56 protein-coding genes and 1 riboswitch (2 of these 57 running past the window's edge) are annotated in these 57,671 nt (G+C 41.5%); of the genes, 16 read left to right on the top strand and 40 right to left on the bottom strand.

The window, feature by feature from the left end; genetic code table 11:
• From lpxA to rimO, 12 genes are all read right to left on the bottom strand, one after another.
• Positions 1-110, bottom strand: partial view of an acyl-ACP--UDP-N-acetylglucosamine O-acyltransferase gene (gene lpxA / locus F885_RS11735; RefSeq protein WP_004807397.1) — the beginning only. It extends 679 nt beyond the left edge of the window; 110 of the gene's 789 nt are visible here — the first part of the coding sequence; the start codon lies at positions 108-110; its stop codon lies beyond the left edge, outside the window.
• A complete protein-coding gene (gene fabZ, locus F885_RS11730; protein ID WP_005203394.1) occupies positions 107-592 on the bottom strand; it encodes a 3-hydroxyacyl-ACP dehydratase FabZ in 486 nt (161 codons plus the stop codon). Before fabZ ends, lpxA begins: the two co-directional genes overlap by 4 nt.
• A 6-nt stretch (positions 593-598) precedes the next feature.
• A complete protein-coding gene (gene lpxD, locus F885_RS11725) occupies positions 599-1,669 on the bottom strand; it encodes a UDP-3-O-(3-hydroxymyristoyl)glucosamine N-acyltransferase (protein ID WP_005315755.1) in 1,071 nt (356 codons plus the stop codon).
• Positions 1,670-1,672: 3 nt separating this feature from the next.
• Complete coding sequence (locus tag F885_RS11720; protein ID WP_004807405.1) at positions 1,673-2,173, bottom strand: OmpH/Skp family outer membrane protein; 501 nt, start codon at positions 2,171-2,173, stop codon at positions 1,673-1,675.
• A gap of 44 nt (positions 2,174-2,217) precedes the next feature.
• Positions 2,218-4,731 carry an outer membrane protein assembly factor BamA gene (gene bamA / locus F885_RS11715; RefSeq protein ID WP_005315758.1) on the bottom strand — a complete coding sequence of 838 codons (2,514 nt, stop codon included), beginning with the start codon at positions 4,729-4,731 and terminating at the stop codon, positions 2,218-2,220.
• Between the two features lie 34 nt (positions 4,732-4,765).
• Positions 4,766-6,121, bottom strand: coding sequence for an RIP metalloprotease RseP (gene rseP / locus F885_RS11710; RefSeq protein ID WP_005315761.1), 1,356 nt, complete (start codon positions 6,119-6,121; stop codon positions 4,766-4,768).
• Positions 6,122-6,126: 5 nt separating this feature from the next.
• Complete coding sequence (gene ispC / locus F885_RS11705; protein ID WP_005315764.1) at positions 6,127-7,323, bottom strand: 1-deoxy-D-xylulose-5-phosphate reductoisomerase; 1,197 nt, start codon at positions 7,321-7,323, stop codon at positions 6,127-6,129.
• Positions 7,324-8,148 (bottom strand): phosphatidate cytidylyltransferase, encoded by an 825-nt coding sequence (locus F885_RS11700; protein WP_004807412.1) that lies wholly within the window; start codon positions 8,146-8,148, stop codon positions 7,324-7,326.
• Positions 8,149-8,150: 2 nt separating this feature from the next.
• Positions 8,151-8,900 (bottom strand): polyprenyl diphosphate synthase, encoded by a 750-nt coding sequence (gene uppS / locus F885_RS11695; protein WP_005315768.1) that lies wholly within the window; start codon positions 8,898-8,900, stop codon positions 8,151-8,153.
• Between the two features lie 7 nt (positions 8,901-8,907).
• Positions 8,908-9,462, bottom strand: coding sequence for a ribosome recycling factor (gene frr, locus F885_RS11690; RefSeq protein WP_004807417.1), 555 nt, complete (start codon positions 9,460-9,462; stop codon positions 8,908-8,910).
• 76 nt (positions 9,463-9,538) lie between these two features.
• Positions 9,539-10,267 (bottom strand): UMP kinase, encoded by a 729-nt coding sequence (gene pyrH / locus F885_RS11685; protein WP_004807419.1) that lies wholly within the window; start codon positions 10,265-10,267, stop codon positions 9,539-9,541.
• A 52-nt stretch (positions 10,268-10,319) separates the two neighbouring features.
• The gene (gene rimO / locus F885_RS11680) at positions 10,320-11,663 is read right to left on the bottom strand and encodes a 30S ribosomal protein S12 methylthiotransferase RimO (RefSeq protein WP_004807421.1); all 1,344 of its coding nucleotides are present in this window, start codon (positions 11,661-11,663) and stop codon (positions 10,320-10,322) included.
• 328 nt (positions 11,664-11,991) lie between these two features.
• On the opposite strand from rimO, the gene glnL reads away from it, so the two are divergent.
• The 5 genes from glnL (at position 11,992) to F885_RS11655 (ending at position 17,069) form a co-directional block, all read left to right on the top strand.
• Positions 11,992-13,101: a nitrogen regulation protein NR(II) gene (gene glnL / locus F885_RS11675; RefSeq protein ID WP_004807423.1), complete on the top strand. Its 1,110-nt coding sequence runs from the start codon at positions 11,992-11,994 to the stop codon at positions 13,099-13,101.
• On the top strand, positions 13,088-14,581 hold the full coding sequence (gene glnG / locus F885_RS11670; protein ID WP_005315772.1) for a nitrogen regulation protein NR(I): 1,494 nt from the start codon (positions 13,088-13,090) through the stop codon (positions 14,579-14,581). Before glnL ends, glnG begins: the two co-directional genes overlap by 14 nt.
• Positions 14,582-14,725: 144 nt before the next feature.
• Positions 14,726-15,367 carry a TetR/AcrR family transcriptional regulator gene (locus tag F885_RS11665; RefSeq protein ID WP_004807428.1) on the top strand — a complete coding sequence of 214 codons (642 nt, stop codon included), beginning with the start codon at positions 14,726-14,728 and terminating at the stop codon, positions 15,365-15,367.
• Positions 15,368-15,478: 111 nt separating this feature from the next.
• Positions 15,479-16,399 (top strand): ornithine carbamoyltransferase, encoded by a 921-nt coding sequence (gene argF / locus F885_RS11660; RefSeq protein ID WP_004807430.1) that lies wholly within the window; start codon positions 15,479-15,481, stop codon positions 16,397-16,399.
• Positions 16,400-16,544: 145 nt separating this feature from the next.
• Positions 16,545-17,069 (top strand): protein tyrosine phosphatase family protein, encoded by a 525-nt coding sequence (locus F885_RS11655; protein ID WP_005188959.1) that lies wholly within the window; start codon positions 16,545-16,547, stop codon positions 17,067-17,069.
• Here F885_RS11655 and ispF read toward each other — a convergent pair.
• Positions 17,057-17,548 carry a 2-C-methyl-D-erythritol 2,4-cyclodiphosphate synthase gene (ispF, locus tag F885_RS11650; protein WP_005315777.1) on the bottom strand — a complete coding sequence of 164 codons (492 nt, stop codon included), beginning with the start codon at positions 17,546-17,548 and terminating at the stop codon, positions 17,057-17,059. The two genes, F885_RS11655 and ispF, sit on opposite strands and share 13 nt — an antisense overlap.
• Before the next feature lie 98 nt (positions 17,549-17,646).
• Between ispF and F885_RS11645 the strand changes: the two genes are divergently transcribed.
• Complete coding sequence (locus F885_RS11645; RefSeq protein WP_005315780.1) at positions 17,647-18,294, top strand: A1S_1983 family putative colistin resistance protein; 648 nt, start codon at positions 17,647-17,649, stop codon at positions 18,292-18,294.
• Between the two features lie 47 nt (positions 18,295-18,341).
• Here the strand turns inward: F885_RS11645 and F885_RS11640 are convergent, their stop codons facing one another.
• Together F885_RS11640 and F885_RS11635 are read right to left on the bottom strand one after the other, a co-directional pair.
• Positions 18,342-19,586: a D-amino acid dehydrogenase gene (locus tag F885_RS11640; protein ID WP_005315782.1), complete on the bottom strand. Its 1,245-nt coding sequence runs from the start codon at positions 19,584-19,586 to the stop codon at positions 18,342-18,344.
• Positions 19,587-19,765: 179 nt separating this feature from the next.
• Positions 19,766-19,855, bottom strand: a riboswitch (glycine riboswitch).
• Positions 19,856-19,991: 136 nt separating this feature from the next.
• The gene (locus tag F885_RS11635; protein WP_005315784.1) at positions 19,992-20,483 is read right to left on the bottom strand and encodes a hypothetical protein; all 492 of its coding nucleotides are present in this window, start codon (positions 20,481-20,483) and stop codon (positions 19,992-19,994) included.
• Between the two features lie 512 nt (positions 20,484-20,995).
• Here F885_RS11635 and F885_RS11630 point away from each other — a divergent pair.
• The gene (locus F885_RS11630) at positions 20,996-21,649 is read left to right on the top strand and encodes a hypothetical protein (protein WP_225761827.1); all 654 of its coding nucleotides are present in this window, start codon (positions 20,996-20,998) and stop codon (positions 21,647-21,649) included.
• Positions 21,650-21,727: 78 nt separating this feature from the next.
• Here the strand turns inward: F885_RS11630 and fumC are convergent, their stop codons facing one another.
• Both fumC and F885_RS11620 read right to left on the bottom strand, forming a co-directional pair.
• Positions 21,728-23,122 carry a class II fumarate hydratase gene (gene fumC / locus F885_RS11625; RefSeq protein WP_005315790.1) on the bottom strand — a complete coding sequence of 465 codons (1,395 nt, stop codon included), beginning with the start codon at positions 23,120-23,122 and terminating at the stop codon, positions 21,728-21,730.
• A 115-nt stretch (positions 23,123-23,237) separates the two neighbouring features.
• On the bottom strand, positions 23,238-24,245 hold the full coding sequence (locus F885_RS11620) for an NAD-dependent epimerase/dehydratase family protein (RefSeq protein WP_005315793.1): 1,008 nt from the start codon (positions 24,243-24,245) through the stop codon (positions 23,238-23,240).
• A 67-nt stretch (positions 24,246-24,312) separates the two neighbouring features.
• Here F885_RS11620 and tusD point away from each other — a divergent pair, with 67 nt between their 5' ends.
• From tusD to F885_RS11600, 4 genes are read left to right on the top strand one after another with little or no spacing between them, the layout of a single operon-like run.
• Positions 24,313-24,681 carry a sulfurtransferase complex subunit TusD gene (gene tusD / locus F885_RS11615; protein ID WP_005203370.1) on the top strand — a complete coding sequence of 123 codons (369 nt, stop codon included), beginning with the start codon at positions 24,313-24,315 and terminating at the stop codon, positions 24,679-24,681.
• 43 nt (positions 24,682-24,724) lie between these two features.
• Positions 24,725-25,075: a hypothetical protein gene (locus F885_RS11610; protein WP_004807449.1), complete on the top strand. Its 351-nt coding sequence runs from the start codon at positions 24,725-24,727 to the stop codon at positions 25,073-25,075.
• A 9-nt stretch (positions 25,076-25,084) separates the two neighbouring features.
• Positions 25,085-25,360, top strand: coding sequence for a hypothetical protein (locus F885_RS11605; protein WP_004807451.1), 276 nt, complete (start codon positions 25,085-25,087; stop codon positions 25,358-25,360).
• 38 nt (positions 25,361-25,398) lie between these two features.
• Complete coding sequence (locus tag F885_RS11600) at positions 25,399-25,710, top strand: TusE/DsrC/DsvC family sulfur relay protein (protein WP_004807454.1); 312 nt, start codon at positions 25,399-25,401, stop codon at positions 25,708-25,710.
• A gap of 8 nt (positions 25,711-25,718) precedes the next feature.
• On the opposite strand, the gene F885_RS11595 is transcribed toward F885_RS11600, so the two are convergent.
• Entirely contained in the window at positions 25,719-26,582 is an 864-nt protein-coding gene (locus tag F885_RS11595; RefSeq protein ID WP_004807456.1) for a DMT family transporter, read from the bottom strand.
• 125 nt (positions 26,583-26,707) lie between these two features.
• Here F885_RS11595 and F885_RS11590 point away from each other — a divergent pair, with 125 nt between their 5' ends.
• Positions 26,708-28,105 (top strand): aminotransferase-like domain-containing protein, encoded by a 1,398-nt coding sequence (locus F885_RS11590; protein ID WP_005315813.1) that lies wholly within the window; start codon positions 26,708-26,710, stop codon positions 28,103-28,105.
• A gap of 1 nt (position 28,106) precedes the next feature.
• Here the strand turns inward: F885_RS11590 and F885_RS11585 are convergent, their stop codons facing one another.
• The 8 genes from F885_RS11585 to F885_RS11550 all read right to left on the bottom strand — a co-directional run bounded on the left by F885_RS11585 (position 28,107) and on the right by F885_RS11550 (position 36,260).
• Complete coding sequence (locus tag F885_RS11585; RefSeq protein WP_005315815.1) at positions 28,107-28,589, bottom strand: winged helix-turn-helix transcriptional regulator; 483 nt, start codon at positions 28,587-28,589, stop codon at positions 28,107-28,109.
• 182 nt (positions 28,590-28,771) lie between these two features.
• On the bottom strand, positions 28,772-30,001 hold the full coding sequence (locus F885_RS11580; protein WP_005315818.1) for a molybdopterin molybdotransferase MoeA: 1,230 nt from the start codon (positions 29,999-30,001) through the stop codon (positions 28,772-28,774).
• On the bottom strand, positions 30,001-30,924 hold the full coding sequence (gene moaCB / locus F885_RS11575; RefSeq protein WP_005315820.1) for a bifunctional molybdenum cofactor biosynthesis protein MoaC/MoaB: 924 nt from the start codon (positions 30,922-30,924) through the stop codon (positions 30,001-30,003). Before moaCB ends, F885_RS11580 begins: the two co-directional genes overlap by 1 nt.
• A 17-nt stretch (positions 30,925-30,941) precedes the next feature.
• Positions 30,942-31,481 (bottom strand): molybdenum cofactor biosynthesis protein MoaE, encoded by a 540-nt coding sequence (locus F885_RS11570; protein WP_005315823.1) that lies wholly within the window; start codon positions 31,479-31,481, stop codon positions 30,942-30,944.
• Between the two features lie 2 nt (positions 31,482-31,483).
• The gene (locus F885_RS11565) at positions 31,484-31,735 is read right to left on the bottom strand and encodes a MoaD/ThiS family protein (RefSeq protein WP_005315826.1); all 252 of its coding nucleotides are present in this window, start codon (positions 31,733-31,735) and stop codon (positions 31,484-31,486) included.
• A 24-nt stretch (positions 31,736-31,759) separates the two neighbouring features.
• On the bottom strand, positions 31,760-32,791 hold the full coding sequence (gene moaA / locus F885_RS11560; protein ID WP_005315829.1) for a GTP 3',8-cyclase MoaA: 1,032 nt from the start codon (positions 32,789-32,791) through the stop codon (positions 31,760-31,762).
• Positions 32,792-33,083: 292 nt separating this feature from the next.
• Positions 33,084-35,363, bottom strand: a complete 2,280-nt coding sequence (locus tag F885_RS11555) for a molybdopterin-dependent oxidoreductase (protein ID WP_005315831.1) — start codon at positions 35,361-35,363, stop codon at positions 33,084-33,086.
• An 18-nt stretch (positions 35,364-35,381) separates the two neighbouring features.
• The gene (locus F885_RS11550) at positions 35,382-36,260 is read right to left on the bottom strand and encodes a MaoC family dehydratase (protein ID WP_005203352.1); all 879 of its coding nucleotides are present in this window, start codon (positions 36,258-36,260) and stop codon (positions 35,382-35,384) included.
• 327 nt (positions 36,261-36,587) lie between these two features.
• On the opposite strand from F885_RS11550, the gene dsdA reads away from it, so the two are divergent.
• Positions 36,588-37,913: a D-serine ammonia-lyase gene (gene dsdA / locus F885_RS11545; protein WP_005315834.1), complete on the top strand. Its 1,326-nt coding sequence runs from the start codon at positions 36,588-36,590 to the stop codon at positions 37,911-37,913.
• 73 nt (positions 37,914-37,986) lie between these two features.
• Here dsdA and F885_RS11540 read toward each other — a convergent pair whose 3' ends face one another.
• Both F885_RS11540 and F885_RS11535 read right to left on the bottom strand, forming a co-directional pair.
• Positions 37,987-39,819, bottom strand: a complete 1,833-nt coding sequence (locus F885_RS11540) for a DUF1302 domain-containing protein (RefSeq protein ID WP_005315837.1) — start codon at positions 39,817-39,819, stop codon at positions 37,987-37,989.
• Positions 39,820-40,049: 230 nt separating this feature from the next.
• Positions 40,050-40,643 (bottom strand): RBBP9/YdeN family alpha/beta hydrolase, encoded by a 594-nt coding sequence (locus F885_RS11535; RefSeq protein ID WP_005315841.1) that lies wholly within the window; start codon positions 40,641-40,643, stop codon positions 40,050-40,052.
• A gap of 299 nt (positions 40,644-40,942) precedes the next feature.
• On the opposite strand from F885_RS11535, the gene F885_RS11530 reads away from it, so the two are divergent.
• Positions 40,943-41,959, top strand: a complete 1,017-nt coding sequence (locus F885_RS11530) for an AraC family transcriptional regulator (protein ID WP_005315844.1) — start codon at positions 40,943-40,945, stop codon at positions 41,957-41,959.
• Positions 41,960-42,032: 73 nt separating this feature from the next.
• Here the strand turns inward: F885_RS11530 and F885_RS11525 are convergent, their stop codons facing one another.
• From F885_RS11525 to F885_RS11490, 8 genes are all read right to left on the bottom strand, one after another.
• Positions 42,033-43,037 (bottom strand): YeiH family protein, encoded by a 1,005-nt coding sequence (locus tag F885_RS11525; protein ID WP_005315848.1) that lies wholly within the window; start codon positions 43,035-43,037, stop codon positions 42,033-42,035.
• Positions 43,030-43,356 carry a Rieske (2Fe-2S) protein gene (locus F885_RS11520; RefSeq protein ID WP_005315851.1) on the bottom strand — a complete coding sequence of 109 codons (327 nt, stop codon included), beginning with the start codon at positions 43,354-43,356 and terminating at the stop codon, positions 43,030-43,032. The genes F885_RS11525 and F885_RS11520 overlap by 8 nt, the downstream gene beginning before the upstream one ends.
• Before the next feature lie 5 nt (positions 43,357-43,361).
• A complete protein-coding gene (locus F885_RS11515; protein ID WP_005315854.1) occupies positions 43,362-44,009 on the bottom strand; it encodes a DsbA family oxidoreductase in 648 nt (215 codons plus the stop codon).
• Complete coding sequence (locus tag F885_RS11510) at positions 44,006-45,346, bottom strand: MFS transporter (protein ID WP_005315857.1); 1,341 nt, start codon at positions 45,344-45,346, stop codon at positions 44,006-44,008. Before F885_RS11510 ends, F885_RS11515 begins: the two co-directional genes overlap by 4 nt.
• 117 nt (positions 45,347-45,463) lie before the next feature.
• Positions 45,464-46,516: a beta-keto acid cleavage family enzyme gene (locus F885_RS11505; protein ID WP_005203332.1), complete on the bottom strand. Its 1,053-nt coding sequence runs from the start codon at positions 46,514-46,516 to the stop codon at positions 45,464-45,466.
• A gap of 59 nt (positions 46,517-46,575) precedes the next feature.
• Positions 46,576-47,424: a TauD/TfdA dioxygenase family protein gene (locus F885_RS11500; RefSeq protein ID WP_005315873.1), complete on the bottom strand. Its 849-nt coding sequence runs from the start codon at positions 47,422-47,424 to the stop codon at positions 46,576-46,578.
• 11 nt (positions 47,425-47,435) lie between these two features.
• A complete protein-coding gene (locus tag F885_RS11495) occupies positions 47,436-48,422 on the bottom strand; it encodes a quinone oxidoreductase family protein (RefSeq protein ID WP_005315876.1) in 987 nt (328 codons plus the stop codon).
• A 163-nt stretch (positions 48,423-48,585) separates the two neighbouring features.
• The gene (locus tag F885_RS11490) at positions 48,586-49,476 is read right to left on the bottom strand and encodes a LysR family transcriptional regulator (RefSeq protein ID WP_005315879.1); all 891 of its coding nucleotides are present in this window, start codon (positions 49,474-49,476) and stop codon (positions 48,586-48,588) included.
• Between the two features lie 102 nt (positions 49,477-49,578).
• Between F885_RS11490 and F885_RS21345 the strand changes: the two genes are divergently transcribed.
• Together F885_RS21345 and F885_RS11485 are read left to right on the top strand one after the other, a co-directional pair.
• A complete protein-coding gene (locus tag F885_RS21345; RefSeq protein ID WP_265596692.1) occupies positions 49,579-49,704 on the top strand; it encodes a hypothetical protein in 126 nt (41 codons plus the stop codon).
• Positions 49,705-49,723: 19 nt separating this feature from the next.
• Complete coding sequence (locus F885_RS11485) at positions 49,724-50,881, top strand: YbfB/YjiJ family MFS transporter (protein WP_005315882.1); 1,158 nt, start codon at positions 49,724-49,726, stop codon at positions 50,879-50,881.
• On the opposite strand, the gene mobA is transcribed toward F885_RS11485, so the two are convergent.
• The 4 genes from mobA to nirB form a co-directional block, all read right to left on the bottom strand.
• The gene (gene mobA / locus F885_RS11480) at positions 50,878-51,504 is read right to left on the bottom strand and encodes a molybdenum cofactor guanylyltransferase (protein ID WP_005315885.1); all 627 of its coding nucleotides are present in this window, start codon (positions 51,502-51,504) and stop codon (positions 50,878-50,880) included. The genes F885_RS11485 and mobA overlap by 4 nt on opposite strands.
• A complete protein-coding gene (locus F885_RS11475) occupies positions 51,501-54,281 on the bottom strand; it encodes a nitrate reductase (protein ID WP_005315888.1) in 2,781 nt (926 codons plus the stop codon). The genes mobA and F885_RS11475 overlap by 4 nt, the downstream gene beginning before the upstream one ends.
• Before the next feature lie 318 nt (positions 54,282-54,599).
• The gene (gene nirD, locus F885_RS11470) at positions 54,600-56,219 is read right to left on the bottom strand and encodes a nitrite reductase small subunit NirD (protein WP_005315890.1); all 1,620 of its coding nucleotides are present in this window, start codon (positions 56,217-56,219) and stop codon (positions 54,600-54,602) included.
• A gap of 11 nt (positions 56,220-56,230) precedes the next feature.
• Positions 56,231-57,671, bottom strand: the 3' portion of a protein-coding gene (gene nirB / locus F885_RS11465) for a nitrite reductase large subunit NirB (RefSeq protein WP_005315892.1). The gene runs 1,106 nt beyond the window's last position; only the last 1,441 of its 2,547 coding nucleotides appear in the window; the start codon falls outside the window, past its right edge; its stop codon occupies positions 56,231-56,233.

Below are 57,671 nucleotides of genomic sequence, written 5' to 3' on the forward strand. Positions count from 1 at the left end.
ATACTTACATTTGGACCTACAATACAATATGGACCAATTTGTACATCAGAAGCGATTTCTGCAGACGGGTCAATAATTGCTGTAGGATGTATTAAATTTTGACTACTCATGTCTGCTCTATTTTCTGGTGGGAAATAATAATCTCTGCTGTCGCGGCAACCTTACCATCGACACTAGCGGTACAATTGTACTTGTAAATACCGCGTTTTTGCATCACAAGTTCAGATTTTAAGATAAGCTGGTCACCTGCAACAACTTGTTTTTTAAACCTGATTTTTTCAGCACCCGCAAACAGGAACAATGAACCTGCTTTCGGCTTTTGATTTGTAAGTACAAAACCTAATATACCAGAGACTTGTGCCAAAGCTTCAATAATCAGCACGCCTGGCATAATTGGGTAAGTTGGGAAATGCCCTTGCAAAAACTCTTCGTTAATCGAGACGTTTTTATAACCGACAATACTATTCTCAGTTACTTCAGTAACACGATCAACAAGTAAAAAAGGATAACGATGCGGTAAATATTCACGAATGGTAAGAATATCCATAGGTAATTCAGGCATTGTGAATGCTGGTAATGTAGGCTCAGTCATAATAAATTATTTACGTAACTTAAGGGTTGATTCAAGGGACTCTAATTGAGCTTGCATATGATCAAGCCTTTTGCCGATTTGGGTCAATGGCACATCTGCTAATTGTCTTAAGCGCACAATCGTCTTTTTCCAGTGACTATTTTCAAAAAGTCCCATGCCAGAAGAATATGTTCCAGCTTCAGAAATATTTTTTGTGACCATTGACATTGCTGTAAGTGTCACGTTATCTGTAATTTCAAGGTGTCCAACCACACCTGAAGCACCGCCCATGATACAGTTTTTGCCAATTTTCGCGCTTCCTGCAATTCCGCAATTTGCGGCAATCGCAGTATTCTCTCCAATTTGAACATTGTGAGCAATTTGCACAAGGTTATCAATAATGACACCATCTTCTAAAATTGTGTCATCGAGTGCACCACGATCAATACTACAATTTGAACCAATACGAACATCATTTCCAATACGCACTGAACCAAGTTGAGCGATGCGATGCCACTTCCCTTGATAAGGAGCAAAACCAAAACCTTCAGTGCCGATGACCGTATTGGCATGAATACGAACACGGTCTTTTAATTTTGCAGCACCTGTTATGGTAACATGCGCATCAATAAAGCAATCTTTACCAACTTCGACTTCATCATCAAGAAAAGCGTGAGCTTGAATAATGGTATTATTACCCACGACACAGTTTTCACCGATCACAACATAGTGCCCTATATAGGCATCATCAGCGATAATTGCAGATGGATGAATTCGAGCAGTACTCTCGATACCGCATTGAGTTATCTTTTTTTCAAATAAATGTGTAAGTGTGGCAAATGCCAAATAAGGATTATCAACAACAATAAAATTTTGTTTGTTTACAAGCTGCTGTTTAAGTGCTGCGGTAACAATATATACACCAGCGTGACTTGCTTCAGCTGCCGCCAAATATTTTTCACCATTTACAAAGCAAATATGCTGTTTTTCTGCGTGTTCTAAACTTGCCAAATTAGAAATTTGGAAATTCTTCTCACCAAAATGCTCACCTTTGACAAGGTGAGCAACTTCTTCTAAACGATAAGTACGTCTATTCATTGATTATTTAATAGCATTGACCTTTTGGATCATTTTATCAGTTAAATCATACTGTGCGTCAGAGGCAATCGTAGAATTTTTATTTAAAATAAAGTCTAAATTACTTTCTTTACGCAATTGTTCAGCAGCTTGCTTCACACGTGACTCAAAAGTTGTATTCATCGCCTGTAAGCTTGACTGAACTTTAGTCTGTAAGCCCTGTTGAGTCGAATTAAATTCACTTAACTTTGCCTGATATTGAGCAGTAAGTTTCTGAATATCAGCCTGATTCATTTTTTGACCATCAGTCTGTGCTTTTTGCTGCAAAGATTCTAATTCTTTACCCAATTGCTCCAATCGAGTCGAAGTTGGTTTAACTGACTGAGTGAGGCTCGCATTTTGTTGTTTTAGATAAGTACTGCTTTCAACAACTTTCGCTAAATCAACCACACCAAGTCCTGCAGCATTTACAGACGCAGAAACCGTAAATCCCAAACCTAACATGAGCATTGTTAATGTTTTCATTATGACATCCTTTATATATATTACAGCGCTAAATAAGGTCGACCTTAGAAGGTACGACCGATTTCGAATTGGATAGATTTTGTATCATCGCCTTTTTTATCATTCAGTGGGAATGCATAACTGAGTGATAGTGGACCAATCATGGTAATCCATGTGAAACCGACACCGACGCTATAGCGCATATTGCCAAAATCTAACTTATTGTTATCTTTACAATATTGCTTAATATCAACATCCTGACCATCAATACGAACACTACCTTTTGGCACATCACACTGAGTATCAAACACTTGTGCACCCTCTGCGAATAATACTGGACGCACTTGTCTTGTCCAGTCTCCTTTAAACGGCAACGGAATAGCAAGCTCTGTACCAAATTGAACGAGTGCATTACCACCTACTTCTTCAGGATCAAGGTCATTTTGCTTTTGTTCTTGGAAAATAACGCTTGGGTATTTAGGACCTAGCGAACTATTGTCGTAACCACGCACAGAACCATAACCGCCCGCATAGAAGTTTTTATAGAATGGTAGATCGTTACCATAACCTAACTTACCATAACCACGAAGTACAAATCCGCCCCAGAGCGATTTAAACGCTTGAGCATCGTAAGTCATTTTCTGATAATCAACATCACTGCCCGGCAAGCCAATTTCCAAACCAACACGATGAGACATACCTGAAGTTGGGAAAATAGGTCTATTTAAAGTGTTATATGACCAACCCAAATTCAAGTTATAGGTTAAGAACGTACCTTCAAAAGCACTGTCATAAGTTGCAAAACCACCTTCACAAGTTCCAATAATATCCTTTTGCTCAGCATCTTTCTCATTTACCCCACTAGGGCACCATGTAGATTGAGCTGTCGATTTACCACCATTCGCTAATAAATAATCACGGATATAGGTCGAAACGCTCGGACCAGTACGTACTTTAGTTTGATCAATACCTAAAGAGGCACTTAAGCTTTGGTTTTCATCGATTGGATAACCGAAACTTACACTACCACCAATACTATCGGTGACGTAGTTGTTAACGTTATAGTCTTTATTCAGCTTGGTTTTACGGTAATAAACGTTATAACCACGGCTGACACCATCAATGGTGAAATACGGGTCAGTTACGCTTAAGTTATAGTAATCTTGTGTTTCAGAACGTGACAAATCGACCGCAACACGATTACCTGTACCCATAAAGTTGGTTTGACTTAAACCAGCTTGGAAAGTTACACCACCATTCTGAGAGTAACCTACTGCAAGCGTAGTAGTACCAGAATGTTGCTCTTCAACATTGACATTTAAGTCAACTTCGTCTGTAGAGTTCGGAACACGAACAGGTTTCACATCAACAGTTTTAAAGAAACCTGTACGCTCTAAACGCACTTTAGATAAGTCAATTTTCTCATTACTTGCCAATGCACCTTCCATTTGGCGCATTTCACGACGCAATACTTCATCCGCAGTTTTACTGTTACCTGTGAAGTTAATACGACGTACTGTTACTTGTTGACCAGGATTGATGTAGTAATTTAAACCAACAATACCTGTTTGGTTATTAATATCAGGTACGACATTCACTTCAGCATAGTAATAGCCAGCATTACCATACTTACGCAATAACAGCTGTTTAACCGCATTTACTCTTTCTTGTGAATATGTTTCGCCATCTTTATATAATTTTAGCGCTTGTAACTCTTCCGGTTTATAAAGTGCATCACCTAAGAATTTCGTTTCACCAAATTTAAACTGACTACCTTCATCTACTGAAACTTCAATGAAGATGTGCTTTTTATCTTCACTAATATTCAATTGCGAATTGATGATATTAAAGTTGATATAACCTTTGTTTAAATAGAGTGCACGTAAAGCTTCTAAACTAGCCGCCATCTTCTCACGTGCATAACGGTCGTTACGCGTAACAATCGATGCCCAACCACTTTCTTTGACTGCAAAAGCTTGCTTGATATCACTATCACTAAAGACAGTATTCCCAATAATATTAATATCAAATACTTTAGCTGCCGTACCTTCATTAAAGTTAAGCTTTAATTCAACACGGTTATTTGGACGTGCAACAGTTTCAACCGTTACATCCGCATCATAACGACCTTGCTGGGTATATTGTTGTTCCAGCTCAGTTTCAATGGTCTGCAATGCAGACTTCTTAAACACTTCACCTTCAGCAATACCCATCTTCTTTAAGCCTTGTTCTAAGGCTTCTTTCGGAATAAGTTTATTGCCTTTAAATTCCAATTTAGAAATAACTGGACGTTCAACAACTTTAAAAACTAAAACATCATTTTCTTTATAAGTTTTAATATCGTCAAATAAACCTGAGGCATATAAAGTGCGGATTGACTCAGCAATCATTGGATCACTTACTCTATCGCCACTATTTATTGGTAACATAGAATAGATACTTGCAGGTGTTAAACGCACTAAGCCATCAATTCGTATATCTCGTGCAAGAAACTCATCTGCTGCGTATGCTTGTTGTACCACTGCCATCGCACTAACCAGTGCCAAAGGCATTAATAAATGTGTGTGACGCATGCCCATATATTTTCCAGTAAGTTAAATTCCATTTGCGTTGTTATAAACGCATGAAGTCGTTAAATAAAGCCAAAAGCATCATGCTACCGAGCAGTACCATACCAACTTTTAGACCAAACATCTGTATTTGTTCAGAAACAGGTTTACCACGAATTGCTTCGATAAAGTAATAAACTAAATGACCACCATCCAACATAGGAATCGGCAATAAGTTTAGAATCCCCAAACTTACACTCATCAAAGCCATGAATGAAATAAAGGTTTGCCACCCCATTTCCGCACTTTGACCAGCAACTTTGGCAATTGTGATTGGACCAGATAAATTATCTAAACCAATTAAGCCTCGCACCATTTTAATGATGGAGTTGAAAATCATACCTGAAAGCTGTGTTGTCTTTTCAAAAGCTACCACAAGCGCTTCAACAGGCGAATATTGAATGGTTTGCTTGTAATCATTTGGAATCGTGATTTTACCAGCATCACTTTTCACGCCGAGCATCCCAGTCGTATTACCCATATTATCGCGTTGCCCTTGAGGCATCACTTGTAGATGTACCAATTGACCTTGACGTAGTACATCAATATTCAAAAGCTTTTCTGGTGATTTTTGAACCACATCAACCACATCAAACCAATCTTTCATTGCAACACTATCAATTGCAACAATCTGATCTCCAACCTTCATTCCTTGACGGACTGCCGCGCCATCCGCACTCAGTTCTTTGACTGTAGCAGGAATAACAGGGCGATAAGGTAAGAAGCCAAGTACATCTAATGGCGATTGGCTCTGATCTTTCAAAAATTCTTTAATCGGTAAACTAAATTGCTTCTCGGTTCCAGCACGATCAACAATGATTGAAACCTGCCCAGTTTCACCTACACGGTTGACCAAAGCATAATTCAACTTTTCCCATGTCGATGTTGTTTGACCATCAACCATCAACACTTTATCGCCTACATGTAGATCAACTTGTGCTGCTGGCGTATTCGGCATGACTTTACCAATACGGGTATTCAGCTGTTCTTGCGCTGGCAAGAATAAAATCCAAAACAGGAATACTGCAAAAATCAGATTAATTAACGGGCCAGCAGCAACAATCGCAATCCGTTTCCACGGAGATTGACGGTTAAACGCATAAGGTAAATCTTGTTCAGCAACATTCCCTTCACGCTCATCCAGCATTTTGACATAACCACCGAGTGGTAATGCTGAAAGTTGATATTGGATGCCTGATTTTTTAGATTGCCATTTCAACAAAGTTGGGCCAAAACCAATGGAATAGACCAGGACCTTAACACCCAGTTTACGCGCGACCCAATAATGACCAAATTCGTGAATTGCGATCAGAGGACCAAGCAATAAAATCGCTGCAACAATCATAAATAGTGCATTCATACGATTTAGCCTCCTATACCCACAATATACTTTTCTGCAATTCGTCTTGCGATCATATCAGTCTGTAAAATGATGTCTATGTTTTCTGCTTTAGCATTTTGTACAGTTTGCAAAGTATTTTCGACTACTTCAGCAATCTGAGTAAATCTAATTCTTTGTTGCAAAAATGCTGCAACTGCAATTTCATTTGCAGCATTTAAAATCGTTGGTGCTAAACCGCCTGCGCGCATCGCTTGACGTGCTAAATCCAATGCTGGAAATTTAACAAGATCAGGTGATTGGAAATTTAATTGAGCTGTCTCAAATAAATTTAATGCAGGAACGTGTGTTGCCAAACGTTTTGGCCACGCCAATGCATGTGCAATCGGTGTGCACATATCAGGATTACCCATTTGTGCCAAAGTTGATCCATCCACATATTGCACCATGGAGTGAATAATACTTTGTGGATGAACAACAACTGTAACAAAATGTTCTGATATTGAAAACAAATGGCAAGCCTCGATCAATTCTAAGCCTTTATTCATCAAAGTTGCAGAATCTACGGAGATTTTTTGCCCCATAGACCAGTTCGGATGCTTACATGCTTGTTGCGGCGTTACGTCTTTTAATTGCTCTAAGGTGTGATTCAGGAAAGGACCACCAGATGCAGTCAATAAAATTTGCGAGACACCTAATTGTGGCTGACCCGTTCTTTCTGCATTTAGATAATTATGTGGTAAAGACTGGAAGATTGCATTGTGCTCAGAGTCTACAGGCAATAATAGCGCATTATTCTCTTTTGCCGCCTGCATCATAATGTCGCCAGACATTACCAATGATTCTTTATTCGCGAGTAGAACACGCTTACCTGCTTTTACTGCAGCAAGTGTTGGCAGCAGACCAGCAGCACCGACAATCGCTGCCATCACTATATCAACATCAGCATGTTCAGCGATTGTGATCAAGCCTGTTTCATCAGTTAAAATTTCAATCTGTTTTAGATTTTCTTGATTGAAACGTTGTTGCAACTCCAATGCTTTCTCATTTGGCACAACAACAATTTTCGGATGATATTTTTTACAAATTTCTAAAAGTTCATCTAAACGACTATATGCAGAGACTGCAAATACAGTGTATTGATCTGGGTGTTGTTCCAATACTTTTAAAGTACTTTGGCCAATTGAACCCGTAACACCCAATATACAAACAGCTTGAGTCATTTAAAGATCTACACCAATAAGTTTTAATATATACATACCTGTCGCAAAAATCGGTGCGGCAGCAAGCAAAGAATCGATACGATCCAATACACCACCATGCCCTGGAAGAACACGACCTGAATCCTTGATTCCCGCACGACGCTTAATCATAGATTCAAATAAGTCACCCAACACCGAAGCAAACACGGTAATAATTGAAAGGACCAAGAATAAGATCAGTTGTATAACACTTAAATTTAGATAGAAATACTGTACAACCAACATAATGATAATAGTTGTTGCGATACCACCATACAAACCTTCCACAGATTTGTTTGGGCTCACAAAGGGTGCAAGTTTTTTCTTACCGAATTTACGCCCAACAAAGTAGGCACCACTATCCGCTCCCCATACCAAAAGGAACAAATACATCAGCCACCACGGTGAACTATGCCACACACCATAAAGGGCGGTCACTGCAGCAGAAATAAGAATAAATCCAACAATATGTAATGATACATTGTACCAACTATCAGATTGTGGGAAATTCTTAACCCAATAGATACTACCCAACCAAGTGAGAATGGATGCAGCCCAAAGTAAAAGTGCTACATCATCAAAAAATAATGCCAGTGTTGATATTAGTGCAACACATCCCCCATATACCCAAGCCTTAGGTTTTGACACAGGCGTTGTAGTTCTAGGCATAAGCTTAAACCACTCATAACCTGCAACCCCCGCGGCTAAAATCATAAGCACAAACATTGGATAATGTGATTGCGTTGCAAACATGCAACTTAAAACAACAGCAACTAACACCAATGCGGTAATAATCCGCTCTAACATTATTAATTCTCTATTTTCGCTTGTTGAATCTGTTCTGAGGTTTTACCAAAGCGTCTTTCACGTCCTGAAAAAACACGAAATGCGCGATCCAACTCTTCTATGGTAAATTCTGGCCACAAGGTATCGGTAAAATACAACTCCGCATACGCAGCTTGCCACAATAAGAAGTTAGATAAACGGTAATCTCCGCCTGTACGAATTAACAAATCCACAGCAGGCAGATCATTTAGACTGACATATTTATCAAATAAATCAACATTTATCTGATCTGCTTGAAGTTTTCCATCAAGTACTTCTTGCGCTATCACTTTTGCTGCATGTGCCATATCCCACATACCACCATAACTAATGGCAATGGTAAGCGTCATTGAGTCAAAAGCTGCGGTTTTCTGCTCTGCATATTGCATTAAATCACGCAACTCATTTGACAACCGAGAGCGGTCTCCAATGAAGCGTAGCGCGATATTGAACCTCTCCATACGCGGTAATTGCTCATGAATTGTTTCTTCTAACAACTTCATTAACAAATCAACTTCGTACTGTGGGCGATTCCAGTTTTCGCTTGAAAATGCAAAAACTGTTAATGCACGAACACCTTCTTTTTTGCAATGTTCAACAATAGGATCCAAGACATTTTTGCCTTCACGATGCCCATCACCTTTTTGCATTTGCTTTTTTTTGGCAAAACGATTGTTGCCATCCATAATGATGGCAACATGTTGAGGAAGAAGCGGTTCTTCTTGCAAGGTCATAATAATATTAGACCTTCATCAATTCTGCTTCTTTCGCTGCAAGACGCTTATCAACCTCTGCAACATATTTATCAGTCATTTTCTGAATCTCATCTGACGCACGGCGATCATCATCTTCAGAAATTTCTTTTTCTTTCAACAATGCTTTGATATCACCTAACACATCACGACGAATATTACGAATCGCAACTTTGGCATTTTCAGCTTCGCTACGCGCAACTTTTTGCATGTCACGACGAGTTTCTTCAGTTAACGCAGCCATTGGTACACGGATTGCGTCAGCAGTAATTGGGTTCAATCCTAAACCTGCTTCACGAATCGCTTTATCAATCGCAGCAACCATCGAACGTTCAAATGGTTGTACCAATAGTGTACGCGAATCCTCAAGCCCAACGTTTGCCACTTGATTCAATGGAACATCAGAGCCATAGTAAGAAACCATCACACCATTTAAAATAGATGGGTGCGCACGACCTGTACGAACTTTAGCAAAGCCTAACTCTAACGAGTCAAGCGACTTCTGCATACGCTGTTCGCCATCTTGTTTGAGATCGTTAATCATATGATCTTCCTTACTTATTCATAGGTATTACAAAATATTTAGACATTAGTATAAAGAGCTTTATAGCTCACGTACATTAGTTCGTTACGTGAGTACCCTCTTTTTCGCCCATTACAACAGAAAGCAATGCACCAGATTTGTTCATATCAAAAACTTGCAATGGCACATTATGGTCACGGCATAAACAAATTGCCGTAAGATCCATTACACCAAGCTTCTCATCAAGAACCTGATCAAAAGTTAAATGATCATATTTAACCGCATCATCGTATTTACTTGGATCTTTGTTATAAACACCATCAACCTTAGTTGCTTTCAAGATCAAGTTTGCTTCAATCTCGATACCGCGCAAGCAAGCAGCTGTATCCGTAGTAAAGAATGGATTACCTGTACCAGCAACAAATACGCATACTTCATTTTGGCTTAAATGACGAATCGCATCACGGCTTGAATATGGTTCCACCACGGTACCAATCGACAATGCAGACATAAGACGTGTTTTGATATTGCGGCGTACCAATGCATCGCGCAGTGCCAAACCGTTCATCACAGTTGCCAACATGCCCATCTGGTCACCAGTAACACGACCAACCAAGCCGTCTTTCTGTAATTGGCTACCACGGTATAAATTACCACCACCAACAACAATACCAACCTGAACACCTAAACCAACCAAGTGAGCGATTGAAAGTGACATTTGATCTAATACTTGGGCATCAATACCCATATCTTTATTACCAGCTAAAGCTTCACCCGAAAGCTTTAGCAAAATTCGTGCATAACGTGGATTTTTAGAAGCTGACATACCTATACTCCAAACCGACCAATCTCAAAACTTTCTTAAATTTAATTCAACATCAAGCAGATTTAATCTGAATTAACTTTGCATACAAATCATATTCATCTGCATCGGTAATCTCGACTTCTAGCAAATCGCCAGCTTTAATCACACTCTTATCAATATCTTCAACAAAAACATTGCCATCAATTTCTGGTGCATCCGCATATGAGCGTGCCACAGCAACTGGGAATTCGTCTTCTAGACCATCCACCAATACAGTCATAGTTTGACCAATACGTTTTTGCAGTTTTGCAGCAGAAATCTCTTGCTGGACTTCCATAAAACGCTCATAGCGATTTTGTTTAATTTCTTCTGGCACATGATCAGGTAGATCATTTGCTGTCGCACCTTCAACTGGTGAATAGGTAAAACAACCAACGCGATCGAGCTGAGCTTCTTTCAGCCACTCCAACAACATTTGGAAATCGTCTTCAGTTTCACCAGGGAAACCAACAACAAAAGTTGAACGAATCACCAATTCAGGGCATTTTTCACGCCACAATTTAAGACGTTCTAAAGTATTTTCACTATGGGCTGGTCGCTTCATCAATTTTAAGATGCGCGGACTGGCATGCTGAAAAGGAATATCTAAATAAGGCAGAATTTTACCTTGTGCCATCAAATCAATGGCAGCATCTACATGCGGATATGGGTAAACGTAATGCAAACGAACCCAAATCCCAAGCTGACCAAGCGCTTCACACATGTCATAGAATTTGGTTTTTACTGGCTGACCATTCCAAAAATCTAGCTTGTACTTGGTATCGACACCATATGCAGACGTATCTTGAGAAATCACAAGGACTTCTTTTACACCAGCGCGTTTAAGTGCAGCTGCTTCATCCAACACTTTCCCTACAGGACGAGACACGAGGTCGCCACGCATGCTTGGGATAATGCAGAATGTACAACGGTGATTACAACCTTCCGAGATTTTTAAATAAGCATAATGCTTCGGTGTTAAACGAACACCTTGCTCAGGAACCAAATCAATAAATGGATTGTGCTTTGGAGGAGCTGGCACATACTCATGCACTGCTTCCATTACATCTTGATAAGCTGCCGCACCTGTTACTTTAAGCACATTTGGGTGCATTTGGCGAATTTTGTCTTCGTCTTTACCTAAACAACCGGTGACAATCACTCGACCGTTTTCGCTCATGGCTTCGCCAATGGCATCTAAAGACTCTTGCACTGCAGATTCAATAAAACCACAGGTGTTAACAACAACCAAATCCGCACCGTCATAATCTGATGCAACCTGATAACCTTCAGTCTTTAACTGAGTTAAAATTCGTTCAGAATCTACCAATGCCTTAGGACAACCTAAAGATACAAAACCGACTTTGGGGGTCTTCATGAATCTGCGCTCCACTTGAATCGGCGTATTGTATGACTTTTCTTTGCTTCCGCATAGCTGCAAAGCCATCTCTTTGTGTAATGCACCAAAATACGACCAAATTTTTAAACAAAATTCAACAACGCACCAATTTGGAACATAATAAAATATTGAAATAAGCAGATGTATGTGAAAAATACCGTATAAATCGATTCTTTCAGATTTAAGTGATTGAAATTTAGTTAATACAAAGTTGGCTTGTATTTTGCATAAAGTACATTTTAGAAGTTAATGGCTATTCATTAAAATTTATATTTATTGCGCCATTTTAAAACAGGATGATTCACAAATGGATCAACAGAACACTATCGACTATCGACTCTTAGTAGATAATCTGAGCACTGCCATTTTATTGGTCGATAGTAAGCTTAATATTTTTTATTTAAATTCTGCTTGCGAAGCATTATTTGATATCAGTTTGCTCCGCGCATCGGGTCAACCTGTATTAAATTTACTGCATGCGCATGATGATTCATTTAATACACATGAAGCATTATTAAACACTTTAGAAAGTGGGCAACACTATACCCGTCGTGAAGCCGTGATCAATGTGAATTTTAAACCGATTCATGTCGATTACACTGCATCACAACTCAATGCAGGCAAAAGCTATCATCCACTCCTGTTAATTGAACTCAATCCGATTGACCGTATGTTGAAAATTTCGAAAGAAGAAAACCTCGTTCAACAACATCAAGTGGCTCGACAGTTAGTTCGCGGCGTAGCACATGAAATTAAAAATCCGCTAGCAGGTATTCGTGGCGCAACACAACTACTTGCCCGTAGTCTTGGTGATGATAACTATCGTGAATTTACCGACATTATTATTAGTGAAGTTGATCGTTTGACCAATCTTGCGGACACCATGCTCGGTTCACGTCAATTACCAAGTTATGAACATGTCAATGTACATGAACCTTTAGAGCGCGTTCGCTCACTTATTGCAAATCAAACCAAGAAAAAAATTAAGATCACACGCGACTATGACTTGTCCTTGCCTGATGTCATGGCCGATCGAGACCAACTGATTCAGGTCATGCTCAATATCAGTGTCAATGCCGTACAGGCCATGACCGAAAATAAAGATTTTTTTACCGACTCAGAACCAGAGCTGGTTTTAAGAACCCGAATACAACGCCTTGTCACCATTAATGGTGTGCTGAATCGCTCAACGGTTCGCATTGACATTGAAGACAATGGCCCTGGTGTTCCTGAAAGTATCTTGGAGTCCGTTTTCTATCCGCTAGTCACTGGTCGTGCCAAAGGTACTGGGCTTGGTCTCAGTATTGCTCAAAATATTATGCATCAACATAACGGAATGATTGAGTGTCAATCAGTTCCAGGAAAAACCGTATTTAGCCTATATCTACCTTGGGAGTTAAACCATGTCACGAAATAAAATTTGGGTAATAGATGACGATCGTGCCATGCGCTGGGTACTGGAAAAAACCTTTAAAGAAGAGGGTTTTGATGTCACCAACTTTGAAGAGGCACAAACTGCACTTGAGCGTCTACATGATGATGCACCCGATGTGATTTTAACCGATATCCGTATGCCAGGGATTGATGGTTTAACCTTCTTATCTAAAGTTAAAAATACGCATCCAGATCTACCTGTCATCATCATGACAGCACACTCTGATTTAGAGTCAGCTGTGTCGAGTTATCAAACTGGTGCTTTTGAGTATTTACCGAAACCCTTCGATATAGATGAAGCATTGACTTTGGTTAATCGTGCGATTTTGCATATCAATAAATTGCAACAACAAGAAGCAACCAAAACCGCTTCACCTTTGCAATCGACCGAAATTATTGGTGAATCACCTGCAATGCAGGAAGTATTCCGTGCAATTGGTCGCTTATCACAATCCCACATTACCGTATTGATTAATGGTGAGTCTGGTACAGGTAAAGAGTTGGTTGCCCATGCACTGCATAAACACTCACCTCGTCGCGCTAAACCTTTTATCGCACTAAACATGGCGGCCATTCCAAAAGACTTGATTGAAACCGAGTTATTTGGTCATGAAAAAGGCGCATTTACAGGTGCAAACACACAGCATCAAGGTCGTTTTGAACAAGCCAATGGTGGTACTTTATTTCTTGATGAAATCGGCGACATGCCGTTTGAAACGCAAACACGTTTGCTTCGAGTTTTAGCAGATGGAGAGTTCTACCGCGTCGGTGGTCATATCCCAGTTAAGGTGGATGTACGTATCGTGGCTGCAACCCACCAAGATTTGGAAAAACTGGTGAATGAAGGACGTTTCCGTGAAGACTTATATCATCGTCTAAACGTCATTCGTATTCATATTCCAAAGCTGTCTCATCGTAGCGAAGACATTCCAATGTTAGCGCAACACTTCTTGGCACGTGCGGGCAAAGAGCTTGGAGTCAGTCCTAAAATTTTACGTACAGAAACTACGGATTATATGCAACAACTGCCTTGGCCAGGTAATGTGCGCCAGTTGGAAAATACTTGTCGCTGGTTAACTGTTATGATTACGGGTCGTGAAGTCTATCCAGAAGATCTACCTGCTGAGCTTAAACAAGCCTCTATGCATAAAAACAATGATGCTCAAGCTGCATCCAATACCAGCCCTGCTTTGGTTGAACGCATTGCCGTTCATCATTGGGATGAATTATTGGCACAATGGGCAATCCAAAAGCTTAAAAATGGTGAAATGAAACTCTTAGACATCGCCACACCGATGTTTGAACGCACGTTGATTAATGCCGCACTACAACAAACACGTGGCCGTAAACGCCATGCCGCTGAGCTTTTAGGTTGGGGACGTAATACCCTTACCCGTAAACTCAAAGAGTTAGGCATGGATTCCAGCGATGACGATGACGACGAAGAAATTCGTTCCGCATAATTAAAAGACGATGAAAAAGCGAGTACAGGTTACTCGCTTTTTCATTTGGATTGAGAAATTTTGAAACACTCATCAATTCCATAACCATACAATGGATATGGTTTTTGTTATACTAGAATCAACCCAACCACCCCAAAGTAGATAATGTCTGATATTTGCTATCCAAGCTGTGCTAAACCTCAAACTCGCCGCGGAGAAGAACGTCGTCTCGCACTATTATTGTGCGCAACCGATTTATTCCTAGAAAAAGGTTATGAGGCAGTCTCTTTGGATGATATCGTCAATCATGCTGGTGGCTCAAAAACATCTATCTATAAATACTTTGGCAATAAAGAAGGCCTATTTACTGCCATTTGTGATTATCGAAGAGAAGTTTTCTTTAAAGGTGTTTGTTTTCCTTATACACCCGAAAAACCTGATTTAAGAAGCTACCTCACACAAACCCTTCAACGTTTTTATCACCACATTATTCAACCTGAAAATATCGCTTTCATGCGGATGTTTACAGAGCAAACTCAAAAAGATGCACAGCTCGCTCATTATTTCTATGATCAATGTGCACTCAATATTCAAAATACTATTGCTTTTGCACTAGAGTATGCCCATAACAGCGGCGAGATTTATTGTACGAAACCCAAATTCTCTTCGACCATGTATTTTGGCATTTTACGCGATGTCGAGTGGCGCAACTTAATGGGTTTAGACGTACCAGCCGATGATGCAGAAACCATTGATTATATTAACTATGCTGTAGATTTGTTTTTAAAAGCCCACCAAAAGGTCTAATTCTTTTGCTTTTTTTTGCGCGTATAGTATAGTATTCAATTCCTTTTTTTCTACACCCATTAATCATCACTTAATTATTGTTTTTATTCAATAATTATTGGGGGAGCAAATATGGCGCTTCGGCATTTTCTTACTTTACGAGACCTATCCTCTTTAGAATTGCAGCGTATTTTAGATCGCGCACAAGAACTTAAACGCATGCAACATAGCAATACGGTCTATCAACCTTTTGCTGGTAAAGTTTTGGGAATGATTTTCGAGAAATCGAGCACACGTACGCGTATTTCTTTTGAAGCAGGTATTTGCCAATTTGGTGGTAACGCAATTTTTCTTTCACCACGCGACACGCAATTAGGGCGTGGTGAACCGATTGAAGATTCTGCTCGTGTCATTTCGAGCATGCTGGATATCGTGATGATCCGTACTTTCGGTCACGATATTGTAGAGCGTTTTGCATCTTACTCGACCGTACCTGTCATTAATGGTCTGACGGATGATCACCACCCTTGCCAGTTACTTGCTGATTTGCAAACCTTCCAAGAACACCGTGGCAGCATTGAAGGTAAAACCGTAGCGTGGATTGGTGATGGCAACAATATGTGTAACTCATATATTGAAGCGGCACATATGATGGGCTTTAAGCTTAAAATCGCATCGCCTGAAGGTTATGAGCCACAAGCAAGATTCCTCACCGAGTTTGCTGATTGCGTAGAAGTCTTTAATAAAGCTGAAGATGCAGCTGTCAATGCAGATCTCATCGTGACTGATGTCTGGGCTAGCATGGGTCAGGAAGAAGAACAGAAGTTACGTGAAAAAGCATTCTCAGATTTCCAAGTCAATGAAAAACTTATGGACTTGGCACACCCTGATTGCTTATTCATGCATTGCTTACCTGCGCACCGTGGTGAAGAAATTTCTGAACACATGTTAGACCACAAAAATGCTGTGGTTTGGGATGAAGCAGAAAACCGTTTGCATGCACAAAAAGCGTTGATGGAATTCTTACTGAATGAGAATCTGAAAAAAGACTAAGTTTAAAAAAAACAGCATCATTCGATGCTGTTTTTATTTGTGCGTTCTAAATTGAACACTGAAATAAAAACACTTATAGTAAGACAAGCCCATTAGATTAAGTTTCTCATGATATGAGAACTTCACTCAATACACAGCGGACGTTATGACTTCACTTGAACAAGCCCTATCTCAAATACCAAGCTTTTCTTTGGTGCATGAACATCTGTTTAGCTCTGCTCAACCGACTGCTGAGCAACTGCAACAGATCAAAGAATATGGTTGCAGTACTGTCATTAATCTTGCGACCAGCAAATCAGATAACCATCTATCTGAGCAAGATCAAATTTGTTTAGACTTGGGTTTAAACTACATTCATATTCCAATCGGCTGGGATGTGCCCTGCTCTGAACAATGTCTTTTTGTTTTGGATCTCATTGATCATCTGGTGCAAAACGAGATCATTTGGTTACATTGCGACGACAATATGCGTGTCAGTAGTCTGATGTATCTTTATCGCCAATTCTATATGAATATCGACCTGCCCACCGCCCAAGAACTTTTACACCAAATTTGGGAACCGAACGAAACTTGGACAGGCTTAATTCATAGCATTACTTTACAACTGCAAGGCCGTAAAGCAACACAAGAACTAGAACAATCATTAATTAACAGCAATCACTTTGCTTGATGCGAAATTAACACCGTTGCCGTTGCCAAGATCCCTTCTTGGCGACCAGTAAATCCCAATTTCTCAGTTGTTGTGGCTTTAATACTGATTTGAGTCACATCAACATCTAACACATCTGCAATGCTTTGGCGCATCTCTAGATTATACTTCGCTAATTTAGGACGTTCGCAAGCAACCGTGATGTCTGCATTATTCAGCTGATAGCCACGATCCAAAATCAATTGATAAACATGTTTGAGTAACAAGCGACTATCTGCACCTTTATATTCAGGGTCTGTATCTGGAAAATGCTGACCAATATCACCGAGTGCCAACGCGCCCAACAAGGCATCACTCAGGGCATGTAATACCACATCCCCATCCGAATGTGCCTTTAAACCATGCGTATGTGGAATTTGAACACCCGCCAAAGTAACAAAATCACCTTCTTCGAACGCATGTACATCCATACCTTGTCCAATCCGAATTTGAGCAACCATATGATTTTCCTTTTACAATATACCGAACAAATCTTGTATTCAGGCTTTCTATTTCGCTATAGTACGTTGAGCAAATTAGACTGAAAGTATAAGTGATTATGCTGTTTAACACTGTAAGAAATCAATTAAAGAAATCTGGCTACATCATCACATTGAGTTGTTTTTGCTCAACATTTGCCTATGCGGAATCAATTGACTGTACGAGCAAGGATTTGGAAGCGCAAAAAATCTGCGCTAAGCAATATAAAGAGCAGCGTCTGAAGCTCAATGCCAAGTTTTTAACCGCTTATTTGGTGACCGATGCTCCATTACAGTTATTACATGACACCCAAACCTTGTGGCTGAATCAAGTACAGCAGTGCAAAAGCAAAAGCTGTTATCAGCAGCAATTTGATGCACGTTTGGATGATTTGAATTTTTATACCTCAATGAACCAAACCTTGACACAGCATTATTTGAAATATGAACACGGTAAACTAGCAGCTCAACCGGTGCATTTACAGATCCATCAGTTGGATAAGGATAAACTCAAAATAGAAGGCACTGCATACCGCAATCCCAATAATCGTCTAGAAACTCAAACCTTGTCTTTATTGGCATATAGTACGCCTGAACAAAAAGGCCAAATAATTGATAATGAAAAAAAATGCCAGTATCAGTTTGATTTTCAAAAAGCCTTATTGATTATTAAATCTACGCAGAAAGATTGCGGCAGATTTACAGGGATCTACCGCCTGTACGATTAGTGGTCTTAACATTTAAAAGCCGATGTTTTCACATCGGCTTTTTTGCTTCAGTTTGGGAATTTTTCTGCAATTTCTTGGCTAATCAATACCGCTGTTGCCGCAGATAAAGTCCAGCCCAAATGTCCATGTCCAGTGTTATAAAACACTCGTGGTTGCTTACCCTGTTTTACCACAGGCAGCATATTCGGCATCATTGGACGCAAACCTGCCCATGGCACAACATGCTCAGTCGAAATATCAAAGTTTTGGTTAACCCAATTAATTAAAGGCTGGATACGATCAGCGCGAATATCTCGGTTATATCCATTAAACTCAGCGGTACCTGCAATACGTAAACGATCAGCACCGAGGCGAGAGGTCACAATCTTGGCACTTTCATCAAGTAAGCTCACCCACGGCGCATTTTTTACACTACGCTCATCTTTCAGCTGCACTGTAATTGAATAGCCTTTGACAGGATAAACATTCACACTATCACCGAGCATATCGGCTAATTGGTAACTTCCTACACCACCACAGACCAAAACCAAATCGGCAATAATTTCAGTGATTCCATCCGAGCTTGGATTAACATTCTCGGAACTGTTTTTGCAGTGAACAACTACTTTGTCTTGAGTAAATTTGACATCAACAACATCTAAGCCAAAACAATATTTCACACCATTTTGCTGAGTTTTTTCAGCCAAGCCAACAGAGAATTTATGAATATCTCCTGTTGCATCCCCAGCCGTGTAATATCCCCCAAAATAATCACCTGTTAGCGTAGGTTCAATGGCTCTCATTTCGTCAGGTGTAATCGCATTTCGTTCAAGTTTTCCTTCAACCAACACATCATTGACCTTTTTGGCAATCTCATAGTCTTCCTTGGTGTGATACATATGTAAAATGCCGCGCTTTTCCAAATCAAACGAGATACTTTCTTTTTCTGCAATCTCAAACAAGCGTTGTCTCGCCAAAAGTGCCAAACGTACGGTCTCAATGGTATTGGCTTTATAATTTTTAATATGCGTTAAGAACTCAATCAACCAGCGATATTTATGTGCACTAAAGGATGGATTGAGCAATAAAGGTGCATCCTTTTTACTCATCCATTTAATACCTTTAAGTACGGTTGCCTTTTGATTCCAAACCTCGGCGTTACAGGCAGACAACTGCCCGCCATTGGCAAAAGACGTCTCCATGGCTGGAAAGAGATGACGATCAATCACCGTCACCTCATAGCCTAATTTATTTAATTCATAAGCAGACGTTACACCCGTAATCCCCGCACCAATGACAACAACATGTGGCATAGCAAACTCCTAGAAATGCATAACATTTCTTAATGCATAGCCCCATCTGTCATGGTACCTGAGAGTTTCGGCAGATGATTACCAATTAATCATTGAGCCTTCCCCTTCGGTGAGTGTTTATCATAGAAGAAAAATATTGTTAATTTCTACAAGTTGAGCACTGCTCTCCAGATTGTATTTCTATTATTACAGTCCTTCTGCCTGAGAGTTTCCGGGGTCGTTGCTCCTTCGGCGAGTTCATTGAAGAACTTCTCTCCCGCAATAATATTTATATCCTTATAAGCAATATATATGCCGCCTAAAAATACCGACACTAAATTCTTGTAATTGTTTGTAGGCGAAGAAGTGTTCTATTTCAAGTTACTTAAGCAATAAAAAAGCAGACTTTGAGTCTGCTTTCAAATATTAAAATTTACATTGCAAAATTTGTTCTGAGAACTGACCTTTCCAGAGTTCGCGTAACGTTGGTAAATAAAACTTTTCACCAATCATCACCAACTCTGCATCAATCAGCGCATGAATTTCATGCATCAACACATAATCCAAAGCAATGAGTGATAATTGCGGCTGACTTTGGGTAATTTGCTTACGTCTAACTTGCGCTTTTTTTACCAGTTCGTTAGCAAAATTTTTGTCTTTATAGGTGGTGATCGCACTTAAACGCAGCTCTATAATTCCCCAACCTTCCAATAATTTTTTAAATGTCTCAAAGTCTTTTGATGTTGCTTCCCATGTCACATTGTCTAAATTACTGTCCTCAGGTAGGACGGGCAATAATAAATCTGCAGTGCTAGGAAAGATTTTCTTTAAATTCAACAGAAACTTAACAGGATTTTCATTCGGAAGATCAGAAAATTGGATGTTGGTTTGGGTATCTGTTAAATAGATAGAGAGCATCAAAAAAAATCCTAAGGTAAAATACTGTTTTATATAAACTTAATTTCAGCTCTGCGCAGTGTTGGCAAAACAAAAAAGATAAAAAACAGAAGAAGTTGATCATTCTAACAATTATGACAATTTATTCAATGTTAGTTTCGCAAAGACTTTCCTCTACATATTAAGTAGCCCCTACAAAATCAGAATCTCAAGCGTAAAACATAGTCAAAGAGAGATCTTTGACCTTAATCAACTGCCTAACACATCATGGAGAATAATTATTTACATCATCATCGTGTAGCAGATACATAAAAGTTTGCTATCCGTTCTCTACCTTTGGAATAATAGAACTGACCATGCAGGTCAGTTCAAAATTACTCATTTCACAGCTTTTTGAAGATTAAAAAACATGTGAAATATCTATTAATTCAATAGGCTTTAAAACAACGGACATCATTTACTGATTACCTTATGTCCGTTCTGAATAGGCTTTGTAGGAGTTAATCAAAGTGATTAAGATCAAAGAATTGATAATGTCTGAACGTATAGTCTTAGATAAATCAAAACTATTAGATACATTAGACAGCACATCCATTTTATTAAAAAATAAACTTGTATTTCTACCTTTTATCGCCCATTTCGTTATGAATTTTGGTGACTTTAATAAATATGTATTGCCATTTAAAGCGCCAACAAATGAATTGGAAAATCTCGTAAACATACATGCAGCAGAAGATGCCGAACATTGGATTTGGTATGCGCATGATTTAGAAAAACTAAGCTATGATCTTCCTGAAAAATTTACGACAACTTTAAAAAAATTATGGTCAAAAGAAAATGAAGAAAACCAAATCCTTTTTTTCGAGTTAGTCCATTTAGTTCACAACCAACCAGCCAATATTCGACTTGCAATTATCGAAGCAATCGAGATTACAGGTCATATCATCTTTTCAAAATTGAGAGATATCACCCAACATTCTAATTACCAGTTAAGTTATTGTGGAGACATCCATTATCATAAAGAAACAGGTCATACCATTGGAGCTGAAGAAAAAATCATAGATCAGCTAACCTTCTCAACATATGAAAGTGAAATTGCAACTCAATCCATAAAACAAGTCTTTAAAGCATTTAGTCGCTGGTATCAGTACTTGGATTTCCTTATTTGTACACATCATAGATCCTGACCAACTATAGTACTTGATACCTCTATTTTATAAAGAAATCCCTCTATTACAGAGGGATTTTTTATTCACGAATCAAGCTTACTTACTATTTGGAGAAACCATATTTTCAGGTTTCACCACCTCATCAAATTGTTCAGCAGTCACTAAACCAAGTTCAACCGCGACTTGCTTTAAGGTTTTATTTTCCTTATAAGCCGTTTTCGCAACTTTGGCAGAGTTTTCATAGCCAATCACAGGATTCAATGCAGTGACCAACATCAATGAGTTATGCAAGAAGTAATCAATTTTCTCACGATTTGGCTCAATGCCTACCGCACAATGATCGTTAAAGCTATTGCAAGCATCACCCAACAACTGAATCGATTGCAGTAAGTTATATGCAATCACAGGCATAAATACATTGAGCTCAAAGTTACCAGAAGCACCTGCTACATTAATTGTGGTGTCATTCCCTAAAACTTGAGCAACCACCATGGTCATCGCCTCACTTTGAGTCGGATTAACTTTACCTGGCATGATGCTTGAACCAGGTTCATTTTCCGGAATACGTATTTCACCGAATCCACAGCGTGGACCACTTGCCAACCAACGAATATCGTTGGCAATTTTATTTAAGCTTGCAGCAAGTGTTTTTAATGCGCCTGATGTAAACACAGCAGCATCCCGACCAGCCAATGCTTCAAATTTATTCGGTGCAGTCACGAATGGCAGACCTGTTAATTCAGCTAATTGCTCCGCTGCTTTAACCGCATAATCTGGATGTGCATTTAATCCAGTACCAACCGCTGTCCCACCCAAAGGCAATTCATATAAACCAGACAGTGCTTGCTGTAAACGCTTCAAGCCATGCTCTAATTGTGAAACATAACCACTAAATTCTTGGCCCAAAGTCAAAGGTGTCGCATCTTGTAAATGGGTACGGCCAATTTTGACAATATCATCAAATTCTTCTGACTTACGCTGTAATGTATCTTTTAGCTTCGCAACGGCTGGAATGAGTAATTCATTAATTTGAATACTTGCAGCCACATGGATTGCAGTTGGGAATGAGTCATTGGTTGATTGTGCGCGATTGACATGATCATTCGGATGAACTGGTTTTTGTGCACCCAATACTTGACCTAATTTCTGATTGGCAATATTGGCAATCACTTCATTACAGTTCATATTGCTTTGCGTACCTGAACCAGTTTGCCAAACCACCAATGGAAATTGTGCATCCCATTGTCCAGCAATTACTTCTTCAGCAGCACCAACGATATATTGGCTTAAATCTTCAGGAAGTTGTTTTAATTCAGCATTGGTAATGGCAGCAGCTTTTTTCACCAAACCCATTGCTCGAATCATGGCACGTGGCAAGCGTTCTTGACCAATCTTAAAGTTTTGTAAACTTCGTTGCGTTTGCGCACCCCATAAGGCTTCATTCGGGACCTCAATGTCACCCATTGTGTCGTGTTCAATTCGCATTTGCATAAACAACCTCTACTCTATTTGGTTAAAGTTCTCACGGGCTGAAGCAAAGTGATGCTTTGGCTAGTTGCCGTTATCCTAATCAAAGCAGATATAATTGTAAATAAGAATCATTATCCTAATTGCCTTTTAAGGTATTCAGATAAAAGCGCCATTCATCTTCAATCATCTGTGCTAAAGGTCGTTTTGGTGACCAGTTAAGAATCTTCCCTGCCTTATCAATTATTGCACCTAATTGTGCAATCTCATCATGCTGAAATACTGCGGGCTGAACATGCACTTTCGCCTGAGTCACTTTCTCAATTTCATTTAATAAGTTTTGAATTGAGGTCAGTTGTGAATGTGCGATGTTGAATGACTCCATACAGTTGTTCTGCGTACTTAACCAATTTAGAGTCATTAAAATGGCATCACATGCATCTAAAACATGCAGAAAGCTTCTCTCAACAGTTCCATCAGTAGTTGCGGCCTGATTCTGCAATTCAATACATTCACGCTGCATAGCCGCAACTTGTAAAGCTAATGGCACGATATTCTTAGGCAACTGAGTGACAAACTCACCTAATACGCCATGCTCAAATGCACCAACAATATTGGACAACCGCAGATTTACAATCCTCCACTCGGGATCGACACGATAAGTATCTGCAATAATATCTTCAACCATTTGCTGAGATCGAACATAAGGGTTCGAATATTTATAATTAAATTCAGTCTCTTCCTTAAGTTCAGTACTTGATTGGCCATAAACCGCCAGACTGGACAAATTGATTAACTGTCTCACCCCCATGCGTTGCATGGCTCTTAACAGGCTCATAATGCTGCTAACATTGTCATTATAATATTCAAGAGGTTTTAAAGTAGATTCTTCTAATGATTTAAAACTGGCAGTATGAATCACAGTGTCGATGGAATATTGTTCAAAAACTTTATTAAGTGCTGGTGTATTTCGAACATCAAGTTTCGCAAATGGAATATACATTCCTGAGATATATTCTAAACGTTCTAAAGTTTGTAAGGTCGAATTGGCTAAATTATCCACAATGACGATTTCTTGCCCGTGAGCCAAAAGGCTCAAAGCAATATGTGAACCAATAAAGCCTAAACCACCTGTCAGCAAAATCATTGTATACTTACCTTCCTTTATATCTGTCCATCATTTTTTTGCCAATTATGACCATAGTGAATATTCCATGAGCACACTATTGCTAATTACTTCATCTCCTACGTCGATTATGGCTTGGCATGCTTTTGGTCTAGCTCAAGCGCTTCAAAATAAGGATGAAGAAGTTCGTGTCTTCTTTTACCAAGATGGTGTTCAGGTTGCGAATGACTTACAGTGGTTTCCCGATGATCAACGCAACTTAAAACAAGAATGGCAAAAGCTTGGCATCCGACTCCCTGTCTGTGTCAGTGCTGCCCTTGCTCGGGGTATCACTGATGCGGACAATGCAAAACGTCATTCACTTCAACATCACAACTTAGCCAATGGCTTTGAACTTGTGGGTCTCGGAGAACTTGCTGACGCAGTACAAAGCTGTTCTCGTTTAATTCAATTTTAATTAAAGTTCTTTACTAGCGTGTTGCTTTGAAAAGGTAAATTGTGTGAAATCTGTACTCGTCATTCTAACTCAACCTAACTTAACAAGTTTGCAAATCAATGAAAGCTTGTCCGCTACTATGGTTTTAGCAACCTTTGGTATTTCTGTCAAAGTATTATTAAAATGTGCAGCAATTAACTTATTGGATAATAAATTAGAATTTGATCAACTTTTACACGAGTTTAAAATTGCATCTAACTTGGTTGAAAGTTTTGAGTTCTATGATTTAACCCCAATTTTAATTGAGTCAAAAAATCAAGAACTTAACGCTGTTAAAAATACAGAACAGGAAATTGAATTTGTTGATCTCTGTCCTGAATTTATTCAATCATTTGATCATATAATGTACTGGTAAGGCCACTCCATGCAAGCAACAACACTGTTCCTCATGCAATCTAATGCTGATCAAATTTGGTCGGATTTAATTAAAATGGCACAATCTGATGACTATATTGTGATTATGGGTAATGCAGCAATTCAAATACCTAGCGCGATTACAGCAACTTATTACAACATTTATTGTTTAACAAACGAGCACAATTTACTTGATGATGAAATTAAATCTCGGATTCAAGCAATCGATTATGCACAATTTGCGGATTTGACTCTAAAATTCAAACGTTGCGTTTCTTTGAAATAAGACATCTTCAATTCATTTTAAATTTGTTAGGCTATTTTATGCAGTTAGAGTTAGACCAAGACGGCCATTTAGTTGATTACACCATTTGGAATCAAGACGTTGCACAAGAATTAGCGAAGTCTTTAGATTTGCAGTTAACCGACTGGCATTTTGAGATTCTTTATGCAGTACGCCAGTTTTATCAGCAATTTGGACATTCACCTGCAACACGACCGCTGATTAAGTTTTTAATGAAAACCGTCAGTCCTGAAATTGATAATGCAGCATTGCAGCAGAAATTTAATACAGGTTTAGTCGCTCGACATTTAAGTCGTTTAGCTGGCGTACCTAAACCTGCAAATTGTTTATAATTTTTTATTTACGCAAATTTCTTGGCACAAGCAACACAGGCAATTACTGCAATCGTGACGCCAAACATGGCAGGACTTACTTGTTCATGTAATAAGACTGCGGCAATCGCCAAACCAAAGATCGGTTGCAACAGCTGGAGTTGCCCAACAGTTGCAATCCCACCTTGTGCCAAGCCCTTATACCAAAAGAAAAAACCAATTAGCATACTAAATAAAGACACATAGGCCAGACCAAGTTTTGCCGATGTTGAAATTTGATCAAAGCTCATAGGCATATAGAGATATGAAATGAGCAGCATGATCGGCAATGTAATAATCAATGCCCAGCAAATCACCTGCCACCCTCCCAAATGTTTAGAGAGTTTTCCGCCTTCGGCATAACCAAAACCACAGAATATAATTGCCAATAACATGAAAATATCACCATAGTTAAAGGCCCAACTCCCTGTTTGGACTAACATATACCCAAAAACCAGTGAAGCACCTAAAACTGCGAATAACCAAAATACGAAATTCGGTCTTTCTCCACCTCGTAGCACACCAAAAATAGCAGTCGCTAAAGGCAATAAGCCTACAAAGACAATGGTGTGCGCAGCACTGACATATTGAAGTGCCAATGCTGTAAATAACGGAAAGCCAACTACAACCCCAATCGCAACATAAAATAATGGCAACCAATCTTTTCGTGTTGGTAATTGCTGACGTGATAATAAAAGCAAGGCCAAACCAAGAAGCCCCGCGATTGCGGCACGAGCAGCAGTTAAAAAGGTAGGGCTAAAATCCATAACCGCAACGCGTGTGGCTGGTAGTGAACCGGCAAAAATAATCACACCGATCAGACCATTCATCCAACCACTACTGAAAGTTTTCATTTAAATTCTCCAAATCTATATGAAGAATTTAAACTGTGCTATGGTTTAAGCACCATACACAGTACAGTACAATTTCAAATAACTGTATTGGCTTACTAACCCATACAGTTTAAAGATAGATCGAGATGAAAAGTACAAAAATTGATTTCGTGATCCAGCACATTCAGGAACAAATCAAGACCCGTTCATTGCTGCCAGGTTCACGTCTACCTTCAGTTCGCGCTTTAGCTGGCTTGCTGCATTTATCTGTTTCAACCATTGTTGAAGCTTATGAACGTCTTGCCTCTCAAGGGATTATTGAAGCCAAAACAGGATCGGGCTTTTTTGTTGCAGGACCACTTGCACCTTTGTCTATCTCTGAAATCCATCCAAAGATTGATCGCAGTATTGATCCACTCTGGATTTCTAGACAGGCATTAGAAGCAAAGCCAGATGTTTTAAAACCAGGATGTGGTTGGTTACCTGATGACTGGATGCCACACGAGAATATCCGCAAAGCCATTCGCAAGGTATCTAAAGCTCCTGCTAGCATTTTGACTGATTACTCAACACCTTTAGGCCTAGCACCTTTACGAGAATTACTTTCAAGAAGAATCTTGAGCAAAGGCATTGAAGCGCGTCCAAATCAGATCTTATTGACAGATTCAGGTACGCAGGCAATCGATTTAATTTGTCGTTATTTTCTCAAGCCGAATGATGTGGTTCTGGTTGATGATCCTTGTTATTTCAACTTTCATGCCCTACTCAAAGTTCATCAGATTCAAATCATCGGTGTGCCTTATACGCCGACTGGGCCAGATCTTGAAGCATTTTCACAGGCGATTCAAAATTACAATCCACGCCTCTACATTACCAACTCAGGCATTCATAACCCAACAGGTGCTGTGTTAACGGCATCAACGGCTTATCAGGTGTTAAAACTGGTTGAGCAATCTAATTTGATTGTCATTGAAGATGATATTTTTGCAGATTTAGAATTGCATAGTGCCCCTCGTCTCGCAGCTTTGGATGGCTTATCTCGTGTCATTCACATCGGCAGTTTTTCAAAAACTTTATCTGGCTCAGTCCGTACAGGATACATTGCAACCAAAACAGAATGGATTGAAGATTTAACTGATATCAAAATCGCGACTTGCTTTGGAGGGAGTAATTTATCTTCAGAAATTTTGTATGCTGCATTAACTGATGGAAATTATCGTAAATATCTAGAAGAATTAAAGGTCCGTTTGTCTAAAGCAATGGATGCAACAATCAAACAACTTGAGAAACTAGAAATCAACATCTGGGTTAAACCCACTGCTGGGATATTTGTATGGTGTGAATTACCACACCACTTCGATACAGCACGTATTGCACAGCGCTGCTTAGACAATGGCGTGATTTTGGCGCCAGGAAATGCATTTAGCCAGAGCCAAAATTTCAAAAACTTTATTCGTTTTAATGTAGCGCAATCACTGCAACCCAAAGTTTTTGAGGTTCTATCTCATGCCATTCAACAAGAGACAGAACAACAAAATTTATAACTCAGGCACTTTGCTTTTTTTGCTCGATAAAAGCGAAATAACCAGGCCCAGCCGCGACACGAACATCTTTGGCTTTAATCGGTTCATCACACTCAGAACACACCACTTTGGGGTTGATTTTCCGACCACAGCTTTTATGGGTAAATTCAACAGGTTTGCCCAGTCCCATATCCATCCATTTATCGGCCCACTGCACCATCGAGAGAATGATTGGATAGAGATCTAAACCCTTGTCTGTCAATTGATATTCAAAACGCTCTTGACGATCAACATACGGCACTTTAGTCAAAATCCCATGCTCAACCAAACGCTTTAAACGCTCTGAAAGGACATGACGTGTCAGTCCTAAACTACGCTGAAAATCATCAAAACGGCGTATACCCATAAATGCGTTACGTAAGATGAGCATTGTCCAGCGATCACCCAATACTGAAAGCGTCCTCGCCACTGAACATGGCTGGTCTCCAATTTCGTCCCATTTCATTATTATCACCTAATCATTTTTTTAAAGTTTTATTTAAAAAGACATCTATGTCTTGAACCGTCATGTTTAGAACCTAAACAATATAAAATATACACTAAACTACCTTATCCATCAGATGCAATATTGGCACTTGGCTAAAAATACCAATATTCAGTCATTTTACATAAATTCATCAAAACAATTTAGTTGTAAATGAATAGCCCAGAAAGGATTTGTCCTGCACCCAATTTCGTATTGGCTGGGATACGTACCAGACTATTTGCTTGCATTAAGTTGCTCAGCATATGCGATTGCTGCTTCGCCAAGCTTTTAAACTTGAGCTGCCCTTGATCAAAATAAGCCTGCATTCTTAAAAAACGTTCACGTGCATCCGATTTTAAATCATGGGTCAGTACGCCACTCAACCACTGCAAAGGTTGGCGTTGGTTCTGAAAGGCATCAAGCAAAGCTTTGCCATACACCTGCATACACACATACACGGCAGCAGGATTGCCGGGTAAACCTAACAAATAGCAACGATGATCTTGCTGTGTGTATTCGGCAAAGAATAATGGCTTGCCTGGTTTTTGTTTTACCTTCCAAAAGATTTGCTCAAAACCTGTTTCAAACGCGCATGGGCGAACAAAATCATAATCGCCAACGGAAACACCGCCCGTGGTAATGATCAAATCATATTTCTGTTTTAGGCGTTCAAAACACTGCGTCACCTCTGCGGCTTCATCTGCAAGATGTAAGACTTCTGCATCTATACCATAGTCTTGCAACCAAGCTTTCAATAGTGGGCCATTGGCATCAAAAACTTTCCCTGCCTGCAAGTCCTCAGGCGTTTCAGCAACTTCATCCCCTGTAATGACCACAACCACTTTAGGTGATTGAAAAACATCAATACTTTGCACACCTGCCATACTTAGTGCTGCCAGTGCACCAATATTGATTCTTTGTCCAACATCCGCCAATTGCTGACCCCGTTGCACTTCCTCACCGACAAAACGAATATCTGCTTGAGGCTGAATGTGTTCAGTCAAGCGAATGGTTTGATTGGCTTCAACGAAGACAATTTCTTGTCGAGCAACATGCGTTGTTCCCTCAGGTGTTTTCCCGCCTGTAAAAATACGAATTGCTTGCCCATCTTTGAGCTGATACTCAGATTCACTACCCGCTTTAATTTCACCAATCACGTCAAAGACTGCATCTTGCAGATGATCAGCAGCACTATTCAGGGCATAACCATCGACTGCACTTTGCGAGAAACTTGGTAGATCGACATTGGAATAGATCGCTTTGGCGAGATAACGATTCAGTCCATCGGCTAAAGGTAATGTCTCAACGTTTAAAGCTTTCGGTTGTGTTTGCACCAAGGCTAAGGCCTCATCAATACTAATCAAACCTTTTTCAGCACCACACCCTGACATTATTCATAACCTCCCGGATGAGGTAAATCACGACAAACGTCAAAAATATGAACCAAGGCTGGTAGGATTGCCGCCATTGATTCGCTCGCACCACCACGACTTCCTGGTAAAGTCACCAACAATGAGCGATCAATAAAGCCTGCAACACCACGTGACATGGCTGCATATGGCGTGCGTTTTTGTCCAAATGAACGTGCCGCTTCCATTAAGCCGTCGAGTTTGCGTTCTAATAGTGGTTCTAAGGTATCCACGGTGATATCGCGCTTACCAATACCAGTACCTCCGATCGTCATAATGCATGCATAAGATTTGGTCAGTTCTAACACTAAATCTTTGAGCTGATCTGCTTCATCAGGCAAAATCTGATAATGAATCGGATTAAAGCCTGCTTCAGTCAAAGTCTCAACCACGGACTTACCTGCGGTATCGGGTTTACGACCCGCTGCAACAGTATCTGACAGTACAATTACAGCCGCTGAAACAGGTTGGCGCAACGTACGTTTAAAGTGTGATTTTCCACCCTTTTTCTTCAGCAATTTACACTGATCTAAACACAGCTCTTCTGGCTCACAATGCGGTTTTAACATGTCATATAACGTTAAACCTGCCAGACTTGCAGCCGTTAAAGCTTCCATTTCCACGCCTGTTGGGCCAATGGTTTCAACTGTGGTCAAAATCACCACATGGTCGTCATGTAGATCATAATCGACATCGGCACGATAAATCGGTAATGGATGACAGAGTGGAATCAGCTCATCCGTACGTTTAGCGGCCAAAATACCTGCGATACGTGCAGTTTTTAAAGCATCACCTTTTTCGGTATTACCGTCTCGTAACAACTGAATGCAATGTGCGGGTGCATGTAAAATCGCTTGCGCTTCTGCAACACGATAACTCTCGGGTTTCATCCCAACATTTTTCATTTTAACTTCCTGACGCTTTATTCGTGTGTATGCTCATGGCTACAATTTTCATGGTGATGCTCGGGTAAATCCCTCTTTAATAAAGGGGGACTGAGGGGGATTTTCGCTTGAACATTATCGGTTTGATCTTTACGAATACAACAGCCTTCTACATATTGACTGGTGCCATCCATAAAAAACTCTTCTTTCCAGATCGGCACTTCATGTTTGACCCTTTCTACGGCCTCTTCACAGGCTTGAAAGGCTTCACGGCGATGTGCTGCATAGGCAATCGCGATAATCGCGGTTTCACTGACATCCAAGTAACCGATCCGATGCATGACACGTACATAAGAAACCTGATATTTATCTTTGATTTCCTGTTCAATTGCGCGAATCATCTTTTCTGCGACAGGCGTATAAGAGGTATATTTCAGTGCTTTAACCGCTTTTCCTTCGTGGTGATTACGCACAGTTCCAATAAAAATATCAACCCCACCGCATTCAGGAAAGGATTGAATCGGATCAAAGTGATCGAGGCTTAAAGCCTGATCTTGGACTCGGGCAAATTCACGCATATTTATCCTCCCGCTACTGGCGACAACAAAACTAAAGTACAGGATGTTTCTAATGCGGTTTGACGTGTCACGATTTCCTCACCTATCGCACAGGCACATTTTTCCATCGCGGAGTCAGCATCTGGATAAAGATTGATAATATGTGACAGTACATCTTTGACCATTTGATCTTTTGCAAACTCAAATGCCAGCGCCTTGGGTAATAACCGTTCAATTGCGCCAAAGGCTTCTATTTTTATCTCAATAGTTTGCATATTTTCTCCAAACAACTTCCCTCACTAACCACCAAGCATATGCATACTAATTTTACGTGCTTGCTGATGTTGTATTGCATGATAACCCTGCGCTTTCTTCCAAATATAAGGCTTAATTTTTTGATCAAGTTGATGGAATGCTAACGATTTGAGCTCAGCTTTTTGTTTGATTGCCTGTTGCAGATCAGGTTTTATATTTAGACCTTGTTTTGCAAATAAACAATTATATAACTCACCTTGAGCCGTCAATCGAATTCGATCACAGTCCCCACAAAATGAATGGGTAATGGTTGAAATAATACCGAGTTTATATTGGCCATCAAGCTGATAGAGGCGTGCAGGTTCATGCTGTTGTTCTAAGACCTGAATATCATAATGCGCTGAGAGCTGCTTTAAGATTTCCGCTTCACTGACCACGGCTTGATCCGTCCAGTGCTGATCACCATCCAGCGGCATAAATTCGATAAAACGCAACGGAATATTATGCTGTTTGGCCCATTTCACCATCGGCACAATTTGGTCATCATTCTGACCTTGCATCAGTACACAATTAATTTTGAATGGCAGACCAACTTTTGTTGCGGCTTCAATACCAGCAAATACAGGGGCAAGCTCTTTTTTAGTCAGTTGTTTAAATTGAAGCGGATCAAGGCTATCCAAACTAATATTGAGATCATCCAAACCTGCCTGCTTCAATGGCTCAGCATACTTCGCCAAATAATGACCATTGGTTGTGATTGAAATACGTTTTAGCCCCAAAGCTCTTAAACTTTGCAAATCACGGATAAAATGCACCACACCTTGACGCATCAAAGGCTCACCACCAGTGATACGGATATTTTCAATGCCCTGTCCAACCATATATTGACAGAAAATAAACAGTGCCTCGAAACTGAGTAGATCTTGTTTTTTCATCCATTCAGGATGTTCAGGCATACAGTAAATGCATTTGAAATTGCAACGGTCTGTCACGGAAATCCGTAACTTGCGCTTAATACGACCATACTGATCTTGTAAGATCGGTATACTCGTGTCATCTATTTCATGCTTCATCATATGCACTCATATTGTGAATCTTTGAACTGGGTTTAGCACAAGTTCTGTGCGTCCTTGTTTTACTCATCACAGTGAATTGTTTTTATTACAGCAATAATTATTCCAGTTTTACCCTATCAGCATTGCCGATGTTGCTTATTCATTCAAAAGAACAACTCTTTCAATCTATAAACAAAAATAGGTTTTGTCCTGAGTATTTTTGTTCAATTTACTTTGCACCATCCCATGGCATATTTTATTTAATATGCAATAAGATGGTGCAAATATCTGATTAAATCAACTCACCGATCGTCTAAGTACTTAAGCGTTCCAATCGAACGGGTACATATTTATGATATGGCGTCTTTGACAAAGGATCACAATGCTGGGTAGAGGTCAGACGATTCAATTGCGGCCCTATTGGCTCGCCACCGCGATAACGTAAGCCATAACCATGTGGTAAAGACACCACGCCCTTGCGCATTCCTTCATCAAGTTCAACTATGACCTGAATCTTGCCATGCTCAGAAATACATTGCAGCGCATGACCTGTTTCAACGCCAAAACTCAATGCATCTTCAGGATTCATTCTCAAGCGACCTTCGGCATCAACTTTACGCCATGCAGGATCACGATAAATTTGATTGGCGTTATAACTACGGCGTTCACCCGCAAGCAAAATGAAGGGATAGGCATCGTTTAAAGTCAAAGATTGCTGTTTTAACTGGGCTAACTCGATAAACATCTCAGGAATTGCCAATCGAATTTTCTTGTCTTTATAGGCAATCAAGCTCCACACATCAGCATAGTCATGTTGTGATAACACCACACCCGACCGTTGCTGCAAAATGGTCTGGAATAATTTTACCCCCAGATTAAATCGATTACCTTCGTATCCTGCTTGCTTAACCGCTTTATAGTGCTGAGCCGCATATTGCATACACAATGGAAGTAATAAGGCTGTAGAGGCGGCATCATTTGGCAAAGTCTTACCCAAGGTGCGATATACAATCGATGCCGCAAATGGAATCTGCTTCTTATTTTTCGCAAAGTTTGCACCAAGTGCAGCAAAATAAGCGAGATAAGCCGTATGTGCAGAATCCTTTTTCGCAATTTTACTTAGAATAGGAAACTGTTTCGGCATCACTTGCATAGCTTCCAGCAAACGTGTGTAGATCTCGGCTTCAGGCAGGCTATTACCTTGTGCTTTAAAAAGTGGATGGCGTAAATGAAAGCCATTCTTCGGAAATTCCAGATTAAAGCCTGTGAATTCCCACTTTTCAAATTGGCTATGTGCAGGCAAAACATAATGCGCTAAACGTGCTGTTTCTGTCATTGCCACATCGACCACCACCAATAACTCAAGAGACTGGAATGCTTGCTCATATGCAGCGGTATCTGGATAAGTAAGCAAAGGATTACAGCTGTCCACAAACACCGCACGAACCTGTTTCTCACCTGCTTTTAAGATTTCATCGGGCAAGATATTCGGAGGAAAGAAGCCTGAAATCGGGAACATTTTATGAAAAACCGTACGGCGATACTTTGGGTTGCGCTCATCAGTGTTGGTCAAAATTGGAATAAACATGGTATGTAGATTATTAGCACCTTGTTTACCAAAATTTCCTGTGAGTAAATATAAAAGCTTTTCCAAATAACCATTTAAAGTGGTATTCAAGGTGTGTTGAATACCAAGGTCAATCCGGACACAAGCACGTTGTGCTTGAGCGAAATCACGGACAATCTGGTAAATCAGTTCGACTGAAACATCGGCTTTCTGAATATATTCTTCGATTGGAACCGCTAAAAAGGCTTGTTTAACCTGATCAAAGCCATGGGTATGCTGCTGAATAAACTGCTGATCATATAGCCCTTCTTTCAGCATGATTGCGATCATAGCCGACATCAGATAAGCATCGGTACCTGGCTTTAATTGCACATGAATATCGGCTTGTTTAGCCGTTTCCGTCACCCGTGGGTCAAATACCACCATGGTGCGGTTTGGATCTTTTTTGATATGTTTTAAGGTGTCTCTGGCATTTGGAATGCCATGCGCTTGAAAAGGATTGGTTCCGATAAACAGCACATAATCTGCATATTCCACATCTTCAGTAGTATGACAGGATTGACTACCAAATAAACGGCCATTCACCCAGAAATCACCTGTTTTTTCCTGCGCCAAAGAGTTGTAGGCATAGAAACTTTTCATGGCATAGAGCAACTGACGACCATAAGCAGCGCCTAAATGATTGCCCTGACCACCACCACCTACCGATGCAAAGGCTGTTCCACCATGGGTATTTCGAATCTGTACAAGCTGCTCTGCAATTTCCTGAATGGCTTGTTCCCAGCTGATCTCTTGATAGGAACCATCTGCCTGACGTTTTAGCGGTGAAGTTAAACGATCAGCATGTTGTTGGTAATGCTGTAAACGTGCGGCTTTTTGACAGATATAGCCTTGCGAAAAAGGATGCTGATCATCGCCTTTAATCTTCTTAAACTGGTTATTTTCAATCTCTACACTGAGTCCACAATTACGTGAACATAGAATACAAGCGGTTACATCCTGTTTGATTGCTGTGGCAGTCGTCATTTTTGTCACCTTATTATTTTATGAATATTGACCCATTAAACAGATCTGTCCTGCCGAACCGACAACACGGACATACTTTTGCATCTGCTCAGAACTAATTTCCACTCGGTTATGTTCTGAAGGAAGTTTGACGGGTTTTAGGAAGCGGACATCGATTTGCTGAATTGGTTCTGGCAGTAATTCAAAACTACGTGCGAATACTCCAAAGCCATGCAGCACTTTTTGACCAAAGTTTGACAGTTTGGCTAATGGTGTAATCCAATGAATCGGATTAAAGTCACCTGTGAGTAAGGCAAATTTCAAACCATCATCTGAACGAGTCGACCATTCGCCTAATGTGTGCCAAAGCTTCGTGTCACTCGTTTCAGAGCGTTTGATTTTTTCAAAATGAGGCAGAATAAAAGCCATATGTAGCTGCGCTTCTACCAGTTCAGGTTCGGCAATTGTACCTGTGGTAATTTGAACTGAAATACGCGCTAAACCATTACGTTCATCTACATTGGCGATCTTGGCTTGGATGAGCAGCTTTTGATCTCTTGGAAGCTTACCATGAACCTTGAGACTTATGCCTTGATTGATGACTTGACTCAATGGATAGTTGGTTTGTAACAGCAAACGTGTTGCAAACGACAGTCCCCATTGCGACACCATATGCGGTGGAATTGAAGTTTGATATTTACTCGGCTCAGCACCACTCCAACTTACATAGTGGTCTATCAATTCAAGGCTTGGTGGGTCAATCACCTCATTAATCGATGCTAATGACTGCCAATCGACCTGTTGCGTGTGCTTATGCTTTTTGAGACTACGCAAACCAATTTTCCCAAGCCCTGTTAAAGTTGCCTGATGTTCAAATAAAAATTGCAATGGAATCTGTTGGTAACGAATCGCAAACATATGAAACTCCTGTTCCTTTTATTTTTCTCAGTTTTCAAACCATAATTGGGTTAATTTTAGTCCTGATTAGACAAGCCTGATATGGTCGAAAATCAATTAAGTTCCAAAATAGAACTCATTTTAACAAAGGTCAAGTGTACTGGTCAGAAATTAACAAAAGTTAATCTCCAATCAAATAATATCATTCACCAAAACTCTGCATTAAAAACGTGAAAAATCACTGTTCTTGGTTTAATCTCAAGCTTACTGGAAGACTTATCCAAATGCATAGAACCGCTTTGGGCAATTCGCTGTTATTGATGTATGTAAAATTTTATGAGAAACCGAATGGATTCGAATCAAATTCAAAACCTTGTTACACACTATCCCATTGTTAAAGACCTGATTGAACTTAAAGAGACGATCTGGTTTAACCCGTCATTCACCACGCTTAAGCAAGGCTTGCCCTATGTTGGGTTGACACAAGCCGATATTGATGATGCTCGCGACCGTTTACAGCGTTTTGCACCCTACCTCATGGCTGTTTTTCCAGAAACCCTTGCAGCTCAAGGCATCATTGAGTCTGATCTGATCGATATCCCGAATATGCAGCAATCACTTGAAACGCACTTCGAGCAAAAAATTGCAGGCAAACTATGGTTGAAAAAAGATAGTCATCTCCCTATTTCGGGATCGATTAAGGCACGAGGTGGTATCTATGAGGTACTTTATCGAGCCGAGCAGCTTGCGCTACAAGCCAATTTGCTCACTCTTGACGATGATTATGCCAAACTGAATAGCCCAGAATTTAGAGAATTTTTTAGTCAATACAGTATTGCTGTCGGCTCTACAGGCAATCTTGGCCTCTCGATTGGCATCATGAGCGCAAAGTTGGGCTTTGATGTGACCGTGCATATGTCAGCCGATGCACGACAATGGAAGAAAGATAAGTTACGTGCTCATGGTGTAACCGTGATTGAGTACGAACAAGACTATGGTGTTGCTGTAGAAGCAGGCCGAAAAGCAGCATTAGAAAATCCAAATTGTTTTTTTATTGATGATGAAAATTCTAAAACCCTGTTCTTAGGTTATGCCGTTGCAGGTGAACGTTTAAAGAAACAATTGGATCAACAGCGTATTGTTGTGGATCAAGCACATCCTTTATTTGTTTATTTGCCTTGTGGTGTGGGTGGCGGGCCTGGCGGTGTTGCATTTGGCCTAAAAATGGCGTTTGGCGATCATGTCCATTGTATCTTTGCTGAACCTACCCATTCTCCGTGTATGTTACTCGGTGTCGCGACTGGCCTACATGATGAAATTTCAGTTCAGGATATTGGCATTGACAATATTACGGCGGCAGATGGCCTTGCTGTGGGCCGCGCTTCAGGCTTTGTTGGCCGTGCCATGCAACGATTATTAGATGGTTTTTATACATTGGATGACCCAACCATGTATCGCTTGCTCGGAATGCTCAACCAGTCTGAAAACCTGAAACTTGAACCTTCTGCGCTCGCAGGTATGTTAGGGCCAATTTTAGTTAGCAACCATCAAGCTTATATCGATTTGCATCAATTTACTGAACAGCAGTTACAGCATGCCAATCATATTGTATGGGGGACGGGTGGCGGGATGGTTCCCGCAGAAGAAATGCAAAATTATCTGGCAAAAGCTTAAAGCCCTTTACTTAGGCTCAAACAGCGCGACGCAAGCCACGCTGTTTGAATACTTATTGATTTACTTAAATGAATTAAAAACTATATTTAAAGGCAAGTGATATAAAGTCTCTGTCATCAATGGTACTAAAGTCATTTGATCCAAAAAAGTTTTGATACAGAACTTCTGCTGAATATTTTTGTCGAAAGTTGGCCGATACTGCGGCAGCCAGACTCATTTGCCCTTGCTGAAAATTTTGGCTATATCCAGATACATCATGGCGGAAAGTTAAACTGGGTGTAATCACCGTTGCAGGTAAAAGGTCTTGATAACTTAGAGCTGCACGTAAGCGATAACCATATGACCATTCACTAAAGAAACCATCTTTATTGCAATAACGTTCATTCAAACGATCAACAGCATCATTCGGAAGGTTTGCTGTGCCATAGGGCGTACACTTAAACTCACCTGTTTCTGAATCATAAGCGCCTGTTGATAATTCACTGCGACCAAAAACCCCAACCCGACCAAAGCGATGATTGCCAATATTGGCGATATGATTCACAGCGAATTCAGCACCCCAAGACAAACGATCTGCTTTTAAAATGCCTGCAATGCTATCAGTGGCGCCAATGGAGAATTGTGTGACTGGCAAACGGACATATCCTTGCAGATACTCGCCAAACTCAGCAGCAACACCTGCAGGTTTAAGTGGTGTTTCTTTTGAGAGCACCTGAGCATAGACAATATCTGTTCCATTCAACTGTAAGGGTTGATTGGGTTTATAGCTCAACTCACTGAATAGCTGGGTTGTACCGACCTTTCCACTCAGGCTTAGACCATAGATCTTGATATTTTCAGGATAAATAGAAAAAAAACGTGCCGTTTTAAAGTTTTCAACGCCAGCAGCAGTCACGGCGATACCATCAAAGTTTGCATTACGATGATGATAGTTGGCGAAATAAACACCCAATTCAGCTTGATTCAGGCTCGATAAATTTCGTTTCAGTGCAACACCGTATTGCCCACTGTCTTTTGCGTAATGACTGGCTGAACGAGGGATATAAGTTTGCGCCTTGGCAGCAGTTTCAGTTAACTTGTCACCCGGTGTCACCGTTAACATAATCGGTCCACAATTTTCGGGGACAAAATCTGAAATTGCAAAAAAGGTCCCGCAACCATCTACCACTGACGGTCTAAACTTGAATTGATAGAATCCTTCTAATTTTAAGTTTGGTTGAATCGCAGCTTCAAAAGACAACATCTCGACCGGAATTGTCCGTTCTTTGGCTTCACTGGCAGGTCGATTGATGGCTGCAAAATCAAAGGCACTAACAGAGTTCAGGCCATTTTGGAAAAATTGGGATTTACCCCAATTCAAGCGATGTTTACCCAGTTTTAGGTTGAGAGACTGCTTGGAATCAAATTCGATATTTTTCCAGAGATAGGCATCCCATAGCTCAATCCCCTTAAACTTAACCAGACCAGGCCACTCAGCATCATCGAAAGGCTTTAAATCACCTTTCCCAGTTTCATAGGCATGGTCATACCAATACTTGGCACTCAACACTGCACCTTGTTGTGCTCCGTTTAAACGAAATTCGGTTAAACCTTTAACGATTTGTGAAATGGCATCCCCGCGATCGAAGTTGGCACGTCCATCATCACCGTTAATATCTACACTCAAGCCATTTTTGCCAATATGATTGGCATCGGGTTTATATAACAATGCGGCTGATGGCGCTTGGGTACTCCAACTTGCCCCCAGCGCAATCGTGCTATTGCTCTCTAAACGCCAGCCTTCATTGATTTGATAACTGGCTGCTGAAGCATCTGAAAGTGAACACAGCAATCCCAACAGCAGCGTTGTTTGAGCTAAAATAGCAGTGGTTATTTGTTCATTTGAATGTTTAATATGACAAACCATACCATCTCCATATCGATATGATGTATGAATAATTAACACCTGACCCATTCAGCAAAATGTAATCATTTCAGGTCGTTCTATTTTTGTTGTAAGCAATTGGGTTCAAACCCGGCCTTCCGATGGGCCTTTATGCTTCAAGGCATGTTGTACTTAAATGTGAAATCAAAAAAATCTAGCCAAACATGGTTCGGCATAAGACAATGTTTTAGGTTGGTTTGTAGCAAAATTAATTATGCAATCAGGCTCGGTTGATCTACCTTACAATCCAATTGCTGAATCAATTGTTCTGCCTGAGGCCACGGACCAAACCCAGATACAGGATTGAGATGCCCGACAGCACCTAGATTAATCAATACACTGCCCCATGTTTTCGCCATTGCCGCCACGGCATTAAAATGCGCTAATGGATCATTGACACTAGCAGCCACAATACTTGGAAATGGCAGCACTTGATCGGGCAACGGCGACCATCCTGCTTGTCTGAGCATTTGGGGCGAAGGATAATGTTCTGGCCAAACGTCATTCAAGTCAGGTGGTGTCACCAGCAATGCCCCTTGAATAGAATGTTGATACCGCGCGGCCCAATGTATCGCCATTAGTACCCCTGCGCTATGCGCTACCAGAATCACTGGACCTTGTATTTTTTCCAGCTCAGCCTGTATTGCAGCAACACGTTTTGTACAGTTGAGCTTATCTTCTTGCAAAGGTGGCACTGAACGGACCTTAGCTAAGCGTGTTTCTAGAATGGTTTGCCAATGCGAAGCCACATGGTCCCGCAAACCTGGGATAATTAAAACCGTCGCCTCTGTTTGTATTTTTTCCATCTTTACACCAATCAACCCTTGTTTTGATAAAAATAACGGGGACGCATCACGTCATATTCAACATAGAGGGTCAATAGAGCGACGGATATACATGGCACGACAGGCACTTTTCATTTGATGACAGCACGCTTCAAACGATCTCATATATATCAATATGCTTTGCAGAAAAAGTCGCTTCAAAAACAATAATCATCATGCCAACATGAATTTATATAAGCCTTAGTACTTTTCCAAACAGCATATTTTAGTTATAAATACAGCATAACTAGGAAGGTTATTTTAAAAATCGGGAGATCAGCATGGTGCCACTCGCCCATACTGCTGTGCTTAAAAATTATTTAGCTGTCAGCCAGCAATTAGACCTGAATCCATACCAACTGTTGTCCGATGCGGGCATCTATCCTGCACAGCTACAAGATAGTGCACAGCGTATTCCCGTAGACAAAGCGGTGACGCTACTGGAACAATCAGCACAGTTAAGTGGTTGTGAATACTTCGGTTTGCATATGGCTGAACAACGCCAACTCGCAGATTTTGGCGAACTGAGTTTATTATTGAGTTATCAACATACCTTGCGTGATGGCTTATACACCCTTGTGCAATATCGAAATCTAATCAATAACGCCTTGGAAATGTATATTGAAGAAGTCGGTCATACCGTCATTATTCGAGTCGAGGTAATTACTGCAGCGACAGAGTACAGTCGTCAAGCCATCGAGCTTGCTTTAGGCATTACCCATCGTTTCTGTGCTGCTTTTTTGCAAAAATGGCACCCTTTGAGTATTCATTTTACCCATGATGCCCCACATGATACGGCGATGCACCAACGTATGTTTGGTTGTTCACTAGAGTTTGGCAGCGAATTTAACGGTATTGTTTGCAATGCAACGGAATTAGATAAAACCAATCCACACGCCAATACCACGATGCTGGCACATGCCAAACGTTTTCTTGAAACGGATCTATTGCATCGGGAAAGTGAATCTTCAATTATTTTTGATATTCGTAAAAGTATTCATCTGCTTCTGCCTATGGGACGGGCCACGATTGATCAAGTCGCCCATACTCATGGCATCAACGTCCGTACCCTACAGCGCCGACTGGAAGCTGCACATACCAACTTTAGTGTGTTGATCAACGATGTGCGCCGCAATCTAGTTTTTCGCTATCTAAAAAACCTGAATTACTCTCTAGGACAGGTCTCGGATATTTTAGGTTATTCAATGCCAAGTTCATTTACCCGTTGGTTTAGCAGTGAATTTGGTATGTCACCCACCACTTGGCGTAATAACAACAAGACAGTTATGAAGTCCTAAACACAAAGTTTGGAGATTAAAGCCGACTACTTGTCTTTGATCTCGACAGCATATGATGATGAGGTATTGCTCTCTAAAACATCCAATGCATTAACAGTAAAACCAGCACCACCAAGAAAATGGTTTCACCCAGCATCAGTAAAATCGGTTTGATTCCAACAGAAGCCAGTTCCTTCAGTTGTGTTTTCATGCCTAAGGCACTAATTGCAATCACCAAACACCATTTCGATAATTCATTCACCCCTTGCTGTAGCATGCTTGGAACCCAACCCGTACTATTTATACAGGCAAGCATTAAAAAACCAACTGCAAACCAAGGCAATAAAGGTGGATGTTTGCCTGTCGCATCTCCACCTTGCATACGTGTGATCATTGCCGCGCAAATAATGACAGGCAATAACATGGCAACCCGCATCAATTTAACTACGGTTGCAGTATCACCTGTTTCTGCCGACATGCTATATCCTGCCCCCACAACTTGAGCAACATCATGGATAGTTGCCCCTAAAAATATACCTGCCTGCTGTGGCGATAGTTCTAACCATCGTGCAATCATCGGATAAACGATCATAGCTAAGGTGGACAATGCGGAAACACCAATGACGGTGAATAGCGTGGCTTTTTCTTTTTGGGGATGTTGCGGAAATGCAGCGGATAAAGCCAAGGCTGCTGATGCACCACAAATTGCAGTTGCACCGCCGGTCAACATCCCAAAAAGTTTTTTGAACCCCAGAATTTTCGCGGTCATCACTGAAACTGAAATCGTCACGATCACCAATGTGATCACCAGTACAATCGGTTGCCAGCCCAACGCGGTAATTTGTCCTAGCGTAATCCGCATCCCCAACAAGGCAATCCCGATGCGTAACACTGTTCGTGCCGTAAATTCGATGCCTGCTTTACATTGACTTTCACTAGAAAGAAAGTTCAAGCCCATTCCCAACAGCAAAGCAAATAACATCACAGGTGCGCCATAATGCTCTGAAAGAAAACAGGCTGCTGCTGCGACAACGCTACTAACAATGAAGCCTGGCATCAACTCACGGGTACGCAGACGAAAATCCATGAATTTAGTCATTGTTTTCTCCTGTATCTATCAGGATAAATAGCTGCGCTGCATCGACTTCAACCGGATAGGCCGCCACTTTTAAATGCTTTGAATTCAACATATATCCCGTCGCCAGATCAAAAACCAAACCATGGGCACAACAACGAATCGCTTGCCCTTCTAATTTGCCGCTAAATAAAGACGCACCTTGATGTGGGCAGCGATCCTCAATCGCATAAAACTGTGTACCAATATGAAACAGTGCAATATTTTTCCCCTGAATTTGAAGAAAAGCTCTCGCACCTGATACTGGGATTTTTTCTTGTGGAACCTGAAAACGAATAGTCATTGCCCTTATCCTTGTACCACCAAGGCTTCTAACATGGCTTGATAGAGCACATCGACTGAATGTGCACCAGCCAAGGTCAGGTAACCATCAAAAATAAAATAGGGTACGCCGTTTGCCCCTGTATAAGTCGACTGAAAAGACGGATTGACTTCCGACCATCCACGGCCCTGTTCATTCACCGAGTAACCACATTGCTTGAGAATCCTTTGCAACACAGCGCTATCTCCCAAGTTTTCACCTGCTCCAAAATAGGCAGCAAAAAGCTGTTCCAATAAATGCTCTGCTTGCTGCGCTGTTCCCAGTTTTAAAACGCTTTGAAACAGATGATGCGCTTGAGCCGTATTTGGCATCCATTTGATTTTTTCAAAATGCAGCTCGACACTAACTGTCTTGGCTGCCTGACGCACTTGGGTTTGGCGTTGTTTTACAGCGTCTAAACTGCCCAATCGTTTTTGATAGAACTGTTTGAAATCGACACCCGCTATCGGAATCTCAGGAAGTAACTGCATACCATGCCAATGTACAATGACTTCAACTTCAGGATCACTTTGCTGTAATTGCACAATTGCAGCCTGTAACTGACGTTTTCCGATTAGGCACCACGGACAAATAAAATCAAAAAAGACATCGATATTTAATTCACGCATCATCATTTTTCTTCCGCACCACTTGAACGAGTGCTGTCTAGATTGGGTAAAACTGCTTGCTCAGTTAATCGTGCAATATCTTGGTGGTAATAGTTTTTGGCATAGAGAAACACGGCTGCTGCGACCATGCTGACCAAAGGCATCCATTGAAAGGCATGATCTAAACCAATCACATCGGAGAGCTTGCCTATAACTAAAGGGCCGAGTGCCAATCCCAACAAGTTATTGGCTAAGGTTAAAGTGGCGAAAGCTGTACTGTGGACGCTGTTATGGGTGAGATTGGCCACCATCGCACTGGATGGGCCATTGGTTCCCAACGCAATAAACATCCCAATGCAGATCAGCAACAATTGGGATTTTCCTGCAGGCATTGCAAACGCAATCGAAAGTAGTACGCAACTCCCGATACAGTAGCCAATTGCTAAACTCACCTTACGATCTGGGCAGTTTTGGCCAAAGCGATCACTGAGCATGCCACATAGAATGCTCCCGACCGCACTACACAGTACAATCACGGCGGCCAACACACCTGCAGAATCGGTATTCATGCCGTAATAACGATTTAAATAACTCGGCATCCACACAATGACGGTGCCGCCAACAAACAGTTGAAAGCCACTACCGATATAGGTTGCGACCACTGATCGACTTGAATAAATCGTGCTTAAACATTGTTTGCTCTGTTGCTGTTTCTGAATGTTGTGGGATGTCTTGCTGCTTAGATTGACTCTTTTTTCTTTAACCACCATGGGATAAAGCAAGGCCAAGATCAAACCAAACAATGCCATACCACCAAATGCCCAACGCCAGCCAAAATGCTCAGCCATCACACCGCCCAGTGCCATGCCGAGAAATGAGCCGAATACTCCACCTGCCATAAATGCACTGGCCAGCGTGGCTCGCATTTCGCGTGGAAAAATCGCCACTACCACTGCAATGCCAACACTGCCATAAGCAGCCTCACCCACACCGACCATAAAACGGGCCACAAACATTTGCTGATAGTTTTCAGCAACAGCACAACCCAAAGTCGCCAGACTCCATAGCACCGCCATAATGACCAAGCTTTTCACGCGTCCAAAACGGTCCGCCAGTAAGGATAAGGGCAAAGTTAAGATACCGACCATCAACGCGACAATACCGCTCAATAAGCCAAGCTGGCTATCGGTCAATGCCCATTCAGTTTTAATCAATGGAAATACCGCATTTAGCACTTGCCGAGACATATAGTCTGAAATCAACAAGCCAAATGTCAGTGCAAATACCAGCCATGCATAACGGCGCGGGACATTCATTGAGGTATCAACATGATCCGTATGTACGGTATATGGATGAGCACCCATAGCAACCTCCTTGTATTGTTATGATTTATATTTTTGATTGCAGTACGTGGCTTGCTATTTGAATACGCTTGCTGCGTACTGCATTTATTGTGACATTCAATCCATTGCTGCTCAGACTTAATGGCGCTGAGGTACACCTTTTTGTTTTGCTTGACGATTTGGTGACATACCATTGGCCTGCAACGTTTCTTCAATACTTTGATATTGCACACCAATCCGATAGATTTCTCGTGCCTCTGGGCCTGTTGCCACTTCACGACCTAATTCATGTGCAATACGTACAGTTTGCTGAATTTGTTGTACAGATGAGAAACGCTGACCACGATGATCGATAATGGTATCTTCATTACCAACCCGTGCATGAAAACCCATCGCCATCGACATGGTATTGAATGGCAATACATTTTTAAGCAATGATTCCGAAGTCAGGGTGCAACCATCTGGTACACGGTGAATAAAATTAAAGAAGTTAAATGGATTTGGCCCATCGAATCCACCGCCAATTCCAATCCAAGTCAAATTCAATGGCCCCATGTATAAGCCCTTACGTACCATCCGTTCTAGGGTCTCTAGGCCATGCATTCCAGTCAGTTGAAAATGCGGCTGAATATTATTTTGGCAAAGGCGTTTTAAATGCTCTGCGACCCACGCGGGTCCTGCTGGAACAGTCATTTCAGCATAAGCTTCCTGAATTGCAGGATGTGCCAAAGATGTGCCTTCCAAATATTCTGGATAGAGCAACTCCATGATGTTCATTTGGGTGGTGTTAATTGCCACTGTGACCTGATCAGGTTTTGGTGTTAATTCAGCCAGCATATGACGGGTATCATCACTCAGCCACAAAGCGGCCTCACCTTCGCTTTCAGGTGCAAAGGAGATCGAGCCACCGACTTGAATAATCATATCGGGCACGGCTTCACGCACCCCTGCAATCAGTTCATTAAACTTGGATAAACGTTTAGAGCCCTTACCATCCAGTTCACGCACATGCAAATGCAGCACTGTCGCGCCTGCCTCATAGCATTCCACCGCTTTCTGAATCTGCTCATCCATGGTCACTGGAATATCTTCGGGAAAGTCCTCTGGCATCCACTCTGGGCCATAAGGCGCTACAGTAATGACCACTTTTTCCATATTTTCTGGGTGCAAAGAATCGTCAAAGAATTGCATGTGCATCTCCTGTTTGTATTTTATAAAACGGTATTGAATTAAAAGCTTGGATTTGGAATTTAATAGGTTGCATCACCGACGATACCTGCCCGCTCCATTTTCCGGTGGCATGGCGGGTAATCCATCACTGCATAATGTTGGGTACTTCGATTATCCCAAATAGCGATGCTATTCGGCTCCCAACTCCAGCGCACCTGATATTCAGGAATCGCCGCTTGGGTGATTAAGTAACGCAGTAGATCTCCTGCACCTGGATTGGCATCCTGCCCAAACCGTACGCGGTCTTTGGTGTGGTAATTACTAAAATGGGTGGTGAATGCATTGACATAGAGAATCTGCTCACCTGTCTCTGGATGCGTTCGTACCACAGGATGCTCAGCATCTGGAAACTGTGCCTTCAATGCCAAACGTTTTTCGATGGGCATGGCAGCCCCAAAACTGGCTTCGATACTGTGATAAGCACGTAAAGGCGCAATCTTTTCCTTGATATCTTCAGGCAGATTTTCATAGGCCATCACCATATTGGTCCACATGGTATCGCCGCCAACAGGTGGACATTCCACACAACGCAGTACACATCCCATCGGTGGAATTTTGCGCCAGCTGGCATCGCTATGCCACGCATTTTCATACCGATCAATCGGGCTGTCAGGATGTTTATAAATTTGTACCAAACCTGGATGATCTGGATGACTACCCACCGCAGGATGATCTTCCAACGGCCCAAATCGTTCGGCAAAAGCCACATGTTCAGCCCGCGTCATCTGCTGATTACGCAAGAACACCACGCGATGTTTTAGCAATTGCGTCCGAATTTCAGTGAATAGCCCGTCATCATGAATCGCATCGGCTAAGTGGACACCATGTAGTTCTGCACCAATATTGCAAGTTAACTGTTCAATTTGCATCAGAAATCCCTTCAAATCACAAAAATGGATGAACCTATGGTTTTACGTGCTTCCAGATCACGATGTGCTTGTACGGCATCTTCAAGTGCATAGCGATGATTGATCTCGATCTTGATGCGTCCACTGCTCACATGATCAAACAGTTCCTTGGCTAAGGCTCTTTTTTCTTCTGGATCGGCAATATAATCGGCTAAAGCTGGACGGGTGATAAACAACGAACCTTTCATTGCCAGTAACACAGGGTTAAAGTCAGGAATTGGCCCTGATGCGGTGCCTACGCAAACCAATAAACCACGGCGTTTGAGTGAGTCTAATGAGGCCATAAAGGTATTTTTGCCCACACTATCAAAGACCACATTGACCCCAATGCCATCGGTCAACTCACGCACCCGTTCAGCCACATTCTCATGGCTATAATTAATCACATGATCACAGCCATAGGCACGTGCTACCGCTGCTTTTTCATCCGTCGAGGTGGTCCCAATCACGTTTAGCCCCAACAGTTTGGCCCATTGCGAAACGATTAGCCCCACACCACCTGCGGCTGCATGTAATAAAATGCAATCGCCTGCTTTAAAGTCATAGATACGACGCATCAGATAGGCCGCCGTTAAACCACGCATGGTCATTGCAGCCGCAGTTTCACAGGAAATATCGTCAGGGAGTTTGATTAATGCATCTGCGGCAATAAGGCGTTCGGTGCTATAAGCGCCAAGCGTATTCAAAAACCCTGTATAGGTGACGCGATCACCCACCACAAAATCGGTTACGCCATCACCCACCGCTTCGATAATGCCAGAGGCTTCGACACCCATACCATTTGGTAAGGGAATCGGATAAGTCCCATCGCGGAAATAGGTATCAGCATAATTGAGGCCCACCGCTACATGGCGTAGACGTACTTGACCAACCGCAGGTGCGCCGACTTCGATGTCCTCATAGCGCATCACCTCTGGAGTCCCTGTTCCGTAGAACCGTATCGCTTTATTCAACGTCATTTTCCTGTCCATCTTGTATTTTTATTCAGTGCCGAAGTAATATGACTAAAAAATACAATACTCAGGAGAATGTCGACTTTACTTAACACGACACGGACATCACCTTTGGCGACAAATACTCAATCGATAGGATTCTTTTATAGAACGGCGCAAAGCTTAGGGGTTATTTCTCAAGCTGCAGATTCATGCCTTTCACATGCTCAACGAAATGATGCATATTGGTTGCCCATGTGCTCATATCACGATGTGCAATCAGGTAGGTATTGATCTGCGCTGTAGCCGAGTCAATGGGATGAATCTTCACACTTTGGGCAAAATGAGATTGCTGTACATAGCTGATCGGTAAAATTGCAAGGCCAACATCTAGACTGACACAGCTGATAATGCCATCTAGGCTGCCCATTTCAATTACATTGGCTGCGGGTAAATGATGGACAGATAAGAACTGATCAATGGCTTTGCGGTAACTACAGCCTTGCTTAAAAGCAATAAATTTCTTTTGAATCAGATCGTCATTTGTAAGTCGTTCAGGCACATGCTTTGAAGAAATAAGCACCAATTGCTCAGTCCAGACATGTAAATTAAACATCCCGTCGATTGGTGAATGATGTGCTACAAATGCACAATCCAGCTTGGATGAATGGACTAAATCAATTAAATCTCGTGTAGGTGCGGTCGATAACGCAAAAGGAAAATCTGGGCTGTGCTGTTGTAAATCGCGGATCAACGCTGGTAGTCGAACCGCAGCCGTGGTTTCCATGCTCCCAATCGCTAAAGGAAAATTGGCTGTCAGCTGACTATGGGAGAACGTGTCCAACAGCTCTTTTTGCAGATGCAACATTTTTTCAGCATAACCATACAATTGTACCCCAGCTCTGGTCGGTTGAATTGGGTTCTGCCGATGTAGCAACTCGACATTCAACTCTGTTTCCAGTTTTTTGATATGACTGGTGACATTGGATTGTACCGTATAGAGCGTTTTTGCCGCCTCGGAAAAACTGCCTAACTTCACCACCATCATAAAAATTTCTAAAGATTTAATCTGCATCGCCATCACTATTAGAGATAGTTGGTATCAATTTAAATCATTTTACATGATTAATAGCGCTTGTTTAAATAGCTATTCATTTCTCAACACCGAAAGATGGGTCAAACAATGTCTGCTACTAAGCTGTTATTTTTAATCTGTATTTTAAGCTTCTTCAGCTATGCACTCTATGTATTTGACTACAAATTTCTTGCCAAAGCACAACCTCTCTCGCACATCAGTCATAGCGACTAATTGTTGGAGTGAACAGGTCATGACTGAGCCAGCAAAAAACAGCAACCGTGCCCTGCAATCAGCGATCAGTGCAGCCTTGATTATGGCAATTGGCATGGGTTTCGGGCGCTTTGCGTTTACTGCAGTCTATCCACATATGATTGATGAAGGCATCATTAATCTACAGCATGCCAGTTTGGCTGCTTCTGCAAACTATGCGGGCTATCTGTTGGGTGCTTTATTTGCGATCAAGATGAAATCCCAGCAGAGTTATCTCGGTAGTATTGTTGCCACAGTGGGTACCGTACTTTGTCTGATCCTACTCAGTTGTATTAACACGATTGGCCTGATCATCTTGATTCGGGGTTTGGCTGGCGTTTTTAGCGCTTTTGCCATGGTATCTGCTTCATTATGGCTGCTTGAACAGCAGAAACAAACGCAACAAGCCCCTATCTTGTATGCAGGGGTTGGTCTTGGTATCGCGCTCTCTGCCGAGCTTTTGGTTTTGGGCACACATCTGAGTTGGCACAGCAAAATACTGTGGTTATTGCTCGGTCTATCCAGTCTGGTCCTTGGTTGCATTGCAATGTTTGGTTTATCGCGGGCTCAACCGAATACTGTTGGAACTCATGAGATATCTAGCACAAATCGCAAAGCACCCCATGCCTACGCTCTGATTGTGATTTATGCCTTGGCGGGTTTTGGCTACATCATTACCGCAACCTATCTACCCTTATTGGTCAGAAATGCCCTGCCTAATCTTGATGCTGCACAGATCTGGGCAATCTTTGGTTTGGGTGCGATTCCTTCGTGTTTTTTCTGGCATCGCATCCACAGCAGCTTTGGTACACAAGTCGCTTTATCTTCTAATTTAGGATTACAGGCTTTCGGTGTTGTATTGCCCATCCTTCTACCAACGACTTTAGGTTATTTGTTCAGTGCATTCTTGGTCGGTGCAACCTTTATGGGAACGGTGACCATTGTCATGCCGGTGGCACAGCGTATCGCTCGCCAAGCACAAAATAATTTAATTGCCTTGATGACTGTTGTTTATGGCTTAGGTCAGATCATCGGCCCAATCGTAGTGAATGCCCTATTCGCGATCTATCATACGCTCAATAGCTCACTGATTACCGCAGCTACGGCATTATTAATTGCAGCAGTGATTAGTCTGAAATCAGCTGAGGCGATCCATTAACCAGAAATAGATTGCTTAAAAACCTTCATCTGCTTGTATTGTTGCAGTTCATCTAATGAGTTAATACTATGACAAAACAGGCCTTGCTTTTGAAAATGTACGACTTGGGCATTTAGTTGCTCAAAACAATCTCGTAAACTCAGTTTATGCTCAGCAATCGCTTGCTCCAACACCGATATACTTTCTCGCTTAAGTAAACAAAATGGATATAAGGCATCACCATTGATATTGACATAGGCCACTTGTGCCTGTGGCTGCTTTTGCAAAGCGCGATGCAGTTTAAGCACAACCTGATTGGGAATATAAGTCACATCACAGGGAATAAATAAGGCATAGTCGGCTTGCAAATGTGACCATGCACTTTTCATCCCCATCAAGGGTCCGAGAAAACCATTTTGATCATCTGCATAACATCGAATATCAGGTTCAATCTGTTTATATATCGAGTTATCACGGTGGCTATTCACCCAAATGTGTTTAACCTGAGTCTTAAAACTTTCACAAATTTTTGACAGCTGAATCTGATCATCAAACTGTTGCAGCAGCTTATTCATGCCATTCATACGGCGCGCTTGCCCTCCCGCTAAGATCACCAGATCTGTAGTGGGATATTCTGTATTCATGCTTCTGCCTCCAATTGACAGGTTTTAATCAAGCCGCGTATCTCAGGTAAACAAGAACCACAATTTCCACCTGCTTTTAAACATGCCGTGACTTGTTTTTCATGGGTGATGTTTTGCGTTTTGATGGCTTCAATAATTTTATTCTTACCCACTTTAAAACAACTACAAACCAATGGTCCATCGTTATTTGCCGCAGACATCGGCATTCCCGCCAGCAAAGCTTTACGATGCAAGGCACTTAATCGTTCACGTTTAAACAGACTCGCCACCCAATCCCGATTTGGCAATAAATCGACAGGTGCAATATATAAACTGGCAATCAGGATACCATCTTTTAAAATCACACTATGGCTGAGCTGCGATGAAATATCCTCCAGACTTAACCATTCATAGGTTTCATCTACAAAAGGCAGGAAGCTTTTCAGATTCTTTTGGGTTTCATCAAAGCTGTGACGATCAGCAATTTCATAACGCATCGCTTTTGCTGTTTTGATCTTGGTCCACCATGCACAACGTTGTAAAGATGCTTTAATCTGATGTTCAAAGCCTTCACGTACATAGAGTACCCCTTGCCAAGTGGTATGGAACGGCTGAATCGCAACGGGTGTATGTTTGAATTCAGGTTCGCCTGAGATCGCATCCACCACTGGATTGACCACTTTACCAATCCGCGCATCAGAAGCGACTTGCTCAGTCCAGTGAATCGGGGCAAAGATTTGGCCACGACGCACACCTTGTGCTAGCGTCACACGCAATACACAACGGCCCCATTGTGAGCGGACTTCCACCAAAGCTTTATCACGGATACCAAATTTTAACGCATCATTCGGGTGAATCTCGCAAAATGGTTCAGCGCGATGCGTAGTGAGGTTTGCCGATAAACCCGTACGAGTCATGGTATGCCATTGATCACGGATACGTCCTGTATTCAACACCAATGGATAATCTTCAGAGATGGCATGCACTGGATCAATAGCAACGGTAGGAATCAGCTTGGCTTTTTTGTTTTTATGGCTAAAACTGCCACAATCAAATAACTGCTCCACGGCGATGCTTTGCCCTTTCTCCCACACAGGCCATTGAGTTGGGCGTAAATGGTTATATTCATCCAGACTTAAATTCATTAGCCCTTTTAAATTGAAATAACGGAAATTTTCAACTTGGTCACGTTGGTCAACACTGGCATTTTGATAGGCCGATAAAGCCGCATGTTCATTAAAAATGTCACAGGCATTGCTAAACTCAAAACCAGTAAAACCCAGTTTTTTCGCAACCTCTGCCACCGCCCACCAATCCGCTTTGGCTTGCTTTGGTGGATTTAAAAAGGCACGTTGCCGTGAAATACGGCGTTCAGAATTGGTGACCGTACCATCTTTCTCCCCCCAACCTAATGCGGGTAACAAGACATCTGCATAAGCTGTGGTATCTGTATCCGCACAAATATCAGAAACCACCACAAACTCACATTTTTCCAAGGCACGTTTGACTTGATCTGCATCGGGTAAGCTCACCACAGGATTGGTTGCCATAATCCAGATCGCTTTAATTTTGCCACTTTCCACCGCTTGGAATAAATCCACTGCTTTTAAACCAGCTTGCTTGGCTATCACGGGGCTGCTCCAAAAACTTTGGACTAAATTTTGATGAGAAAGATTATCCAAATCCAGATGTGCAGCCAACATATTGGCCAAGCCACCTACCTCACGACCGCCCATGGCATTGGGTTGACCCGTCATTGAAAATGGTGCTGCACCTAATTTTCCAATTTTTCCAGTGAGTAAATGACAGTTGATAATGCTATTGGCTTTATTGACTCCTTGAGATGATTGATTAACCCCCATCGAAAACAAGGTGATCACTTTTTCTGTTTGGGCAAATTTATCAAAAAACAGCTGTAATTTTTCTGCAGAAATTCCTGTACGTTTCACCAAAGTATTAAAATCTTTCTCGCTTTCACTCGCTGCTAACAGCGCCGCTAAACCTTCGGTATAGGTCTCTACAAAATGCTGGTCGATATAATCATGATGGTAAAGATGCTGAAACAGACCATTAAATAAAGCCACATCCTGACCAGGTAAGATTGGCAAATGTAAATCTGCTTGCTCGCAGGTACTGGTAAAACGAGGATCGACCACCACCACAAATAAATCAGGATTCTTGCTCTTGGCTTGCATGATGCGTTGATACAGCACGGGATGACACCATGCCGTATTAGAGCCAACCAGAACCACCATATCCGTATGTTCAAAGTCTTCATAACTGGCTGGAACAATATCTTCACCGAAGGCACGTTTATGCGCTGCAACCGCAGAGGACATACATAGGCGTGAGTTGGTATCAATATTGGCAGTGCCCAAATAGCCTTTTACAAACTTATTCACCACATAATAGTCTTCAGTCAGCAACTGACCTGAGACATAAAATGCAACACTGTCTGCGCCATATTGATTAATACAGGCTTGAAACTGGTCTGCAATTTTCTCAATCGCCTGATCCCATATCATGACTTGTCGATGGTTTTTACGGCCAAACATGGGATGCAAAACACGAGTTTCCAAACCTAGCGTATCGGCTAAGTTGCTGCCTTTAATACAGAGTCGTCCAAAGTTTGAAGGATGATCCAGATCACCTGCAACTTGTACCGTCGTGCCATGCGTTTTATGTTGGACACTGACATCCACACCACAGCCCACGCCACAATAGGGACATGTTGTTTTTGTAATGATTGTTTCTGCTTGATCGGAGCGACTGTGTTCTAGATTTTGAATACTGTTCATGACTGCCCCTTTTACCTAGTTAATCCGCTGAACTTTACACTCAACTAAAAAATCATTCTGAGTTCTTCTCCAGTTTCAGCTTATGGACAAACCTTCTAAAACTAGATTTTTCTCATCACACACTATCGTGACAGGCGGCATGGATGCCGCCTTGTTGAGCTGCGGTAGCAAGGATGTACCGTCAGCTTAACAAAGGATTTTTGTTACTTTTCATCCTTGAAAAGTAAGGCAATGCCTTTACAACAATTATCTGCTCATACAGCATATATGCGGCAATGCCATTCATCCTTTACCTATTCTTCTCGAATGGGTAAGCTTTCACCCTGCCTTTTTCATTGCAAAATCCTTACCAAATAACAGCTTATTTCTAAAAGTAGAAACAGGCGTTTGATCTGCAATCAACTCGGCATACCACATCCCATCTTCCGTATCACCAAACAGAACAGCACCAATCACTTTGTCTTTTTGGATAATGATACGTTTATAAATTTGACGCTTATCATCATTGAGGATGATGTCTTCATAATCTTCTTTCGGTTCAAAGTTACCAGCAGAAAATACATCCACACCGCTGACTTTTAATTGCGTTGGTACGGTCGGTGATTTAAAGGTTAAGCTGCCATGTTCAGCCAAATGCGTTGCACAGATGAAGGCTTGTCCCCATAACGGCTCAACCAAGCCAAAGGTTTGGTTACGATGTTCGATGCATTCACCTACCGCATAGATACTTGGATCAAAAGTTTGCATGGTGTCATTGACCAAAATGCCTCGATTACAACGCAGTCCTGCACTTTGAGCCAAGGCAATATTCGGGCGAATCCCAACCGCAAAAATGACTAAATCTGCGTCCAGTACCGTTCCATCTTTAAGACGGATTTGACTGACATGACCATCCTCACCAATCAATGCTTCGGTATTGGCCTCGGTAATGATATTGATACCCTTTTGCTCAATACTATGGCGCAACATACGGCTGGCACGGCCATCCAACTGACGTTCCATAATTCGATCCATCAAGTGCAGAACCGTGACATTCATACCACGTTGTTTCAGTCCATAGGCTGCTTCCAGACCCAGCAAACCGCCACCAATCACCACCGCATTTTTCTTAGTTTCGCAATATTTGATCATGGTGTTGACATCATAAATATCACGGAAGCTAATCACGCCTTTTAGATCTACACCTTGCACAGGTGGAACAAATGGTGATGAACCAGTGGCAATAATCAAACGATCATAATCAACACTTTCGCCTTTCTCGGTATGTACCACTTTGCGGGTACGATCAATCTTAATCGCAGGATCATCAGCAATAAATTGAATCCCTTTGTCGCTGTACCATGCATGTGGATGCAGCATGATGTCATCAATGGTTTTTTCACCTGAAAGTACTGGAGACAACATAATACGGTTGTAATTGCCCCAAGGCTCCTCACCAATCACCGTCACATCATAACGATCTGGGGCCATATCCAATAAGTCCTCAAGACAACGCATACCCGCCAAACCATTGCCAATTAACACCAGTTTCAGCTTTTCTTGCGCAGCCCCATTGTTGGTAATATAGGTTTTTTGCGGAACAGACCCGACCCACACCCGACCATTTTCAATTTTGGTTGGAAAAACCAAGAGCTTTTGATCTTTATCTTCCAGACAACGCCCCGTCGCTAAACTAAAATGTTGTTTATAAATCGGCGATGCAATCACGCGTTCACCTTGTAAATCGCCAATGATGCCGCGACACATCACATTGGCTTGGCTAAATGGATCTTTATTGCTAAGCGCATAAATGCGCTTTTCGTGACCAACACGAAACAGTGCAACGGATTGACCTTCGATCAGTGCGCCCACACCCGTATTTGGTGTGATGTCATCCAACGCACACACCTCGACCCATTGATTTTCTGGAAGCATATCGATGTTCTTTAAACTGGTCATTTGAGTTCTCCTTATGCTTCAACCATTGGGATACGATCGACTGAACGTTCAGCGTCATTCAAAGGGCGAATCTGATCACGCACTTGGGTAAATTGAATATGGGGGTCAGCTTGCTGTTCTGCACTGGCATTGATATAGGTTTGGAAACGTTTACGAATCTCAGGATCTTCAACCGCAGTACGCCATTCATCTTGATAAGTCCCAATCACATGACTCATACGACTTTCGAGTTCTTCGGCAAGTCCTAGCGAATCATCGACAATCACTGATTTGAGATAATCCAAACCGCCTTCCATATTGTCACGCCATACGCTGGTACGTTGTAAACGATCTGCAGTTTGGATATAGAACATAAAGAAACGGTCGATATAACGAATCAAGGTTTCGGTATCAAGGTCAGAAGCCAATAGCTCGGCATGACGTGGTTTCATGCCACCATTACCACAGACATACATGTTCCAACCTTTCTCTGTTGCAATCACCCCGACATCTTTACCTTGCGCTTCGGCGCATTCACGGGTACAACCTGAAACCGCCATTTTCAATTTATGTGGCGAACGTAGGCCTTTATAGCGGTTCTCAAGTTCAATCGCCAAGCCCACAGAATCATCCACCCCGTAACGGCACCATGTACTACCGACACAGGATTTCACGGTACGTAATGATTTACCGTAAGCATGACCTGATTCAAAACCCGCTGCATTGAGTTCTTCCCAGATAAACGGGAGTTGATGGATTTGTGCACCAAATAAGTCGACACGTTGTCCGCCCGTGATCTTGGTATACAAGTTGTATTTTTTGGCAATTTGACCGACAGCAATTAAACCATCTGGTGTGACTTCACCACCTGCCATACGCGGAACAACCGAGTAAGAACCATCTTTTTGAATATTACCCAAATAGTAATCGTTACTGTCTTGTAAGCCCGCATGGCTCGGTTCTAGTACGAAATCATTCCAGCATGATGCCAAAATATTGGCCGCCATTGGCTTACAAATATCACAGCCTAGACCATGACCATGTTGCTGAATCAAATCATCAAAAGTCTTGATTTCATTGACACGAACCAAGTGATAAATTTCTTGGCGTGAGTATGGGAAGTGCTCACACACATAGTTATTGACCGTTACACCTTGACGTTGCAGTTCAGACTTCAACACTTGAGTGACTAAAGGTGCACAACCACCACAAGCTGTCGCCGCTTTGGTACATTTCTTCAAAGCACCGAGTGAGGTTGAACCATCACAAATCGCTTGGCAAATATCGGCTTTAGACACGTTATTACACGAACAAATGGTGGCGCTATCTGGCAATAAATCAACACCACTGCCACCAGCTTTGACACCTGAATCAGCAAAACCTGGCATGATCAAGCTTTCAGGTGTTTCTGGTAGTGCCAGACCATTCAGCATCATTTGTAGCAGGTCATTGTATTCTTTAGCATCACCAACC

This window comes from Acinetobacter higginsii (genome assembly GCF_000369845.1).
In the GTDB taxonomy this organism is placed as follows: domain Bacteria; phylum Pseudomonadota; class Gammaproteobacteria; order Pseudomonadales; family Moraxellaceae; genus Acinetobacter; species Acinetobacter higginsii.

Coding starts and splice junctions, on each gene's coding strand:
- frr (WP_004807417.1), bottom strand. CDS start 9,462: ATGATTAACGATCTCAAACAAGATGGCGAACAGCGTATGCAGAAGTCG.
- F885_RS11630 (WP_225761827.1), top strand. CDS start 20,996: ATGTCTGAACGTATAGTCTTAGATAAATCAAAACTATTAGATACATTA.
- F885_RS11595 (WP_004807456.1), bottom strand. CDS start 26,582: ATGAAAACTTTCAGTAGTGGTTGGATGAATGGTCTGATCGGTGTGATT.
- F885_RS11605 (WP_004807451.1), top strand. CDS start 25,085: ATGCAAGCAACAACACTGTTCCTCATGCAATCTAATGCTGATCAAATT.
- F885_RS11655 (WP_005188959.1), top strand. CDS start 16,545: ATGACTTCACTTGAACAAGCCCTATCTCAAATACCAAGCTTTTCTTTG.
- glnL (WP_004807423.1), top strand. CDS start 11,992: ATGGATCAACAGAACACTATCGACTATCGACTCTTAGTAGATAATCTG.
- F885_RS11525 (WP_005315848.1), bottom strand. CDS start 43,037: ATGACTAAATTCATGGATTTTCGTCTGCGTACCCGTGAGTTGATGCCA.
- F885_RS11665 (WP_004807428.1), top strand. CDS start 14,726: ATGTCTGATATTTGCTATCCAAGCTGTGCTAAACCTCAAACTCGCCGC.
- F885_RS11485 (WP_005315882.1), top strand. CDS start 49,724: ATGACTGAGCCAGCAAAAAACAGCAACCGTGCCCTGCAATCAGCGATC.
- F885_RS11495 (WP_005315876.1), bottom strand. CDS start 48,422: ATGACGTTGAATAAAGCGATACGGTTCTACGGAACAGGGACTCCAGAG.
- lpxD (WP_005315755.1), bottom strand. CDS start 1,669: ATGAATAGACGTACTTATCGTTTAGAAGAAGTTGCTCACCTTGTCAAA.
- F885_RS11580 (WP_005315818.1), bottom strand. CDS start 30,001: ATGTCAGGGTGTGGTGCTGAAAAAGGTTTGATTAGTATTGATGAGGCC.
- F885_RS11475 (WP_005315888.1), bottom strand. CDS start 54,281: ATGAACAGTATTCAAAATCTAGAACACAGTCGCTCCGATCAAGCAGAA.
- F885_RS11530 (WP_005315844.1), top strand. CDS start 40,943: ATGGTGCCACTCGCCCATACTGCTGTGCTTAAAAATTATTTAGCTGTC.
- dsdA (WP_005315834.1), top strand. CDS start 36,588: ATGGATTCGAATCAAATTCAAAACCTTGTTACACACTATCCCATTGTT.
- moaCB (WP_005315820.1), bottom strand. CDS start 30,924: ATGAAAAATGTTGGGATGAAACCCGAGAGTTATCGTGTTGCAGAAGCG.
- bamA (WP_005315758.1), bottom strand. CDS start 4,731: ATGGGCATGCGTCACACACATTTATTAATGCCTTTGGCACTGGTTAGT.
- nirD (WP_005315890.1), bottom strand. CDS start 56,219: ATGACCAGTTTAAAGAACATCGATATGCTTCCAGAAAATCAATGGGTC.
- F885_RS11505 (WP_005203332.1), bottom strand. CDS start 46,516: ATGCAATTCTTTGACGATTCTTTGCACCCAGAAAATATGGAAAAAGTG.
- F885_RS11600 (WP_004807454.1), top strand. CDS start 25,399: ATGCAGTTAGAGTTAGACCAAGACGGCCATTTAGTTGATTACACCATT.
- uppS (WP_005315768.1), bottom strand. CDS start 8,900: ATGACCTTGCAAGAAGAACCGCTTCTTCCTCAACATGTTGCCATCATT.
- F885_RS11635 (WP_005315784.1), bottom strand. CDS start 20,483: ATGCTCTCTATCTATTTAACAGATACCCAAACCAACATCCAATTTTCT.
- F885_RS11720 (WP_004807405.1), bottom strand. CDS start 2,173: ATGAAAACATTAACAATGCTCATGTTAGGTTTGGGATTTACGGTTTCT.
- F885_RS11515 (WP_005315854.1), bottom strand. CDS start 44,009: ATGATGATGCGTGAATTAAATATCGATGTCTTTTTTGATTTTATTTGT.
- F885_RS11640 (WP_005315782.1), bottom strand. CDS start 19,586: ATGCCACATGTTGTTGTCATTGGTGCGGGGATTACGGGTGTAACGTCT.
- F885_RS11535 (WP_005315841.1), bottom strand. CDS start 40,643: ATGGAAAAAATACAAACAGAGGCGACGGTTTTAATTATCCCAGGTTTG.
- F885_RS21345 (WP_265596692.1), top strand. CDS start 49,579: ATGTCTGCTACTAAGCTGTTATTTTTAATCTGTATTTTAAGCTTCTTC.
- rimO (WP_004807421.1), bottom strand. CDS start 11,663: ATGAAGACCCCCAAAGTCGGTTTTGTATCTTTAGGTTGTCCTAAGGCA.
- ispF (WP_005315777.1), bottom strand. CDS start 17,548: ATGGTTGCTCAAATTCGGATTGGACAAGGTATGGATGTACATGCGTTC.
- F885_RS11490 (WP_005315879.1), bottom strand. CDS start 49,476: ATGGCGATGCAGATTAAATCTTTAGAAATTTTTATGATGGTGGTGAAG.
- F885_RS11520 (WP_005315851.1), bottom strand. CDS start 43,356: ATGACTATTCGTTTTCAGGTTCCACAAGAAAAAATCCCAGTATCAGGT.
- ispC (WP_005315764.1), bottom strand. CDS start 7,323: ATGACTCAAGCTGTTTGTATATTGGGTGTTACGGGTTCAATTGGCCAA.
- F885_RS11500 (WP_005315873.1), bottom strand. CDS start 47,424: ATGCAAATTGAACAGTTAACTTGCAATATTGGTGCAGAACTACATGGT.
- argF (WP_004807430.1), top strand. CDS start 15,479: ATGGCGCTTCGGCATTTTCTTACTTTACGAGACCTATCCTCTTTAGAA.
- tusD (WP_005203370.1), top strand. CDS start 24,313: ATGAGCACACTATTGCTAATTACTTCATCTCCTACGTCGATTATGGCT.
- glnG (WP_005315772.1), top strand. CDS start 13,088: ATGTCACGAAATAAAATTTGGGTAATAGATGACGATCGTGCCATGCGC.
- fabZ (WP_005203394.1), bottom strand. CDS start 592: ATGACTGAGCCTACATTACCAGCATTCACAATGCCTGAATTACCTATG.
- mobA (WP_005315885.1), bottom strand. CDS start 51,504: ATGAATACAGAATATCCCACTACAGATCTGGTGATCTTAGCGGGAGGG.
- F885_RS11565 (WP_005315826.1), bottom strand. CDS start 31,735: ATGCAAACTATTGAGATAAAAATAGAAGCCTTTGGCGCAATTGAACGG.
- pyrH (WP_004807419.1), bottom strand. CDS start 10,267: ATGTCAGCTTCTAAAAATCCACGTTATGCACGAATTTTGCTAAAGCTT.
- F885_RS11585 (WP_005315815.1), bottom strand. CDS start 28,589: ATGAAATGGGACGAAATTGGAGACCAGCCATGTTCAGTGGCGAGGACG.
- F885_RS11550 (WP_005203352.1), bottom strand. CDS start 36,260: ATGTTTGCGATTCGTTACCAACAGATTCCATTGCAATTTTTATTTGAA.
- F885_RS11645 (WP_005315780.1), top strand. CDS start 17,647: ATGCTGTTTAACACTGTAAGAAATCAATTAAAGAAATCTGGCTACATC.
- F885_RS11510 (WP_005315857.1), bottom strand. CDS start 45,346: ATGGGTGCTCATCCATATACCGTACATACGGATCATGTTGATACCTCA.
- F885_RS11590 (WP_005315813.1), top strand. CDS start 26,708: ATGAAAAGTACAAAAATTGATTTCGTGATCCAGCACATTCAGGAACAA.
- F885_RS11540 (WP_005315837.1), bottom strand. CDS start 39,819: ATGGTTTGTCATATTAAACATTCAAATGAACAAATAACCACTGCTATT.
- F885_RS11570 (WP_005315823.1), bottom strand. CDS start 31,481: ATGCGTGAATTTGCCCGAGTCCAAGATCAGGCTTTAAGCCTCGATCAC.
- F885_RS11620 (WP_005315793.1), bottom strand. CDS start 24,245: ATGATTTTGCTGACAGGTGGTTTAGGCTTTATTGGTTCACATATTGCT.
- moaA (WP_005315829.1), bottom strand. CDS start 32,791: ATGATGAAGCATGAAATAGATGACACGAGTATACCGATCTTACAAGAT.
- F885_RS11700 (WP_004807412.1), bottom strand. CDS start 8,148: ATGTTAGAGCGGATTATTACCGCATTGGTGTTAGTTGCTGTTGTTTTA.
- fumC (WP_005315790.1), bottom strand. CDS start 23,122: ATGCAAATGCGAATTGAACACGACACAATGGGTGACATTGAGGTCCCG.
- rseP (WP_005315761.1), bottom strand. CDS start 6,121: ATGAATGCACTATTTATGATTGTTGCAGCGATTTTATTGCTTGGTCCT.
- F885_RS11555 (WP_005315831.1), bottom strand. CDS start 35,363: ATGACGACTGCCACAGCAATCAAACAGGATGTAACCGCTTGTATTCTA.